Source organism: Kitasatospora sp. NPDC033851, assembly GCF_055576085.1.
The window spans coordinates 1-54,034 of the sequence record NZ_JBVIRL010000034.1 but is presented as its reverse complement, the minus strand read 5'-3'; the positions used below and the strand labels follow the sequence as shown (position 1 = coordinate 54,034).

The 54,034-nt window shown below is 72.6% G+C and carries 65 protein-coding genes (1 of these 65 cut by a window edge); 41 read left to right on the top strand and 24 right to left on the bottom strand.

What is annotated here, in order from left to right:
- The 3 genes in view from ACZ51D_RS38125 to ACZ51D_RS38115 are tightly spaced (each overlapping or abutting the next) and all read right to left on the bottom strand, a layout consistent with a single transcriptional unit that may run on beyond the window.
- On the bottom strand, positions 1-492 hold the beginning of the coding sequence (locus ACZ51D_RS38125; protein WP_465664836.1) for a hypothetical protein. Its footprint begins 693 nt before the window's first position; the window shows 492 of its 1,185 coding nt (coding positions 1-492); it begins with the start codon at positions 490-492; its stop codon lies off the left edge, out of view.
- Positions 489-1,475 (bottom strand): AAA family ATPase, encoded by a 987-nt coding sequence (locus tag ACZ51D_RS38120; protein ID WP_465664835.1) that lies wholly within the window; start codon positions 1,473-1,475, stop codon positions 489-491. The genes ACZ51D_RS38125 and ACZ51D_RS38120 overlap by 4 nt, the downstream gene beginning before the upstream one ends.
- Positions 1,472-2,176 (bottom strand): hypothetical protein, encoded by a 705-nt coding sequence (locus ACZ51D_RS38115; protein ID WP_465664834.1) that lies wholly within the window; start codon positions 2,174-2,176, stop codon positions 1,472-1,474. Before ACZ51D_RS38115 ends, ACZ51D_RS38120 begins: the two co-directional genes overlap by 4 nt.
- 202 nt (positions 2,177-2,378) lie before the next feature.
- On the opposite strand from ACZ51D_RS38115, the gene ACZ51D_RS38110 reads away from it, so the two are divergent.
- From ACZ51D_RS38110 to ACZ51D_RS38095, 4 genes are all read left to right on the top strand, one after another.
- Positions 2,379-3,119: a hypothetical protein gene (locus ACZ51D_RS38110; RefSeq protein ID WP_465664833.1), complete on the top strand. Its 741-nt coding sequence runs from the start codon at positions 2,379-2,381 to the stop codon at positions 3,117-3,119.
- Positions 3,116-3,523, top strand: a complete 408-nt coding sequence (locus ACZ51D_RS38105) for a hypothetical protein (RefSeq protein ID WP_465664832.1) — start codon at positions 3,116-3,118, stop codon at positions 3,521-3,523. The genes ACZ51D_RS38110 and ACZ51D_RS38105 overlap by 4 nt, the downstream gene beginning before the upstream one ends.
- Positions 3,523-3,954 (top strand): hypothetical protein, encoded by a 432-nt coding sequence (locus ACZ51D_RS38100; RefSeq protein ID WP_465664831.1) that lies wholly within the window; start codon positions 3,523-3,525, stop codon positions 3,952-3,954. Before ACZ51D_RS38105 ends, ACZ51D_RS38100 begins: the two co-directional genes overlap by 1 nt.
- A 90-nt stretch (positions 3,955-4,044) precedes the next feature.
- Positions 4,045-4,509: a hypothetical protein gene (locus ACZ51D_RS38095; RefSeq protein WP_465664830.1), complete on the top strand. Its 465-nt coding sequence runs from the start codon at positions 4,045-4,047 to the stop codon at positions 4,507-4,509.
- Between the two features lie 114 nt (positions 4,510-4,623).
- Here ACZ51D_RS38095 and ACZ51D_RS38090 read toward each other — a convergent pair whose 3' ends face one another.
- Positions 4,624-4,800, bottom strand: a complete 177-nt coding sequence (locus tag ACZ51D_RS38090; protein WP_465664829.1) for a DUF397 domain-containing protein — start codon at positions 4,798-4,800, stop codon at positions 4,624-4,626.
- 103 nt (positions 4,801-4,903) lie between these two features.
- Here ACZ51D_RS38090 and ACZ51D_RS38085 point away from each other — a divergent pair, with 103 nt between their 5' ends.
- On the top strand, positions 4,904-5,143 hold the full coding sequence (locus ACZ51D_RS38085) for a hypothetical protein (RefSeq protein WP_465664828.1): 240 nt from the start codon (positions 4,904-4,906) through the stop codon (positions 5,141-5,143).
- On the top strand, positions 5,140-6,753 hold the full coding sequence (locus tag ACZ51D_RS38080; RefSeq protein ID WP_465664827.1) for a zeta toxin family protein: 1,614 nt from the start codon (positions 5,140-5,142) through the stop codon (positions 6,751-6,753). The genes ACZ51D_RS38085 and ACZ51D_RS38080 overlap by 4 nt, the downstream gene beginning before the upstream one ends.
- A gap of 71 nt (positions 6,754-6,824) precedes the next feature.
- On the opposite strand, the gene ACZ51D_RS38075 is transcribed toward ACZ51D_RS38080, so the two are convergent.
- Genes ACZ51D_RS38075 through ACZ51D_RS38040 form a run of 8 tightly spaced genes read right to left on the bottom strand, consistent with a single transcriptional unit; the run spans position 6,825 to position 16,223 of the window.
- Positions 6,825-7,364, bottom strand: a complete 540-nt coding sequence (locus ACZ51D_RS38075) for a hypothetical protein (RefSeq protein ID WP_465664826.1) — start codon at positions 7,362-7,364, stop codon at positions 6,825-6,827.
- Positions 7,357-9,087, bottom strand: coding sequence for a type IV secretory system conjugative DNA transfer family protein (locus ACZ51D_RS38070; RefSeq protein ID WP_465664825.1), 1,731 nt, complete (start codon positions 9,085-9,087; stop codon positions 7,357-7,359). The genes ACZ51D_RS38075 and ACZ51D_RS38070 overlap by 8 nt, the downstream gene beginning before the upstream one ends.
- Position 9,088: 1 nt before the next feature.
- Positions 9,089-10,639 carry a type VI secretion protein gene (locus ACZ51D_RS38065; protein WP_465664824.1) on the bottom strand — a complete coding sequence of 517 codons (1,551 nt, stop codon included), beginning with the start codon at positions 10,637-10,639 and terminating at the stop codon, positions 9,089-9,091.
- On the bottom strand, positions 10,639-12,171 hold the full coding sequence (locus ACZ51D_RS38060) for an SCO6880 family protein (RefSeq protein WP_465664823.1): 1,533 nt from the start codon (positions 12,169-12,171) through the stop codon (positions 10,639-10,641). The genes ACZ51D_RS38065 and ACZ51D_RS38060 overlap by 1 nt, the downstream gene beginning before the upstream one ends.
- 3 nt (positions 12,172-12,174) lie before the next feature.
- Positions 12,175-14,286 (bottom strand): hypothetical protein, encoded by a 2,112-nt coding sequence (locus tag ACZ51D_RS38055; protein WP_465664822.1) that lies wholly within the window; start codon positions 14,284-14,286, stop codon positions 12,175-12,177.
- Entirely contained in the window at positions 14,279-15,058 is a 780-nt protein-coding gene (locus ACZ51D_RS38050) for a hypothetical protein (RefSeq protein ID WP_465664821.1), read from the bottom strand. The genes ACZ51D_RS38055 and ACZ51D_RS38050 overlap by 8 nt, the downstream gene beginning before the upstream one ends.
- A gap of 2 nt (positions 15,059-15,060) precedes the next feature.
- The gene (locus tag ACZ51D_RS38045) at positions 15,061-15,411 is read right to left on the bottom strand and encodes a hypothetical protein (protein WP_280686192.1); all 351 of its coding nucleotides are present in this window, start codon (positions 15,409-15,411) and stop codon (positions 15,061-15,063) included.
- The gene (locus tag ACZ51D_RS38040; RefSeq protein ID WP_465664820.1) at positions 15,408-16,223 is read right to left on the bottom strand and encodes a hypothetical protein; all 816 of its coding nucleotides are present in this window, start codon (positions 16,221-16,223) and stop codon (positions 15,408-15,410) included. The genes ACZ51D_RS38045 and ACZ51D_RS38040 overlap by 4 nt, the downstream gene beginning before the upstream one ends.
- A 551-nt stretch (positions 16,224-16,774) precedes the next feature.
- Between ACZ51D_RS38040 and ACZ51D_RS38035 the strand changes: the two genes are divergently transcribed.
- Positions 16,775-17,839, top strand: coding sequence for a C40 family peptidase (locus ACZ51D_RS38035; RefSeq protein WP_465664819.1), 1,065 nt, complete (start codon positions 16,775-16,777; stop codon positions 17,837-17,839).
- Between the two features lie 252 nt (positions 17,840-18,091).
- Positions 18,092-18,727 (top strand): hypothetical protein, encoded by a 636-nt coding sequence (locus tag ACZ51D_RS38030; RefSeq protein ID WP_465664818.1) that lies wholly within the window; start codon positions 18,092-18,094, stop codon positions 18,725-18,727.
- Positions 18,728-18,765: 38 nt separating this feature from the next.
- On the opposite strand, the gene ACZ51D_RS38025 is transcribed toward ACZ51D_RS38030, so the two are convergent.
- Positions 18,766-19,467 (bottom strand): winged helix-turn-helix domain-containing protein, encoded by a 702-nt coding sequence (locus ACZ51D_RS38025; protein WP_465664817.1) that lies wholly within the window; start codon positions 19,465-19,467, stop codon positions 18,766-18,768.
- Positions 19,468-19,695: 228 nt separating this feature from the next.
- Here ACZ51D_RS38025 and ACZ51D_RS38020 point away from each other — a divergent pair, with 228 nt between their 5' ends.
- The 18 genes from ACZ51D_RS38020 to ACZ51D_RS37935 all read left to right on the top strand — a co-directional run bounded on the left by ACZ51D_RS38020 (position 19,696) and on the right by ACZ51D_RS37935 (position 30,554).
- Positions 19,696-20,286: a hypothetical protein gene (locus tag ACZ51D_RS38020; protein WP_465664816.1), complete on the top strand. Its 591-nt coding sequence runs from the start codon at positions 19,696-19,698 to the stop codon at positions 20,284-20,286.
- A gap of 20 nt (positions 20,287-20,306) precedes the next feature.
- A complete protein-coding gene (locus ACZ51D_RS38015; RefSeq protein WP_465664815.1) occupies positions 20,307-20,990 on the top strand; it encodes a hypothetical protein in 684 nt (227 codons plus the stop codon).
- Positions 20,991-21,231: 241 nt separating this feature from the next.
- Positions 21,232-21,483, top strand: coding sequence for a hypothetical protein (locus tag ACZ51D_RS38010; RefSeq protein ID WP_465664814.1), 252 nt, complete (start codon positions 21,232-21,234; stop codon positions 21,481-21,483).
- 129 nt (positions 21,484-21,612) lie between these two features.
- Positions 21,613-21,939: a hypothetical protein gene (locus tag ACZ51D_RS38005; protein ID WP_465664813.1), complete on the top strand. Its 327-nt coding sequence runs from the start codon at positions 21,613-21,615 to the stop codon at positions 21,937-21,939.
- A 74-nt stretch (positions 21,940-22,013) separates the two neighbouring features.
- The gene (locus ACZ51D_RS38000) at positions 22,014-22,397 is read left to right on the top strand and encodes an HIT family protein (RefSeq protein ID WP_465664812.1); all 384 of its coding nucleotides are present in this window, start codon (positions 22,014-22,016) and stop codon (positions 22,395-22,397) included.
- Positions 22,394-23,254, top strand: a complete 861-nt coding sequence (locus tag ACZ51D_RS37995; protein ID WP_465664811.1) for a nucleoside 2-deoxyribosyltransferase domain-containing protein — start codon at positions 22,394-22,396, stop codon at positions 23,252-23,254. The genes ACZ51D_RS38000 and ACZ51D_RS37995 overlap by 4 nt, the downstream gene beginning before the upstream one ends.
- A 348-nt stretch (positions 23,255-23,602) precedes the next feature.
- A complete protein-coding gene (locus ACZ51D_RS37990; protein WP_465664855.1) occupies positions 23,603-24,076 on the top strand; it encodes an NUDIX domain-containing protein in 474 nt (157 codons plus the stop codon).
- 91 nt (positions 24,077-24,167) lie between these two features.
- Positions 24,168-24,668, top strand: coding sequence for a hypothetical protein (locus ACZ51D_RS37985; RefSeq protein ID WP_465664810.1), 501 nt, complete (start codon positions 24,168-24,170; stop codon positions 24,666-24,668).
- A gap of 95 nt (positions 24,669-24,763) precedes the next feature.
- Positions 24,764-25,162, top strand: coding sequence for a hypothetical protein (locus ACZ51D_RS37980; RefSeq protein WP_465664809.1), 399 nt, complete (start codon positions 24,764-24,766; stop codon positions 25,160-25,162).
- Between the two features lie 83 nt (positions 25,163-25,245).
- Entirely contained in the window at positions 25,246-25,740 is a 495-nt protein-coding gene (locus tag ACZ51D_RS37975; RefSeq protein ID WP_465664808.1) for a hypothetical protein, read from the top strand.
- Positions 25,741-25,853: 113 nt separating this feature from the next.
- Positions 25,854-26,285 (top strand): hypothetical protein, encoded by a 432-nt coding sequence (locus tag ACZ51D_RS37970; RefSeq protein WP_465664807.1) that lies wholly within the window; start codon positions 25,854-25,856, stop codon positions 26,283-26,285.
- The gene (locus ACZ51D_RS37965; RefSeq protein ID WP_465664806.1) at positions 26,282-26,632 is read left to right on the top strand and encodes a hypothetical protein; all 351 of its coding nucleotides are present in this window, start codon (positions 26,282-26,284) and stop codon (positions 26,630-26,632) included. Before ACZ51D_RS37970 ends, ACZ51D_RS37965 begins: the two co-directional genes overlap by 4 nt.
- Positions 26,629-27,336 (top strand): Crp/Fnr family transcriptional regulator, encoded by a 708-nt coding sequence (locus ACZ51D_RS37960; protein WP_465664805.1) that lies wholly within the window; start codon positions 26,629-26,631, stop codon positions 27,334-27,336. The genes ACZ51D_RS37965 and ACZ51D_RS37960 overlap by 4 nt, the downstream gene beginning before the upstream one ends.
- Positions 27,317-27,751: a type II toxin-antitoxin system RelE/ParE family toxin gene (locus tag ACZ51D_RS37955; RefSeq protein WP_465664804.1), complete on the top strand. Its 435-nt coding sequence runs from the start codon at positions 27,317-27,319 to the stop codon at positions 27,749-27,751. The genes ACZ51D_RS37960 and ACZ51D_RS37955 overlap by 20 nt, the downstream gene beginning before the upstream one ends.
- The gene (locus tag ACZ51D_RS37950) at positions 27,748-28,068 is read left to right on the top strand and encodes a helix-turn-helix domain-containing protein (RefSeq protein ID WP_465664803.1); all 321 of its coding nucleotides are present in this window, start codon (positions 27,748-27,750) and stop codon (positions 28,066-28,068) included. The genes ACZ51D_RS37955 and ACZ51D_RS37950 overlap by 4 nt, the downstream gene beginning before the upstream one ends.
- A 273-nt stretch (positions 28,069-28,341) precedes the next feature.
- Positions 28,342-29,205 carry a ParA family protein gene (locus ACZ51D_RS37945; RefSeq protein ID WP_465664802.1) on the top strand — a complete coding sequence of 288 codons (864 nt, stop codon included), beginning with the start codon at positions 28,342-28,344 and terminating at the stop codon, positions 29,203-29,205.
- Positions 29,202-29,549 (top strand): hypothetical protein, encoded by a 348-nt coding sequence (locus ACZ51D_RS37940; RefSeq protein WP_465664801.1) that lies wholly within the window; start codon positions 29,202-29,204, stop codon positions 29,547-29,549. Before ACZ51D_RS37945 ends, ACZ51D_RS37940 begins: the two co-directional genes overlap by 4 nt.
- A gap of 201 nt (positions 29,550-29,750) precedes the next feature.
- Positions 29,751-30,554, top strand: a complete 804-nt coding sequence (locus ACZ51D_RS37935) for a hypothetical protein (protein ID WP_465664800.1) — start codon at positions 29,751-29,753, stop codon at positions 30,552-30,554.
- 132 nt (positions 30,555-30,686) lie between these two features.
- On the opposite strand, the gene ACZ51D_RS37930 is transcribed toward ACZ51D_RS37935, so the two are convergent.
- Positions 30,687-31,199 (bottom strand): hypothetical protein, encoded by a 513-nt coding sequence (locus ACZ51D_RS37930; RefSeq protein WP_465664799.1) that lies wholly within the window; start codon positions 31,197-31,199, stop codon positions 30,687-30,689.
- 131 nt (positions 31,200-31,330) lie between these two features.
- Between ACZ51D_RS37930 and ACZ51D_RS37925 the strand changes: the two genes are divergently transcribed.
- On the top strand, positions 31,331-31,687 hold the full coding sequence (locus ACZ51D_RS37925) for a hypothetical protein (protein ID WP_465396240.1): 357 nt from the start codon (positions 31,331-31,333) through the stop codon (positions 31,685-31,687).
- A gap of 4 nt (positions 31,688-31,691) precedes the next feature.
- On the opposite strand, the gene ACZ51D_RS37920 is transcribed toward ACZ51D_RS37925, so the two are convergent.
- Positions 31,692-32,096, bottom strand: coding sequence for a hypothetical protein (locus tag ACZ51D_RS37920; RefSeq protein WP_465664798.1), 405 nt, complete (start codon positions 32,094-32,096; stop codon positions 31,692-31,694).
- Positions 32,097-32,964: 868 nt separating this feature from the next.
- Here ACZ51D_RS37920 and ACZ51D_RS37915 point away from each other — a divergent pair.
- Positions 32,965-33,693: a hypothetical protein gene (locus tag ACZ51D_RS37915; RefSeq protein WP_465664797.1), complete on the top strand. Its 729-nt coding sequence runs from the start codon at positions 32,965-32,967 to the stop codon at positions 33,691-33,693.
- 100 nt (positions 33,694-33,793) lie between these two features.
- On the opposite strand, the gene dnaB is transcribed toward ACZ51D_RS37915, so the two are convergent.
- The 4 genes from dnaB to ACZ51D_RS37895 all read right to left on the bottom strand — a co-directional run bounded on the left by dnaB (position 33,794) and on the right by ACZ51D_RS37895 (position 38,323).
- On the bottom strand, positions 33,794-35,239 hold the full coding sequence (gene dnaB, locus ACZ51D_RS37910; RefSeq protein ID WP_465664796.1) for a replicative DNA helicase: 1,446 nt from the start codon (positions 35,237-35,239) through the stop codon (positions 33,794-33,796).
- 88 nt (positions 35,240-35,327) lie between these two features.
- Positions 35,328-36,740: a hypothetical protein gene (locus ACZ51D_RS37905; RefSeq protein ID WP_465664795.1), complete on the bottom strand. Its 1,413-nt coding sequence runs from the start codon at positions 36,738-36,740 to the stop codon at positions 35,328-35,330.
- Between the two features lie 494 nt (positions 36,741-37,234).
- Positions 37,235-37,480 (bottom strand): hypothetical protein, encoded by a 246-nt coding sequence (locus tag ACZ51D_RS37900; protein ID WP_465664794.1) that lies wholly within the window; start codon positions 37,478-37,480, stop codon positions 37,235-37,237.
- Between the two features lie 39 nt (positions 37,481-37,519).
- Positions 37,520-38,323, bottom strand: coding sequence for a GntR family transcriptional regulator (locus tag ACZ51D_RS37895; RefSeq protein ID WP_465664793.1), 804 nt, complete (start codon positions 38,321-38,323; stop codon positions 37,520-37,522).
- A 300-nt stretch (positions 38,324-38,623) separates the two neighbouring features.
- On the opposite strand from ACZ51D_RS37895, the gene ACZ51D_RS37890 reads away from it, so the two are divergent.
- The 10 genes from ACZ51D_RS37890 to ACZ51D_RS37845 all read left to right on the top strand — a co-directional run bounded on the left by ACZ51D_RS37890 (position 38,624) and on the right by ACZ51D_RS37845 (position 47,154).
- Complete coding sequence (locus tag ACZ51D_RS37890) at positions 38,624-39,019, top strand: hypothetical protein (protein WP_465664792.1); 396 nt, start codon at positions 38,624-38,626, stop codon at positions 39,017-39,019.
- Positions 39,016-39,177, top strand: coding sequence for a hypothetical protein (locus tag ACZ51D_RS37885; RefSeq protein WP_465664791.1), 162 nt, complete (start codon positions 39,016-39,018; stop codon positions 39,175-39,177). The genes ACZ51D_RS37890 and ACZ51D_RS37885 overlap by 4 nt, the downstream gene beginning before the upstream one ends.
- Positions 39,174-39,545 (top strand): hypothetical protein, encoded by a 372-nt coding sequence (locus tag ACZ51D_RS37880; RefSeq protein WP_465664790.1) that lies wholly within the window; start codon positions 39,174-39,176, stop codon positions 39,543-39,545. The genes ACZ51D_RS37885 and ACZ51D_RS37880 overlap by 4 nt, the downstream gene beginning before the upstream one ends.
- A 181-nt stretch (positions 39,546-39,726) precedes the next feature.
- The gene (locus ACZ51D_RS37875; RefSeq protein ID WP_465664789.1) at positions 39,727-41,190 is read left to right on the top strand and encodes a hypothetical protein; all 1,464 of its coding nucleotides are present in this window, start codon (positions 39,727-39,729) and stop codon (positions 41,188-41,190) included.
- An 87-nt stretch (positions 41,191-41,277) separates the two neighbouring features.
- Positions 41,278-41,535 (top strand): hypothetical protein, encoded by a 258-nt coding sequence (locus tag ACZ51D_RS37870; RefSeq protein WP_465664788.1) that lies wholly within the window; start codon positions 41,278-41,280, stop codon positions 41,533-41,535.
- A 353-nt stretch (positions 41,536-41,888) separates the two neighbouring features.
- Positions 41,889-42,782 (top strand): hypothetical protein, encoded by an 894-nt coding sequence (locus ACZ51D_RS37865; RefSeq protein ID WP_465664787.1) that lies wholly within the window; start codon positions 41,889-41,891, stop codon positions 42,780-42,782.
- A 1-nt stretch (position 42,783) separates the two neighbouring features.
- Positions 42,784-43,293, top strand: coding sequence for a hypothetical protein (locus ACZ51D_RS37860; RefSeq protein WP_465396310.1), 510 nt, complete (start codon positions 42,784-42,786; stop codon positions 43,291-43,293).
- 26 nt (positions 43,294-43,319) lie between these two features.
- Positions 43,320-45,554, top strand: a complete 2,235-nt coding sequence (locus tag ACZ51D_RS37855) for a P-loop NTPase family protein (RefSeq protein ID WP_465664786.1) — start codon at positions 43,320-43,322, stop codon at positions 45,552-45,554.
- 187 nt (positions 45,555-45,741) lie between these two features.
- Entirely contained in the window at positions 45,742-46,062 is a 321-nt protein-coding gene (locus tag ACZ51D_RS37850; protein ID WP_465664785.1) for a hypothetical protein, read from the top strand.
- A gap of 162 nt (positions 46,063-46,224) precedes the next feature.
- Positions 46,225-47,154, top strand: a complete 930-nt coding sequence (locus ACZ51D_RS37845) for a hypothetical protein (protein WP_465664784.1) — start codon at positions 46,225-46,227, stop codon at positions 47,152-47,154.
- 567 nt (positions 47,155-47,721) lie between these two features.
- Here ACZ51D_RS37845 and ACZ51D_RS37840 read toward each other — a convergent pair.
- From ACZ51D_RS37840 to ACZ51D_RS37825, 4 genes are all read right to left on the bottom strand, one after another.
- Entirely contained in the window at positions 47,722-48,414 is a 693-nt protein-coding gene (locus ACZ51D_RS37840) for a PP2C family protein-serine/threonine phosphatase (RefSeq protein WP_465664783.1), read from the bottom strand.
- A gap of 165 nt (positions 48,415-48,579) precedes the next feature.
- On the bottom strand, positions 48,580-49,359 hold the full coding sequence (locus tag ACZ51D_RS37835; protein WP_465664782.1) for a hypothetical protein: 780 nt from the start codon (positions 49,357-49,359) through the stop codon (positions 48,580-48,582).
- Between the two features lie 87 nt (positions 49,360-49,446).
- On the bottom strand, positions 49,447-49,974 hold the full coding sequence (locus ACZ51D_RS37830) for a GNAT family N-acetyltransferase (RefSeq protein ID WP_465664781.1): 528 nt from the start codon (positions 49,972-49,974) through the stop codon (positions 49,447-49,449).
- On the bottom strand, positions 49,971-50,966 hold the full coding sequence (locus ACZ51D_RS37825; protein WP_465664780.1) for a hypothetical protein: 996 nt from the start codon (positions 50,964-50,966) through the stop codon (positions 49,971-49,973). The genes ACZ51D_RS37830 and ACZ51D_RS37825 overlap by 4 nt, the downstream gene beginning before the upstream one ends.
- A gap of 525 nt (positions 50,967-51,491) precedes the next feature.
- On the opposite strand from ACZ51D_RS37825, the gene ACZ51D_RS37820 reads away from it, so the two are divergent.
- The 3 genes from ACZ51D_RS37820 (at position 51,492) to ACZ51D_RS37810 (ending at position 52,783) form a co-directional block, all read left to right on the top strand.
- Complete coding sequence (locus tag ACZ51D_RS37820; RefSeq protein WP_465664779.1) at positions 51,492-51,836, top strand: hypothetical protein; 345 nt, start codon at positions 51,492-51,494, stop codon at positions 51,834-51,836.
- Positions 51,837-51,842: 6 nt separating this feature from the next.
- Entirely contained in the window at positions 51,843-52,256 is a 414-nt protein-coding gene (locus tag ACZ51D_RS37815) for a hypothetical protein (protein WP_465664778.1), read from the top strand.
- Between the two features lie 101 nt (positions 52,257-52,357).
- Positions 52,358-52,783, top strand: a complete 426-nt coding sequence (locus ACZ51D_RS37810) for a hypothetical protein (RefSeq protein ID WP_465664777.1) — start codon at positions 52,358-52,360, stop codon at positions 52,781-52,783.
- A 94-nt stretch (positions 52,784-52,877) separates the two neighbouring features.
- On the opposite strand, the gene ACZ51D_RS37805 is transcribed toward ACZ51D_RS37810, so the two are convergent.
- Positions 52,878-53,588, bottom strand: a complete 711-nt coding sequence (locus tag ACZ51D_RS37805) for a PP2C family protein-serine/threonine phosphatase (protein WP_465664776.1) — start codon at positions 53,586-53,588, stop codon at positions 52,878-52,880.
- Between the last annotated feature and the right edge of the window lie 446 nt (positions 53,589-54,034).

Below are 54,034 nucleotides of genomic sequence, written 5' to 3'. Positions count from 1 at the left end.
CACCATCAGGGCCTGGTCCGCCGTGATGATGGCGGACTTCTTCTCCTTCCGTCCGGCGTTGGAGAGCTGACGCCCGTGCGCTCGGATCAGCTGGCGGGCCTGCCGGGTGCCGGGCATCCCGTCGAATACCCCGGTCTCCGAGTGCACCCAGCGGACGGCGGCCACCGCCTGGTCGAGCGAGGCCACACCCAGCAGCCTGCCGGTACGGCTGGACACAGTGTCGGTCAGCACCCGCACCCACTCGGTCAGCGTCTCCGGCGTCATCGGCAGCGGCACCCGGCCCGAGGCCACGCACCAGGCCGCTGCCCGGTTCCACCACCGCTCATAGGCCCGGGCCGTCTCCTCCGGGACCGCCTCCCGCAGCTTCGCCAGGGTGCGCGGGGAGAGCGTGAAGTCGACCTCCGTCCAGGCGGAGACGTCCGCGACGATCTGCACCCCCGCGCCCGGGCGCCCGCGCTCCGGATCGGCGGCCGGCGCCAGGTCGGCGCTCACCGGGCCTCCCCGGAGGGGCAGTCGGCCAGGGTCCGGCCGTCCCAGAGCAGCACCTGGTCGAACCCCTCGGCGCGCAGGTCCGCCTCGGCCGCGAGGGCGTGCTGCCAGCGGACGACGTCCTCGGGCACCCGGCTGCTGCCGGTGCGGCCCGCGTTGCGCGCCAGGCAGTCGGCCAGGCTCGCCGTCAGCCGGATCGCCACAGCGGGACGGCCGTGGCGGCGGACCCGCTGCAGGAACTCGGCCCTCACCCGCTGTTCCACGTTGGTGGAGTCCAGCAGGACGCCCGATCCCGCCTGCAGCAGCGCGTCCAGGCGCGCGTTCTGCAGCTCGACCGCGGCGGCAGTCGCCGCCTGGTCCCCGCCGTCGCCGCCCGCCTCGCGGCGCAGGGCGTCGAGTTCGAGGACCGTGAAGTGCTCCCCGAGGGCGGCGGCCAGCGTCGACTTGCCCGCCCCGGCCGCGCCGACCAGCGCCACCGCCGCCCCGTCCGGGATTTCGTGCGGCGGCCCGGGCTGCGGCTGGCCGCAGTCGACCAGCAGGTCCTTGGGCACGCCGTGCTGCAGCCACTCCAGGGCGACCGGCCCGGGGGAGAGGAGTGGTCGGTCGTGGTGGGCCATCAGGTTCGCGGCCGCGCGCGGGTCGAGCGGAACGCCGAGGTAGGCGTCCGCCGGCGGGGTCCAGGTCGGATCGAGCGCGTCGGCCCGCCCGGGTGCGGCACACCAGGCGTGCTCGGTCTCGAACCACCGCCGGTCCCAGGCGAAGCCTTCCACGTACGCCCACCCCTCGGCCTCGGCCAGGACCGCCGACTCGGAGAAGCAGGCCCCCGGGGTACCCGGGGCGGAGCCGCCAGGCCACGGCGCCGGGGTGAACAGTCGGCCGACGTCGAGCAGGAGCCGGGCCATCGAGTCGTACCGCCAGCCCGGCGCGGGCGGCCGGTGCGGCAGGCGGCGGAGGAAGTTCACCAGCTCCGCCTCGGCGGTGGTCACCGGGCTACCTCCTCGGTCGAGGAGGAAGGCGCGTCGTGCCGCAGAGAGCCCTGCCTCGGCGGCGCCCAGTGACCGGCCGTCTCCTCACGCCATGCCCGGTAAGAGCCGATCGCCTTGAGGGCGTGGTACGGGTCGCAGTCGAGGTGCGGTTCGAGGGCGGCGCGGTCCATCGAGCCGCGGTCCGCGAGGGCGTAGGCCAGTCTCAGGGTGGCGCGCCACCGGTGCTTGAGGATCCGGCCGGCCCCCTCGATGGCGTCCTGGGCGTGGGCGTGGGGGAGCAGGCGTCGGCACGCGTCGGCACACCAGTTGAGGTCATCGCCGGCGAAGCAGTTCAGCGCTTCGTGGTACGGCTCTGCGTTGCCGTCGATGCCCCGGCCGTCCAGCCACAGGTAGGTGGCCTGGAAGCCGGCCACCTTCACGGCCAGCATGTCGGGCAGCGGGATGATCCCGTCGCTGTTGGCGACCCAGTCGAATCGGACGTGGTCGCCGCCGAGGCCGATCACCTCGTAGCTGGTCACCGACGCTTCGATGACCGGGCTGCCCAGGGTGGAGGCCACGACGGCGTGGCCAGCCTCGTGTACGGCGCTGAGCAGTCTCCGCAGCCGGGGCTCCAGGCCCATGGCGGTGGTGGAGTCCTGTGCCAGCCGGAGCTTCTCGGCGGCGTGCCGGACCGTCCCGGACGGGTCGTCAATTTGGGTCACTTTGTCTCCCATGGTAAGGAGCATTATCACGAGTGAGCCGAACCTTACCAGGTCGATCCGACTTAGTGTCAGCATTTCGCTGACGTTGGGTCGGCGTCAGTGAAATGCTGACACTGGAGTCCGTTTGTCAGGCTCACCCTGACGGGTTGAGCTTGTCAGGTTTCACCTGACAGATTGGAGTTGTCAGGTGTAGCCTGACACCATGGCAGACATCGAGTACGACCCCGACACCGACCGGCACGGCTACAGCCGGACCGCCCTCGCCCGGCTCGCCCTCTCCGACGAACTCGCCGAACTCGCCGACCAGGCCGCCGCCCACATCCCCACCGTCAGCGACTTGTTCAGCAACCGCGGCGAGATGGTGGGCGAGGCGGCCGCCCTGGTCGCGCTGGCCGAGGCGGTGCTGGCCCGGGCGGTGGTCTACGAGCGGCAACGCGGCGCCAGCTGGCAGCAGATCGGCGACCAGCTCGACATCACCCGCCAGACCGCGCACGAGCGCTTCCGCGAGGCCGAGGAAGACTGGGAGCTCGGCCTGGTGGAGCCGCTCTACCCGGCCCGCCCCGCCAACATCAACGGCCAGGTGCCGCCCCGCAGCGTGCGTTTGCATGACGCGGCCTACTCGCCCACACCGGCCGCCGAGCGACTCGACCGGTGGGTGCGCCAGCACGTCGAGCGGTACCGCGACACCGAGCGCCCCGTCTCCGGCCACCTGTCGAAGCTGACCACCGCCGAAGAGCTCTCCCAGGTCCTGGACGCCATCAACCACGTGCACCGCAACGGCGCCGACCCGGCTGAGCGCGCTGCGGTCATCGAGCGCAAGGCCTCGCTGCTGGAGCGGATCGCCGCCGAGGAGGGCAAGCCCGAGGCCGCCCAGCAGGCCGTCGAGGCCCGCGCCTACGCCGCCCAGCTGCGGGCCGAGGCCGCCGCCGAGGCCACGTCGTGACCCGGGTCGGCCCGGCCCTGGCCTACCAAGACGCCCCGCCGCAGCCCGCCGAGCTCGGCGAGGTCATGCGCGGCCTGGCGCTGTGGATCGAGGGGAAGCTGACCCCGGCCGGCGTGCGCGAGCACAAGCTGCGGGCCGCCGCGGCCGCCGACCGCAGCGCGCTGCTGGCCGCCGAGAACGTCACCTTCTATCGGGGACAGCGCAGCGCGGCCGCCCGCGAGGCCCGCGCCCTGGTCGGCGAGTGCGCCGACGACGCCGAGAAGGCCGCAGTCGAGCTGATCGAGCACGACCGCCAGCACCGCACCGCCCTCGCCCCGCCGGCCGGGCTGACCGGCCGGGACTACGTCCGCGCCGAGTACCTGGCGTGGCAGGAAGCGGCGAAGGCCGCCGAGAAGGAGATTTGATGACCCCCGGACAGATCCTCGCCGACGTCGCCCACCAGGCCGTCGAGTGGCAGCACCGCCTCGGCATCACGTTCCGCCCCGACCGTGACGACCTCGGCGTCTACCTCGGCGACGACCACCTCGGCACCGTCGCCATCCTGGACGGCCGCCGGGTGTACGTGGTCGCCCTCGGCCAGGGACGAGTCACGGCGATGCCCGAGGGCGACCTGCCCGAGGACCCCATCGCCCTGGCCGATGTGGAGCGCTGGCGCGCCCAACAGGTCGAGGAGACCGGCCAGATCGCCGGCCAGCCCGGCGAGTTCCAGCTGCAGCGCATCCGGTCCGAGGCGGACCAGCGTCGCCGGCTGGAGCGCGCGGCCCGCACGAACCAGCCGAAGGAGCCCGTGCTGCTGGTCGATGAGGCGTGGCTGCTGATGAAGGGAGGCAGGTGATGTCGGAGCCGACTCCCGCGGACGAACCGACCCCCGCCGAACTGCTCCCCGGCGGCCGGCTGATTCCGCTCGGTGAAGGGGAGTAGCGGCATGGCGATGGTCAGGCTCAAGTGGGTATCACCCCTGGTCTGGTGGCGCGCGCGGGCCATGGCCCGCGCGGCGGGGCTGCCCTTGCGGCGCCACCGGGCGACGGCCGTCACCCTCGGCGGCGTGCAGTACCGGATCAAGCGTGCCGAAGACTTCACCGACTGCCCGATGGTCTGGTGGGTGCATGATCACCATGCGCTCAGGCTGACGATCCAGCGAAGCCCCGGTGCCCCGTCGAGCCTGTGGCCCGCCCTGGTGTGGGGGGCCGATCTCAACGTGTCGCCGCGTAGGGAGGTGGTGGTCCACCCGACCGCCGAGGCAGCGGCGGCCGACCTGGTGACCCGCTACAAGAGCCCCGACGGCTCGGCCGCGGAGGCCGGCTTCCTCGTAGCAGCGTTCGGTGGGGCGTCGCCGGAGCATCTTGAAGCGCGCGCCCGAGCAGTGCTGGAGGAGGCCGAGGAGGACTAGAAGGCACCCCGCCAGCAACGCGAAGCGCCCCCGCCGTTGGTGGGGGCGCTTCGCGTTGCTGGCGCCGGGGCGGGTCGCGCCGCTTCGCTCGGCCTTCGCTTGTGGTCCGGGCTCCTACGCCTCGCCTTGCAGCATGCCGAGGAAGCCGGCCCAGCTCTCGCCGGGAAACGTGAGCACCGGCCCGTCCGGATCCTTCGAGTCGCGCACGGCCACCGCGCCGGGCTCCGTGCAGACCTCCACGCACGCGAACTCCTTGTCGTCGCAGTACGAGCTCTTGAACCACTGAGGCATCGGGGATCCTTTCCAAGGTGGCACCGGCGGCGACCGCTGCCGTCGAGTATGGAACTCAACTGTAGGTCGGCCCAGTTGGCGGGAAGGGGGATAGGTTGAGTTCATGTCTGGAGCCATCGACCCCGACGCCGCCGATATCGCCTACGACCTGATCAGCGCCATCATCGCGGAGTACAGCACGCTCATCGCGGGTGCCGAGCCCGCCGACGCCGACCGGCTGAGGTCCGAGAGGGCCCGCTACATTGAGGAGCGCCAGAACCTGGGGAAGGCCGACCCGGACCGGCTGCGGGCAATCCTCGCGGAGTACCCGACCGTCCTCGCCTCGGTGAGGGCCGGCGGATGACGCCACCGCCCCTGCCCAACGCCGAGCAGATCGAGGCGATCTGGGAGAACGACCTACGGCCCACGCTCACCGCCCCCTCCCAGGACAACCCCCGGATGGTGATCCTCGGCGGCCCGCAGGGCTCGCGGAAGACCACCCTGCGGACCGCGGTCCCGGAGCAGCTTGGGATGGCCGACCCGGTGGTGCTGGACGGCGACGACGTGTTCGCGTACCTGCCCGGGTACGCCCGCATGGCCCGGGAGGAGGGCATGCTCACGGCGATGCGTCATTTCAGCCCGGTGGCCGGGGAGCTCACCGAGCACATCCGCCAGCACGCCATCGAGCATCGGCAGAACATCGTCCTGGTGGGGCCGCACACCGGCGTCGAGTACACGGCCGGCGTCGTGCAGAAGTTCACCGAAGCCGGCTACCGCTGCGAACTCGCCTACACCGCCATGCATCCCGCGATGAGCGAGCTGGGTGTGATGCACCGCTACCAGGCGGCGATCGGCCCGAGCGGGATCGGTTACGCGATCCTGCCGCCCCTGGAGATGCAGGAGACGGTCTACGCCAACGTCGGTAGGGTGCTCGCCGCCGGGAAGGAGTGGCCGGGGGTCGACGCGGTCCACGTTGCCGACCCGATCGCCGGCCAGATCGCGGGCACCGTGCGCCGCTTGGAGAGCGGGGAGTGGCCTACGGAGCCGGACATCCAGCGTGTCCTGGAGCAGACGCGCCACCAGCTCTGGAGCGAGTCGACGCGCGAGCTGTTCGACCGGTGGCGGGCCGCCGCGGCGGACGGCGACGGCTACCAGTGGGCCGAACGCCTGGCCTCCGTGGACCGCAAGGCGGCCGCCCAGCTGGCCAGCTACCGGGACGTGCCGGACGCCGACCTCGCTGCAGAACTCGCCTACGCCGTCGAGCAGGCAGGCGCCGCCCGACAGCAGGCGACGAAGGCCGACGCCAAGGCGGACGAGATCACCGCCTCGCTCGCCCCGGGCGGCGCCGTCGAGCAACACGTCGCCGCCCGCGCCGAGCAGGTCGACGCCATCCTGCAGAGCCGCCAGGACGCCGTCCTGGTCGAGCACCTGGCCGCCGACGTCGACCGCACCCGGCACCAGGCCGACGCGGTCGAGCAGCAGCTCGAAGAGCGGGGATTCCTTGGCCGGCCCGCGGTGCGCGGCGACGAACGGGAGGCCCTGCAACAACAGCTTGGTGACCTGCGCGCCGCGACCCAGGACGCCGAACTCCACCTTGCCGCGGCGCGTGAGCGGCTGGACGCGAGCATGCGGATTGCCGGACCCGCTTCCGAGCACGATGCCGTCCTGGCGGCCTGGCACGAGGCCGGCGGCAGCCCGGAGGAGGTCCTGGCCCGTACGACCGCCGCCCGTGAGCGAGGCCTGGGAGCGGCCCGGTCGGACGCCTCGCAAGCGCACCAACGCGCGTCCGACCTGGACACCGCGACGGCGCTGATCCAGCGGGAAACGGCCCGCCGCGAAGCCCAGCCGCCGGCCCAGCGTCTCGCCGAGGATGCCCAGCGCGTGCAGGCGGCCCAGCGCACGGCCCAGCAGCAGAGCCAGCAGTACGGGCCGGGGCCCGGACGCGCCCAGCGCCGCGGTGGGCCATCCCGGTAGGGGATGGCAGCGAGCAGGAACACCGAGGCGCCCGCCGGTACATCCGGCGGGCGCCTCGGTCGCTGTGGCGGTCAGGGTTTTGCGCGGCTCGCGGCCTTGCGCTGCTCTGCGGCGAGCAGTTCGTGGGCCAGCCGCGTGGCTTCGGCCTCGGCCGGGTGGTAGGGGCCTTCGGTGATCCGGTCCGGATTGGTGTCCAGCCAGTCGGACAGGGCCTCGCCGGTCGGTCCGGGCCGGGGCGGCGGCGCCTGGTGCCCGGCCTCGCACGCCGGGGCCGCGAGGGCCGGGGCCAGCAGGTGCAGTTCCTTGATCCAGGCGATCTCGCCGAGCGTGGTCGCCTTGCTGGGGTCGCCCGCGTAGGTGCGGACCCAGCCGAGGTAGAGGGCGGTGAGGATCTCCACGACGGGTTCGTGGCCGTCCCGGTACCAGCAGCGCGGGATCTTGCGGTGCAGGTGGTGGTGGTCGATCAGCCAGTCCACCCACTGCCCCAGTTCGCCGAGCCGCTGCTGGCGGTCCTCCGGCGTCATCGCGGTCCACACCCACCGCCGCGGCGGCGGGGCGGTGGGAGCGGCTGCCTGCGCGGGGACGGCGGGCGCGGGGGTGGGGTCAGACATCGGTGGCCTCCTTGGCCCGGTCGAGCGACGGAGAAGGTCCCGGGACCGCCGCCGTGGCCGGTGGCCGGGCCAGCCAGGCCTTGACATCGGGGTCTCGCCAGGTCAGGCGCATGTTCACTCGGATCGGCGGCTGGTTGAAGTAGAGCGCGATGGCGGTGTGCTTGGGGATCTCGCGCAGTTGGTGGACCGGTAGCAGGTCGGTCTCCACCACGTTGGTGGAGGTGGATTCCCGGCCGTCGCCGCTGGTGTGGTTGGTGCGCTCCACCAGTTCCTTGCCGAACAAGAAGCTCATGTAGCGGAGCGTCTCGTCGTCGGCGAGGCCCGGCAGCAGCAGCCGCAGGGTGGACGCGGAGATGATGGTCCTGGCGCCCTCGCGGCCCATGCGGGAGACGAGCTGTGAGTAGTCGTGCCAGATGCTGAGCACCGCGATCCCCATACCGCGGCCGGTGGTCAGCACGTTCGGCAGTTTCGGGTACCGCAGGAAGTTGCCGGCTTCATCCACGAACAGGCCGAGCGTGCGGTCCGGGTGGCGGCCGACCCGCTCGTACCGGACCTCGGCCGCGTGGAGGATCGAGGCGATCAGCGAGGTGAAGTACGGCGCGAAGCGCTCGGCCTGGCTGGGCGCGGCGATCAGCACCAGCGTGCCGTTGCGCTCCAGCAGTTCCTCGGCCCGGAAGTCGGTACGGGCGGCGGCCTGCCGGATGCCCTCGCTGCGGTAGGTGGCCGCGAGGACGTTCAGGGTGAACTGCACGCTGCCCTTGCCGTCGTCGTGGAGGTTCGCCCAGGGCTGGGCGTAGTCCAGGGCCGCCTCGGGGTACCGGGCGTCGAGGATGGCGCGGACGTGGTCGACGGCCGCCTCGCCTTGGGTGAGCCAGCGCCGGAAGGCCTTGATCCCGCCGTCGGGGGCGATTCTCGCGCCGAGCAGCAGGCCGGCGACGATGGCGCGGGCCTGGATCATCCAGGGTTCGGCGCGCGGGTCGTAGGTCTTCTGGCTCGCGTCGGCCATCCACTCGGCCATCCGCTCGGCCGCTTCCTCATCGGTGGCGTAGTCGACGGGCGACCAGTGCGCGGTCTTCCAGGGGCCGGAGGGGATACCGGCCGGGGCGATCACCCACACGGGGCCGACGTGGCTGCGGGCGGCGTAGATCTCCTGCAGGTCGGCGGCCTTGGTCGTGGTGACGACCGCCGGGCCCTGCCATTCGGCCGCGTTCGGGGCGAGGAGACCGCTGGTCTTCGCGGAGCCGGGCGGGCCGAACGCGATGGCGGAGGCGGAGCGTTCGATGACACCGACGACCTTGCGCGTCTGCTGGCCCCGCCCCGCGGTGATGCGGTCCGGACGCTCCTTCGGGTCGTCGGGCAGGGCCATCTCCTTCTCGGTCCTTGCCCCGCCCCACGTCGCCCCGCCCGCCAGTGAACGCCGCCGCCGCTTGCCCAGGTGTCGCACGACGACCCCCGCGAGGACGGCCAGGAGCACGACCAGCAGGCCGAACACCGTGTAGAACAGCCAGGTGGGCGGCGCCGGCTGGTAGACCGACGCCGGGCCCTGTGCCACCGACAGCAGCAGGGTGACCGGCAGGGGTTCGGTCATCTTGGGCGGGGCGCCCTCGGCCAGCATCCCGGCCAGCGCCCCGGCCGCCAGCGAGGCGGCGCCCAGCGAGATGACCGCCCCGGCCGCGAGCCCGGCCAGGAACGTGCCGTCGTCCACCCGGTTGTCGGATGCCACCTCAGATCACCATCTTCTCGTCGGTCTCGAACAGCTGCTTCTCGGTGCGGGAGAGCAGCAGCTGCACGGCGTGCGACCCGCCGCCGCGGCCGACCTTCCACAACGCTCGGCCGCGCTGCCCGGCGCCCCAGCTTCCGATCAGGTCGCATTCGGCGTCGGTGAGGCCGATCGCCTCGCGGGTGAGGTTCAGCGGCTTGGTGTCCTGCGCGAGCTGGATGCGCGTCTCGCAGCTGGCGATCAGGTCCTTGGCGATGGCCACCGCCTCGGAGCCGGCCGCGCCGACCGCTTCGAAGTCGCTCAGCCGGTGGGTGGCGAGGACCTGGATCGTGCCGGTCGCGCGGCTCAGCCGCAGGTCCGCGTCGATCTTGCGGACCATGGAGGAGCCGCCGGACTGCATCTGACGCCACAGCTCGTCGCGGATTACGATCCACGGGCGGCCCGGCCGGTCGATCGCTGACTGGGCCCAGGACGAGACGCAGGTGAGCACCATCGCCACCACTTCGTCGCCGTACTGCTGCAGGGCGGAGATGTCGACGCTCTGGATCGGGGCGTCCCAGTCCAGCGACACCGACGTCTTCTCGTCGAACAGGCCGCCGAGGTGGCCGCTGATCATCGATCCGAGGGCGGAGCGGATGCTGGCCATCTGCTCGCGGGCGGTCTGCACGTCGTCGCCGCGCACGCGCAGTTCCCGCGCCATCGCCTGCGTGGGGTCCTTGAGGACCTGGTAGACGGACGGCAGGGTCGGGGTGTCGAGGCGGGTGTGCCCGGCCCCGCCCAGCGCGCCGGTCACCTCCCGTACGGCGACGTCCAGGCACTCCTCCTCCTGCGGCTGCAGCGTCCGCTTGAGCTGCAGCTCAAGCAGGGCCTTGCACAGCGTCAGGCGGCGGCGGTGGATCTCGGTCAGCCGTGCCTGCAGCTCGGCGCCGTCCTTGATCAGGTTCAGGTCCGCGCCGAGCGGCCCGGCGTCCAGCGGGTTGAGCCGGCCCCGCAGGCCGGGGCCGAGCCGCACCGGCTCGACCCCCAGGTGACGGCACAGGGCGGCGTACTCGCCCTTGACGTCGCCCGCGATCAGCGCCCTGTGCCCGAACGCCATCAGCCGGAACGCCAGCGCCTTGATGTGCGCGGACTTCCCCGAGCCGGGGATACCGGTGATGATCACGTTCGGGTTGGTCGCCAGCCCCTCCTTCACCCACACACTCGGGTGCGCGGAGAACGCCTGCATCGTCAGCGTGTTGAACCCGATGTAGGCGCCGACGGGCGGCAGCGACGCCGCGTGCAGGAACGGGTAGATGCCGCTCGCCCGGCCGGTGTCCGCCCTGAACACCTCGGCCTTGGCGTGCGAGGCGGCCCGGCCCGCGTACGGCTGGTGCCACCCCTTCCTCGGGGCGATCCGCATCGCCGCCGCCGGGTCCTCCAGCAGGCGGGCCCGCCGTAGCTCCCGCGCGGTGGGCTGACGCTGCGCGGGCAGTGGCTCGGCCGGGTCGAAGAGGTCGGCGACCTTGGTCGCTTCGAGGGCGGTGTCGCCGCGTTCACGGCGGAAGGGGAATGCCATCAGATCGCCATCCTTCGCGGCGGCAGGCCCATGCCGAGCGGCAGCGCGGCCGCGGCGAACGCGTCGTCCTGCGCGCCCCAGCAGCGCCGCAGCTCCAGGCCGGCGTCGCTCGCGTCGGCCTGGAGCTCGGCGCACGCCGTCTCCAGTTCCTCCAGGTCGGTGACGGTCACGGCGATCAGCGCGACCATGCGCACCACGCCCTGCCCGGCGGCGCGGGCGATGTCCTGGGATTGCGCGACCTGCGCCTCGCGCCGCTCGTCCTCCGACTCGGTCCGGCCGGTCTTCGCCCTCAGTGCCCGCGCCGCCTGGCGCTTGGTCTTCTCCTTGCTCAGCTCCTTGCGGGCCCTCGCCGGGCCGACCGGCTCGTACACCAGCGACATCGAGCGGCGGGCGTTGGTCCGCGGCCGCAGCAGCGGCTGCAGGAACGTCGCGTAGACCTGGGACTGGGGGAAGTTGCGCACCTGGTAGGTGACCGTCCACGCCCCGTCGTGCCGGTACAGGCCCCAGGTGTACTCGGCGGCGGCCGGCCCGGCCAGCGCCGGGTCGACGCCGGGCAGCACGCCCTGGTACGAGGCCTCGCCGGCGGCCGCGCCGCGGGCGGCCAGCATCTGCTGGGCCTCGGGTTCGTACGCGGTGCGGATCGTGGCGGCCACCCGGCGCGGGTCGAGCAGCTCCACCACCTGCAGGCCCGCGGAGGACAGCGAGCCGTGCATGGCGGTGAACTCCCGCACCAGCACGGCGGCCGCGCCGACCTGCCCGCCGCCGGCCCCGCGCACTGCCAGGCGCGCGCGCGTCGCCGACAGCGTCACCGACAGGTACGTCTCGCGGATGGTCGCCGCCGGACCGGCGGAGACCATCAGCTCCTCCAGCGCCTGCACGGCGGCCGCCGGGGCGTCGGAGGCGGCGTGCCGTACGGTCCACGACCGCAGAGCCTCGCCGTCGTCGGGGAGGGAGCGCTGGTGCACCTGGATGCGGACGATCGCCCCGTCTTCCTTGCACTGGCCGCGCAGGAACGCCGCCCACTGGCGCACCCGGGCGTTCTGTCGGTCGGTGTCCACGAGCGCCAGGCCCGGGAACGAGACCTTCGCGATCAGGGTGTACGTGTTGTCGATCGGGTTGTGGACGACGCCGAGCGTGCCGCCCTGGCCGTCGGGCGCGTTGAGGATGCGCAGGCGCGCCAGCACGCCGGGCAGGTCCATCGGCTGGTTCCCTTCATCGTCGGCGGGGGCGAAGACCCCGCTGTAGAAAACGTTTCTCTTGGTGGCGACCGCGATCTGGTGACGGACGGCCAGCAGCACCCACTCCTCGGCGGCCAGGCCCATCACCCGGCCGTAGGCGAGCAGCAGCAGGACGCCGGCCAGCGGTAGCGCCACCACGGCGGTGCCCCAGCTGTGCGCGTAGACCGGCACGAGGGCGACGACCGAGGCCGCGGCCAACAATGCGAAGCCGGTACCGGACAACTCGCCGATGAACCCGCTCTTCTCGCGCTGCCACCCGCTGTAGGTGTCCGGCTCGCTGTGGGTCAGGGACATGGGTCAGCTCCCCTCGGACGTCGGCGGCTGCGGGTCGGGCCGCTGCCCTCGTGCGCCGTAGTTCAGGGTGTTGTGATCGGGCATCCACGTGGGCGTGCCGTACGGCGGGGTGTCGGAGCCGGAGGTGCTCGCGGGCGCCGGGGGCGCCTGTGCGGGAATGCCGGGGGCACTGGCCTCCGGCACGGCTGTCCCGGCCGGGGGAGCGGCGGCCTCGGCGACCGGACCGCCCGCCGCCGCCTGGACTGGGACCTCCGCCTCGGGCGAGCCCGCGGCCGGGCTCTGCGACTTGGCGGCCGCGTCGGCGCCCTCGCCTCCCTGCCCGCCGGCGGCCTGCCCGGCACCCCCACCGGTGCGGGGCGGCACCACGGTGGAGTGGCCGCTGCCGGGAGCGCCGAGGCCGGCGTTCGCGGCCGCGTTGGCGCCCGCGCCTTCCAGCGTGCCGGCGCCGGCGGCGGCGAGCTGGGCACCGAGCCCGACGGCCGCGCCCAGCTTCGACTTGAAGCTCCGGTTCGGGTCGCCCTTCCAGAACCTGGCGCCCCCGGCCTGTTCGGGCAGGGAGGAGCCGCCGGACGCGCCGTCGGACGCGGCCGGGCTGGTCTCCTGCTCCAGGGCCTTGGTGTAGCCGGACCCGCCGCCGACCGATCCGGCCCCGGCCGCGGCCAGGCCGCCGCCGGCGAACCCGCCGAACATCGCGCCGACACTGGAGCCGACCGTGGAGACCATCCCCGCGGCAACCGAGTTGCCGCCGCCTGCCTGCACCATCGTCAAGAAACGGGCGAGCACCGGCCAGGCGAACACCGCGAGCAGGAACACGATCAGGCCGATGATGACGTTCTTGACACCCTGGGAGTCGCCCATGGCGCTGAAGCCGATCGCGAAGCAGGTCACGATCGCCAACTTCGAGAGCGCGATGGCGGTGAACGCCCGCCGGGCCGTTGGCCACCACTCCTGTGTCTCGTCGCTGAGCTGGCCGGCCAGGGCGATCGGCATCGATGACATCAGGACCATGATCCCCGCCTGGCGGACGAACATCTCGATCCACAGCGCGCCGATCACCAGGATCGACAGGATCCCGAGCACGATGACCACCCCGACGGCCTGGCTCAGCACGCCGCCGCCGGTGATCAGCGCCCCGCCGGCGGCCCCGGCGCCGCCGGTGCCGACCAGTCCGGAGAAAAGGGTGCCGAGCTGCGTCTTCATCGCGGTCGCGGCATCCGCGCCGGTCGAGCCGCCATCCTTGAACGAGAGGTTGATGATCCAGGCCGACACCTGGTCGATCCAGTTCAGGATCACCTGTGCGGCGCCCGCGTAGACGCCCAGCACGACGGCGTACTTGCCCAGGCCCTTGAGGACCGTCGCCAGGGGGGCGCCCTGCTGGCTCACCGCGACTTTTGCGAACTGGATGAGGGCCAAGAACGTGGCGATCAGCACTGACAGCAGGCTCATGATGCCGGTGACGGTGCCGATTCCGACCTTGCTCAGGTCGATGGTGCTCGCGTCGTTGAAGCTGTCGGCGAACTGCTGCAGCAGCCACACCACGCCCTCACCGATGGCGCCAGCAGCTTCCTTCAACGCGTCGGAGGCCAGTTTGCTGATCTTGCCTTCGACCCAGGCCACCGGCCCACCGTCCGGCACCATCAGCTGGGCGTTCAGCTGCCGGCAGTCGTTGAAGAGCTGGCCCCCCTCGATGCACTTCCTGACGGCGTCGTCCATCTTCTGGTAGCCGAACGCGCCGTGGTCGGTGGCCTTCTCCCACTCCGCGAGCTTCGCGAGCTCCCGCGTCTTACGCTCCTCGGTGATCTTCGGGTCGTCACACCCGACCTGGTGCTCCTCGCAGGAGTCGTAGGTGTCGGGCTGCTTGTAAAAAGTGCAGTTGTTGGCCTCGGGCATCATGCACCAGTGGCCGTTTGTGTCGACGCCCCAGTTGCCCTCGGACCGGTCGTTCCACTGCTTGAGCCACTCCGGATCCGGTGGGGCCGGGGGGCTGTTGGGGGCGTGTGCCTTTGATTCGTTGCTCGGGTCGTCGGCCACCGCGCTCGGGGCGGCCGCCACCCCGAACGACATCAGCGCGACGAGCAGGACTGTGAGCAGGCGGAGGAGTCTGCGGTTAGTCACGGATCACCACCAACCACCCGTCCTTCGCGGACGCCGGCGAATCGGGGTTGTAGGGCATCGGGTTGCCCTTCTTGGCCGTCCACTTGGGGTCCGTGGTGATCTTCCAGTCGCCGTCTTCCCACTGCAGGATCATGTTGGCCAGCTGGTCCTTGAGCGGGCTGTCGTCGGGGCCGCCCTTGGGCAGTGTGGCGGTGCGGCTGTAGTGCATCCACACGGTGATCACGGTGCCCTCGGGGTTGAGCGCCCAGGCCTGCGCGGCGTCCACGTTCGTGGTGATCGTCAGCCCGGCCGGAGTGCCGCCGGAGGGCGGCAGGCCGACCTGCTCGCGGAGCTTGCGGACCTCGCTGACCGCCTTGTCGATCGAGTCCTCACTGCCCTTGGCCGTGATGACGGTGAGCTGACGCCGGACCATGTCGTCGTCCAGCATCGACAGCTCGTCCAGGTGGTAGACCGCGGCTGCCATCGGCCCGTAGCCGTAGCGGGGGAAGCCGATCGAGGCGCCGTCCTTCTGCCCGGTCGGCTTGGGCAGATGTGCGGGCTTGGCGGTGTTCGGCGTGAGCGTTCTGGTCGCGGTGGGGCTCGGCGGCGAGACCGGCCCGGGGCTCGGCGGCGCGGTTGTGGCCGGAGCCGCGTTCGGCTTCGGGTTGTCGCCGTCGGAAAGGCCGTTGACGAGCGCGACGCCGCCAGCGGCGAGGGCGGCGGCGGTCACCACCCCGATGGCGATCAGGCGAAGGCGCGCCCTGCGGGCCGCGCGGTCGTGTCGGTCCGCCATCATCAGGACGCCATCGAGTACGCGGCGAACACGAGCCCGCTGGTGCAGGCGATGCCGATGCCCGCGATCAGGCTCATGATGATGGCCTTCTTGCCGCGTGCCGCCATGCCGCCGCGCTCGCTGTTCTCTCCGATCGCGATCGCCCCCCAGCCCAGCAGCCCGCCGAGGACGGCGAGCGCCAGGCCGCCGCCGGCGACCCAGCCGAGGATCGTGCCGGTCGGCCCGGAGACCTGTGCGGGCAACTCCGGCTTGAACGACGGGATCGGGTTCGGGACCCCTGTCGGGTTGTCCGCGAGGATGTGGACGTGCGGGTCGCTCAGCAGGGCGTCGGCGACGTGCAGGAACTGGCTCACGGCAGGAGCACCTTCTCTTCGGGGTGTACGTGGGACGGGATTGGGACGACTGGGGCGGGCTGCGCGGCCACCGGCAGTGGGTCGCCCCAGCTTTCGCGGGCGGAGGCGACGACGGCCTGGACGAGCAGCTCGGCGGCCTGCACCGAGCGGGAACCGAGGCGCGCGGCGTCGCGCAGGCCGCGCGCCCGCAGGTCCGGGTCGTAGGGCACCCGGACGACGGCCGCCACCCGCGGGGCGAGCATCGTCTCGCCGGCCCGCACCGGGGCCGGTGCGCGGCCGTCGCCGGTCGCCACCAGGGCGACGACCATCCGCTGCAGCGGCAGCCCCTCGGCGGCCGCCGCCGACATGGCGGTCTGCAGCGCTGCCATCCCGGAACCGGTCGCGGCCGCGCACACGACCGGCACACTCACCGGCAGCGCGCACCATCCGGCGGTCAGGCCCTGGCCGCCGCTGGTGCGTGCGGCGACGAGGTCGTGCGCCATCGGGTGGCACGTGTCGGCGACCACGGCCGGCCAGCCGCCGACGGCGGCCAGCTGGTACCAGGCGGCGGGGGACTCGACCGCGGGCAGCGGCGGTGCGCTCCACTCCCGGTGGTCCGTCAGGACCTGCCAGGAGGAGCCGCCTGGGCCGGCAAGCCGGGCCGCCGCGGCCTGCGCCTGCGAGCGGCTGACCGGCTGGTCGGGCGGGATCGACACCAGCCCGGTGCCGGGCTCCGCCGCCCAGGCCGGCCACGGCGAGGCCAGCCGGGGCGCCAGGTCGAGCACCACACTGGGCGCCGCCTTGGCCAGGGCGGCGCCCAACAGGCCAGCCACCGTGGACCGTCCGCTGCCGCCCGCGGCGGCCAGAACGGGCACAACAAGCCGGCCGTGGAGAGGCAGCTCCACGGCCGGGACTACAGGTCTGCGCGCCACTGTTCCCCCGACGTTCTCGTGTCCGGCATGGTCAGGCTCCCGAGCAGCGCCCGGCTTGTCATGAGTACGTGTACTCATGACAAGCCAGGCACCAGCCCCGTTGGATGGGCCGCGTTGGCCCTGGTCACCCCCCAGTCACCGTGCGTGTCGGCCGCAGTCTAATCTCGGCACCTGACAGATGTCTCAGGGCTTTTGTTCCTGACCATTCGTCACATCTGTGGCAGCCTGTGAGGTCACGGGGAGGGCTTATCCGGTTTAACGGCAGAATGCGCTGGTTGGCACGCGCCTTGAAGGCGATGGTGTCCCCACCAGCGGCGATGCATGCCGTGGCCATGTCTTAACCGAATGTCAAAATGGCGCTCCCGGAGCCCAGAGCCCGGGAACGCTGTGAACTCGCGCCTTGCCGCAGAGGGTTCTTGACCGAGGGGGGTCTGGTGGGGATCAAGCCGGGGATGGTGGCCGCCGTCGGGGCGGTCGCCGTGAGCCCGCTCGCGCTGGGCGCCGGGCTGGTGATGTTCATCGCGGTCGCGGCGCAGGACCAGGACAGCACCATCGGCGGCGGGGTGGCACCGGTGGTCTCGTCCGGCACCCTGCGCGTGGGGCCCGGAGGGGTGCCCGAGCAGTACGCGCAGTTCATCAAGGACGCCGCCGCAGCCTGCGACCAGGGACTGAGCGCCGGAGTGCTGGCCGCACAGATCAACGCGGAGTCCGCCTTCGATCCCCGCGCGAACAGCGGCCAGGCACAAGGAATCGCACAGTTCACCCCGGAGACCTGGGCGAGCTGGGGCAACGGCGGCAGCGTTTGGGAGCCGAAGGACGCCATCGCGGCCCAGGGCCGCTTCATGTGCAGCCTGCTCAAGATCGCCAAGCAGCACCCGGACTACAACGGTTCCGTGGTCGAGCTAGCCCTGGCCGGATACAACGCCGGTTGGGGGCGCGTTGATCAGTTCAAGGGCGTGCCGCCAGCGTCGTTCGCGCAAGGGCAGACGTACAACTACGTCAAGAAGATCATGGCGGACGTTCGGAAGTACACGACCACCGACGACACCGTGACCGTGGACCTGCCCCCGGACTACCAGCTGCCCGCCGACACCCCCCCGCAGATCAAGACTGCTGTCGCGTGGGCCCTCGCCCAGCGCGGCGGCTGGTACCAGTGGGGCGGCGACTGCACCGACCCGCTCGGCACCAACCCGCAAGGGCACTGTGACTGCAGCTCGCTGATGCAGCAGGCCTACGCGAAGGCCGGAGTGGTCCTGCCCCGGACGACGTTCGAGCAGGTCAAAACCGGTACCAGGGTGGGGGTGGACGACGTCAAACCGGGTGATCTGGTCTTCAATGCTGGGAGCGACGGCAGCGATGACTCTCCCGGCCATGTCGGCATGTACGTGGGCAACGGATGGATCGTGGAGGCGCCGAGGACCGGCGTCCAGACCCGGACCGTCGCCTACAGCGGCTGGCGCAACAGCACATCGGCAATGACCCGGATCACCCACGTCGTGCGTGTAGTTTCTCAGTAGATCTGTCGGAATCTCACCGGTTTGTCGAAGACTTGTCGCTGGCGACAAACCAGTGAGAAACCCCAGCTCAGCGCCGCTGTCTCGTCCCAGGTGTCCGCGTCTCAGCCCAGTTGGGCGACAGAACGCCGACACTGCGCGAGCGGCCGACCAGGACAAACCGGTGAGACAGCCAGGTCAGAACCGGCCCGCACGACAAGAACGATGAGAACCTACAGTGCGCGTGGTCCAGTGGTGACCGGCAGGGAGGCAGCAGTGTTGCAGGACGACGAACAGGCCCGCCCGTGGGGCACTGTGACACCCAGCTACTGGGCCGCACCGGCCACGGAAGCGGCCCCGGCGGCAGCCGGGGACTTCGAGCAGGACGACGACCTGCGGTACGAAGAGCCAGCCGTCGTCGTCGTCGCGCGCACCGGCACACCGCAGTATCCGCCACCGCCCGAGGCCCAACCCGCCCCTGCGGGAGCCGACTACGCCGGGCGCTTCGCCGTGCTGGCGGAGAAGCTCGCCAGGCCCCAGACCAACCTCACCCTGCTGCTGGCCGCCTCGGAGGCCCTGCACCTGGACCAGGAGCTCACCGCCGCGGCCGCCCCCGGCGACCCGAACGTGGTCAGCGTGCGGGAACTGCGCGCGCTGATCGCCCACCTGCAGGGCCAGCGCGCCCAGGCCGCCCGCCTGTACCTGCACGTCACCGGACTGCAGGCCACGACCGTTGGTGTTCGCCACGACTCCACCACAGCCAACGCCCGCAGGGCGTATGCCGAGTGGCGGGCGATCACCGATCCGGTGGAGCGCGCCGAGGTCGGGCGGGAAATCCTGCCCATGCTCACGGCGGTGGCCGGCCCCAAGGCGAAGTCCACCGGGGAGGTGCAGGCCTTCCTCGCGCCGTGACCGGCGTACCGCCCCGGCCGCGGTGCGAGGCGGACGAGTCAGAACGGCGAGTCCGGGCCGCCGTCCGGCAGCTCCCAAGCCCTGCTGCTCTTGCGGTCGGGCCAGATCCGGGAGGCCACGTCTTCGTCCTCGGGGACCGGCCCGCCGGTGTAGGCGATCGGATACTGGCCCTCGGGGCGGAGCCCGCCGTCCCGCAGGATCGAGCGGGCCGCGTCGATTAGGTGGGCGTCGGCCTCGCTCTGCCCGCGGCCCACCATCCGGCGCGCGGCGGCCAGGAACGCCGAGCTCATCCAGCGCAGGATGTGCCGGTCCAGGGACACCAGGGCGGAGACGTCCACCTGGCGGGGTGGCAACGTCTTCTCCGGGTCGGTGTGCGGATCGCCCCAGTCCGGGGAGCCGCCCACGTTCACCACCGGGGCGCCGCCAAAGTCGCTGTTGAAGGTCGTTGAGGCCAGGCTGCGGCACATCTCCGACACGGCCAGCACGTCGAGAACCGGGCTGTTGTGGAAGAGCCGGCCCGGGTCCAGCGCGTAGGTGCCGCGCCCCGGCTCCCCCCGGATCAGCCCGGCCGCCTGCAGCTTGGCCAGCGCCGACGCGGCGGTGCCCATCGCCACCCCGTACGCGGCCATGAGCGCGGTCTGGGAGGGGAGTTTGCCTCCCGGGGCGATGAGTCCGCGGTGGATGGCCAGGGCGAGATCACCCGCGATCCGCTCAGCGGGCGTATCGGTCGAAGTCGTCATGGCGACAAACCTATCAGGCAATCTAGATCGGTCGATAGGATGGCCGCGCCAAGGAGGTCGACATCGCCGCCGCGGAGTGCCCCGAGCGGGTGAATTTCCCCTCGCGTACGCGGGCGCAGTAGGAGGTAGGTGCCCAACTTGCCCTTATTTCAGGCCTCTTGACGAGATATCTGACGATGTGTCAGTTTCTGTCGCACCCAGTCCCGGGCACCGAGAGAGGACCACCTGATGACCCAGCACCACCCCCAGCCGGTCGACGTGCGGCTGATCGGCGGCGACGTCGCCGTCCGCGCCCTGGCCGAGTCGATCGCCGCCACGCCCGGCAGCACGCCCGCGTCCTACGCCCCCAGCCACCGGGGAGCCGGTCTGCGCGCCTACCTGTCCGTGGTGGTCGACCCGGCCGCCCTGGCCCAGCCCGGCGGCCCCGAGGCGAAGGCCTCGCCCGCCGCGCGGGCCGACCAGGCCAAGCGCCGCCGCGACCTCGGCGCCGAGGTCGGCGCCCTGATCGACGGCGAGCGGGCCCTGCGCACCGCACCGTGGGCCCCGGCGCGGGCCGGCGACCTGCTGCACATCCACTTCGAGGGCGCCCCCGGCGTGCCGGAGTTCGGCGAGACCTACCTGGTCGAGCGCGACGGCTCGGGCGACCTGGTGCTGCGGCTGCTCACCGCCACCCCCGAAATGGCCGGCGCGGCTGGCGCCTTCGCGCCCGGCGACCTGCCGGGCGACCCGCTGTTCGGCCCGTGGATGGAGGCCGGCCCCCGCCAGCTCACCCTGGTGCGCGCCGGCCGAGTCGTCCACGACGGCCCCAACACCATCTGACCAGCGAAGGAGTACAGGCCATGACCCGACTGACCGAGTACCGCGAGGACCAGGCCGCCAGCCGCCTGCGGGTGCCGATCGCCGCCTTCCGGTGGGCCGTGCGCGCCGGACTCGCGCCCAAGCCCGACGTCGGCCCGGGCCGGTGGTCCCGCGCCGCGGTCGAGGCGATGGACCGCGCCGCCATCGCCTCGACCACGCCCTACACCCTCAGCGGCAGCCAGGCCGCCGACCGGATCGCCCAGGCGATCGGCCGTCCCAACGAGCCCAGGCAGCGCGCCAGCGTGACCGCGTTCGTGGTGCGCCGGCTGATCGACCGAGGGCTGCTGGTCGACCTGTCCGGCAATCCGGACGGCTCGCTGCTGCACCCCGAGCAGCTCGCCGAGGTGTGCCGGCGTGAGGACCTGGTCCAGCTGGTCGCCGACGAAACGCCGCTCGGCCCCGAGCAGTCCGCCGAGCACCTCGGCATCCGCCGCGCCGATTTCGACCACGTGGTCCGCCTCGGCTGGCTCAGGCCGGCCGAGCACTTCGAGGTGCGGTTCGGCACGTCGAAGGCCGGCGCCGTCTACGTCCCCGCGTTCCGGGCCGTCGATGTCGAGCGGCTGTTCGCGGCGCATCCGGAGGTGGATTGGCAGGCCGTGCGCTCCCTCGGTAAGGGCGCGCGCTCCCCGTTGGCCAAGCTCAAGACGGCCATGGCCGCGAGCTGAAACCGTAGGTCGGAGCCGCTGTCACCGAGTTGAGAACGAGCGGTTGGCGTGCTGGCGCGTCAGCGCGCAGACATGCTGACGCGCTGTCACTCTTGCGCTACTGCCCTAACTATGCGCATAGTTGGGGCGTTGGAAGGCGCCGGGAAACCGGACCAAGACCGGGGCCCGGCGTCCTTCCGGCGCGACTCGCACACCCAGTTGCGGGCCACGCCGGCCCGCCGACCGACGGAGCACCCGCACCATGGCGACCCGAAGAAAGCCGGCCGACGAGCGACGACAGCGACCCGCCGGCAGCACCGTACGACGCAACCTCACGCTGACCGAGTCCACCGTCGAGACCGCGGAGAAGCTCGCCGGGGCTCGCTCGCTGTCGCTGATCGTGGACCAGCTTCTCGCCGATTGGGTCGAGAGACAGCGGGCGCCGAAGCAGCCCGCCGGGATGGGAGAACCGCCCGTGCGAGTCGAGCACGCCGTCCCGTCGATCGACCGCTGAGACCAGCGTCACGCGGTGGCTGCCCACTGCTGGGCAGCCACCGCGGCCGGCACAAGGAAGTCTGATCAGCACGCACACGCCACGCCAGCGCGCTGGAACGCCAGCGCGCCAGATTGGAGAACGGCACCGATGACCACCCTGCCGAGCCAGATGACGGCCGACCAGCTCACCACCGCCGCCGCCGAACTGCTGGACAAGGCCCACCAGCACCACGAGCCGGCGGAATCCGCCGCCCTCGCCACCGGGCTGCTCGCGCTCGCCGCCAGCCTGCGCAGCCTGCCGGGCGCCGACCACACCGCCACGACCGCCGACTCGGCCACGGGGCAGAAGTGCAAGCACTGCGGCGCGACCGTCCGGTGGCTTGCCGGCAGCGGCCGCCCGACCTGGCGGGGCGAGCACGGCACCGACTACTGCAGCCTCGCCCCCCAGATGGCCGGGTCCTGCCACGACGTCTGACCCGACCCCCGCCCACCTTCGGCGGCCCAGACCTCTCACAGCCGGGCCGCCCCCGACCCCCGAAAGGACCCGAGATGCGGACCCTGAACTGCGTCTTCTGCGACATCGTCGCCGGCATCGCACCGGCCGACGTCGTGCGCGAGTGGCCCGACGCGGTGGCGATCCGCCCCCGATCCGGTGGCGTCCACCCCGGGCATCTGCTGGTGCTCCCTCGTGCCCACGTCGCCGACGTGGGCACCGACCCGGCCGTGTCCGCGGCCACGATGGCGCGCGCCGCCGAACTCGCCGCCTCCCTGCCGGCCGCGAACGTCATCACCAGCAAGGGCACGGAGGCGACGCAGACCGTGTACCACCTGCACATCCACGTCGTGCCCCGCGCCGGCGGCGACGGCCTGCCGCTGCCCTGGACGCCCCAGCACATCGCCCGCACCCGCACCGAGAACGGAGACCAGCAGTGATCAATCTGGTGATGGCCCGCGAGCCGTTCCCCGTCGCCGGCCCGAGCGTCTTTTTGGCCGGCCCCACCCCCCGACTCGGCGGCCCGGTCGAGTCCTGGCGCCCCGCCGCCCTCGCCGAACTCGCCGCCCAGTGGGACAGCGACCTGCCGCTGACCGTCTACTCGCCGGAGTCCCGCGGCGGGAAGCGGGCCGAGCACTACGACGACCAGGTCGGATGGGAGACCGCCGCCCGCGAGGCCAGCGACGTGGTGCTCTTCTGGATCCCCCGCGACTTGGACCACATGCCGGGCTTCACCACGAACGTGGAGTTCGGACTGGATGTGACGGCGCGCCAGGTGGTGCTGGGCTGCCCGCCCGACTGCGCCGCCCCGGACCGGAACCGGTACCTGGTGTGGGTCGCCCGCCAACACGGCGCGCCCGTACGGGAGACCCTCGCCGACACCGTCGCCGCCGCCCTCGCCATCACCGCGGCCCGGTACGAGGCGGTGGTCGAGCGCCGCCCGGCCGACGCGCTGCCGGTGCCGATCAGCAGCACCGTGGTGAGCACCGGCGCCGAGGCCGACGACGGCCAGCTGCACGAGGACCTGCGGGTGCTCGCTCCGGCCGCCACCGCCGCGCTGCGGCTGCTGGCCGACGCGATCAGCAAGCGCCGCGCCGACCACTACGACGTTGTCGACGCCATCAAGGCCGCGGGCCTCCCCGACGCGTTCGCCAGCGTCTTCGACGCCGCCGCCGATGCCGCGTGGGCCCGGCACGACGCCGAAGGCGGCGACCCGTACGACGTCGACGTGCGCCTCGCCACCGAGAACCTGTCCGGCGCGGCCAGCGACATCCGCGGTGCCTTCACCTGGATCTGAGAGCACAGGCCCGAGGTCAAAGAGGAGACGACGATGGCGAACGGCACGGCCAACAACCCGCCCGAGGGCGAGTGCCGGCAGTACTGGCGCCACGCCTACGCCACCCGAGGTGCACGCGCACCTCGGGTGGCGCGAGGACCGCCCCGAGTGCGTGGACCACATGGTCAACGGCCACCCCGAGGCCATGATCGTGCAGTGAACCGAGCCGGCCCCGCCGGGGCCTGACTGCTCCCAGCAAGCGCGCCAGCGCGCCAGCGCGCCGTCACGGGCGACCGCACCACCAACCAGCAACCGCAAGGAGACGCAGTGTTCGACACCACCCCCGACCCCTCCCAGTCGGCCGACGACCTGGCGACCGGTCCCACCGAGCAGGACCAGGCCGAGGAGTACACCGAGGACCTGGAGGTCATCCGCTACACCGCCGACGTGGTGTGCATCCGCACGGGCCAGATCCCCTCGGTGCTGGTGATCGAGCGCCGCTGGCCCCCGTACGAGGGTCAGGACGCTTTGCCCGGCGGCCACGTCGACCGGCGCGAGACCGCCCGGAAGGCCGGGGCCAGGGAGTTGCTGGAGGAGACCGGCGTCAAGGTCGACCCCGCCGAGCTGATCGAGATCGGCATCTTCGACGCCCCCGACCGCGACCCGCGCGCCCGGTACGTCAGCGCCGCCTACGCCGTCGTCGTCCCGGCCGGCACGCAGGCCACGCCCGGGGATGACGCCGCGACGGCCCGGTGGATCCCCCTGGAGGAGACCCGGGACAGCTACGGGCTCGCGTTCGACCACGACCAGATCCTCGCCGCCGCGCTCCGCCAGCTCCGCTAACCGCGTTCACCCGCACAACCCCAGCGCGGGGCGGCCCCGACCTCTCAACAGCCAGGCCGCCTCGCCCCAACTCCCGGAAGGACCACCACCGATGAACAACTCCACCTCCCGCGCCGCCCGCTTCGCCGCCGTCCTCGGCCTGCTGCGCGCGGCCGGCGACATCGCGGACCACTGGGTGCAGTCCGACTACTGCGCCCAGGTCAAGGGAGCGACCGACGCCGCCCCGGTCGTCTACCGGGACGAGCGTACCCAGGCGGAGACCACCCACGGCACCGCCGACGGCATCAAGGGATGTGTCTGGCACTGCTGCACCTACACCGCCACGCAGGGCCTGGTCCTGCTGGCCGGAGCGAAGGTGCTCGGCCTCAAGCTCCACCCGGCCGCCGTCGTCGGCGCCCTCGCGATCTCGGGTCTGACCCACTACGCCGCGGACCGCCGGGTGCCGGGCGGTCTGCTGCAGCGGCTCGCCGAGGGGACCGGCAAGAGCCGGTTCTACAAGCTCGCCGACTTTGGCATGAATGGGTCATATGCCCTTGATCAGGCCTGGCACCACGGAGCCGAGACCGTCGCCGCGGCCGTCGCCGCGATCTGACACCTGACCAACCCACCACACCCACCGCAGCAGTGGGGCGGCCCAGACCTCTCACAGCCGGCCGCCCCACCTGTCCCCGAAAGGACGTTCCAATCATGACCGAGACCGACATCACCACCGACACCCGCCCCGCCCGCGCCATCGCCACCGACGCGCTCGCCGAGAACGCCAGCCCCCTGCAGGTCCAGCGCGGCATTCTGGCCGCCCTGATCCACCTCGGGGACCTGCTGGTCGAGGAGGGCGACAAGACCACGGCGAACGCCGAGGAGGAGCTGGAGGACCAGGCCCTCGCGGTGCTGGAGTCCGCCGGCCCCGAGGGCGCCACCGACCCCGCGTTCGCCGAGCTGCTCGCCGAGCACGGCCTGACCGTCACCCGCCGCCAGCGCCAGAAGTGGCTGGAGCGCTGGAGCTGGGGCATCAGCGCCGTCAAGCACATCACCGAAAGCGGCCTGTACGTCTTCGTCCACGCCACCCACGCCGGCGCCCAGGCGTAGAACCGACCTGACACCCCGAAGCGGGGCGGCCCCGACCTCTCACAGCCGGCCGCCCCGCCCAACTCCCGGAAGGACCACCACCGATGGACTCCAACACCCCGCCCGAGTGGCTCGCGGCCGCCGAAGCCGAGTACGACGCCCTGCCCAGCACCGACGAGATCCAGCGCCAGGCCAGCGAGGTGAACGCCACCCTCACCCGCCTCGGCATCACCCCCATCAGCCCCGCCACCGCCGGCACCGGCGGCGTGATCGCCGCCGAGCTGCTGGCCGTCGACCCGCAGCGCGAACTCTGGGGCGTGGCCGCCGCCTACGAGGACGGCGCGGTCGTCCTGCAGGCCGAGGGCTGGGAGTACGACGACGACTTCAACCTCGGCGAGGCCCTGACCAGCCGGGCCCAGGTGATCCACGTCCACCGCAACGGCATCCCGGTCCCCCCGCCGGTGCGCAACCTGCGCAACGAGGCGCTGCGGTGCGCCGGGGCGGTCAGCGAGACGATCGACCCTGGCCTGTACGAGGTGGCCGTCCAGATCCGCGGCCTGACCCTGGCCGTGCTCGCCCTGGCCAGCACCCGGGCCTGACCGTCCCGGTGACCGAACTCCCCGCCGTCCCGGCCGCTCTGGCGGTACGGCGGGGTCCTCGGCCACCAGGCCGGCCGCCCGGCCCGGGCGGCAAGCGCGCGAGAAGAGGCACGATGCAGAACCCCGAACCGGATCCCTTCGGCTTCGGCGCCCCCGACCCGGCCAGCGCCTACGACGACGCCCCCGACCTGCTGGACGAGGCCCCGCTGGTCCTGGCCATGGCCGGGGACCTCCTGGCCGACCGGCTGGACCCGGACGACGAGCGCGAGTTCAGGCTGCGCCAGGCCGCGCTGTCCGACCGGACACACCTGGCCGCCGTCAAGGAGGGCCAGGCTGCCGAGCTGGTCGAGCGCCTGGCCCGGGTGGCCGCCCGGGACGCCTACGACTTCATGCGTGACGACGCCCTGGCCAGCGGCGAGGAGCTGGCCGAGGCCGGCCCCTGGCTCGGCGAGCACGGCCCCACCTCCCCGCACTGGGAGGCGCCCGGAGGCATGGCCGCCTACGTCCGCACCGAGTACCTGCTGGCGCGGCGGAGCCGGCCGTGAGCCTGGGCCCCCACGTGCACACCGTCCACTGCGACACCGACGGGTGCCTGGCCGCGTTCTCCGTCACCATCCTTCCGATGGCCCCGGACGGCACCGCACACGACCAGGCCGAGCGGGTCGGGTGGAAGGTCCACAAGTTCCGGCCCTTCGACCCGCTGGACGACCCGTTCGCCCCGCCGGAGAACGATGACCGGTGCCCGGCCTGTCAGGCCGGCCGCGGCCCGGTCACCGCCACCGGCACGTGCGCCTACTGCGGTGGCCGCACCACCGTGCGCACCGGCACCTGCCGCTGGTGCGACCGCCCGCAGCCCGACCCCACCCGAGACGACCAGGAGGTGCCCGAGTGACCGCCGCACCCACGCCGGCCGACCAGACGCACGCCCACGCCGCGACCCTGGCGGCGCTCGCCGCCCACCAGGGCGCGGGGGCCGAAGTCCGCTTCCGCGCAGGCCAGATGATCCTCCGGCAGGGCGACCTCTCCGACCACGTGCTGCTGCTGCACGCCGGACTCGCCAAGGTCACGCTGCGGAACAGCACGGACGAGGCCGGGATCGTCCTCGCCCTGATCAGCGCGCCGGACGTCCTCGGCGAGCAGGCCGCCCTGCACGGCACGCCGCGGTCGGCGTCGGTGACCGCCGTGACCGACGTGGTGGCGCTCGCCGTCACCGGTGCCGGCTTCCGGGCCCTGCTGGAGGAGCACCCCGCAGCCGCGGCCGCGCTGGTCGGGATCGTCGGCCAGCGGCTGCGCGCATCCGACCAGGCCCGGCTGGAGGCGGCCACGCACACCGTCGCCCAGCGGGTCGCGTCGCGCCTGGTGGCCCTGGCCCCGCAGATCGGAGACGTCGACCCGGAGAGCGGAGCGGTGCGGTTCCCACTGACCCAGCAGGACCTGGCCGACTGGGCGGGCGCCTCCCGCGAGGCGATCGTGCGAACCCTGCGGCTGCTGCGGGACCAGGGCGTCGTGCTCACCGAGCGCCGGCAGATCGTCGTCCAGGACCTGGCCGTGCTGCGCGCGCTGGAAGGGGTGCCCGGTGGCGACTCCCGCGCGTAGACACCGCTGGCTGCTGGGCATCCGCGAGCAGCTGACCACCGGCGTCGACCTGCTCGACATCGAGGTGGAGGAGGAGGTGCGGCTGTGGCTGGAGACCCTCGCGGACCCGGAGTTTGCCGCCGTGCTCCGCTTCGCCGAGCTGCTGGCCGTCCAGGGGCGCGAGCTCACCGAGCCGTACGCCAAGCGGCTGGAGGGTGGCGTGCTGGAGTTGAGGCCCGGCCCGTATCGGATCACCTATTGGTTCCCGCCGGACCGGGGCGCGGCGGTGCTGCTGACCGCGTTCAGGAAGCGGCGGGACAACGACCGGCCGGCGAAGGCGCGGGCCTACGCGGCGAAGGCGTCGTGCGAGCAGCACCACCAGGCACCCAGGGGGCATGATGTATGGAGCCGCAGCGTGAAGGAGGGCCGGCGATGAGCAGGGCCAGCGACGTGCACACCCGGTGGTCGATGGCGACCGACGGATGGGAAGAGCACCCGGCCTACGTCGCCGCCAGCTGGCGGATGGCCCTGGCCGGCGCCGTCTACGAGCAGCGCACCGCCCGCGGCTGGTCGCACGGCCAGCTCGCCGAGGCGGCCGGCCTGGCCGCCGATGTCGTCGAGGACATCGAGGACTCGGCCGTCGACCCGACCGTGCCGATCCTGCAGGCCCTCGGCCGCGCCTTCGAGGCCGACGCCCAGCTCGCCCTCGCCCAGCCCGACCCCGACCTGCGGTTCGTGCCCCGCGCCGCCTGAGCACCCCGACGGAAGCCCGCCTCCCTGAGCAGCAGGGAGGCGGGCTTCGCCGCGTCTAGGGCCCGCCCGCCGGCGCGCTGACGTGCGGACACGCCAAAGCGCCCGCACGCCCGAGCGGATCATCCGCCCAGGTCACAGCCGTCTCCGAGTGACGGCGCCGGTGTGGGCGCAGGCCCGCGTGTGGCATGGTGTCCACGGCGTACGGCCACGAGAGGAAGGTGCGGGATGGTCCGCAGGACAGTGCGAGGGACCGGCCGCCGGCGGCGCAGGGGCTTGCGCATCGCGGTGTGCAACAACAAGGGCGGCAGCGCCAAGACCGCGCTGGTGGTGAACACCGCGGCCGCCCTCGCCGAGGCTGGCGAGGACGTCGACGTCTACGAGCTGGACCCGCAGGGCAACGCCAGCCGGCGCCTGGCCGCCCGTCCCACCATCACGGACGTGTCGATCAGCGAGGCGATCAAGGCCGAGGATCCCGGTTGCGTGATCGACGCCCTGCGCCCGTGCGGCTGGGGTGTGGAGGAGGAAGAGCAGCCGGACGGCACGGTGCGCCGGGTGGAGAGCATCTACAGCCGGCGGATCCGCGTGGCAGGCGCACGATTCGACTTGGAAAACAGGATCACGGAGCTGGAGGCCGGTGCGCACCTGCGGTTGAAGACCGCCATCGGCGACGTAGACGAGGGCCGCATCTCCCTGCTCGACACCCCGCCGAACCTGGGCCACCTCACCCAGCTGGCCCTCGCCGCCGCCGACATGGTGATCCTCGCCGTCGAGACCGAATACGACGGGGTGGAGGGCGCCATCCGCGTGTCCGACTTCATCAAGCGCAAGGCCGAGGCACTGGGCAATCCCGACCTGGCCGTGGGCCTGGTCGTCCCCACTCACTACCGGCCCGGGCTCAAGTCCCACGACTTCCACCTCGGCACCATGCCCGACCAGTTCCCCGGCCTTGTCTGGTCCGCCTCGGGCCCCGACGGAGAACCGATCAGGGCCATCCACGAGCGCGCTGTCATCAAGGACGCCTGCGACGTCGCCCTGCCGCTGCGCCTGTACGGCACCGGCCCCGGCAAGGAGATGGCTGCGGTCTTCGACCTGCTGGCCGCCCGCGTCATCAAGTTCAGGAAGGAATTCGCTGCGTGAGCCAGCGTCACCAGAAGACCCCCGCCGGACGGACACCCCTCACGGCGAACCCCGAGGAGCTTGACGTCGGCGGAGCCTCGGGCGCCAAGCCGCCTCGCAAGACTGCGGCCAAGCGGGCGCCGGCGGCCAAGCCCGCGCCGACGGCCGAGTCGGAGCCGGAGGCCGATGGGCTGGACTGGGACACGTTCTCGACCTACGCGCCACGGACCCTGCAGAAGCAGTTTGGTGCGGTGTGCGAGTTGCGGGGCATTGAGAAACGCGAAGGGGTCCGCCAGGCGCTGTTGCTCTTCCTGGCGAAACACCCGCTGGAGAAGTTGCTGCGAGAGCAGCTCGGCGGCCGCTGAGAGCGGCACGGCGAAGGCCGTCACCACCGAGGTGGTGACGGCCTTCGCCGTTAGCCCGCCAGCCCGTGGGCGCGCTGGAGGCCTGGCCCGCTGGTGTGCTCGCCTGCTGGTCCGTGGCCCCGCGGGCAAGCAGGCGCGCCACGCCCTGGGAATGTCAGCGAAATGCTGACACCTGGGGCTTGTCAGTGGAATGCTGACATCATGACGACGAATCCGGTCAACTCCTACGAGTTGCGGCGCGCGGCACGCGACCTCCTGGCCGCCCGCGGCAACCACGACTCCTACGTCCCCGTACACCGGCTGCTCCGGGACGCGGTGAACGAGGGCTATGCCGCCCACACCAGTTCCAGTTCCGGCGCCGAGCCGCTCCCGGACGAGGTGCTGCTCGCGGGCCTCACCCTCGTCGGCGAGGCCCGCGAGGATCTGGACAACACCGAGCGGGCGCTGCTCGACTACGCCCGAAAGCAAGGGATCAGCTGGGAGCGCATCGCCCGGGCCCTCGCATTGAAGAGCCGGCAGAGCGCCGAGGTGCGCTACCAGCGGCTACAGGGAGGGGGCAGCGGTCGCGACGTCGCAGACCGCCGCCGGCAGGTGCTGCGCGAGCGCGCAGAGAACGAGTGGATCCGCGAGAGTGAGGAGCAGATGCGCGAAGTGGCCGACCGACTGGTCGACTCCTCCGGCGCCTGGCCGCAGGAGGACGGCCAGTACGGCACCCTGCACATCCACCTGCAGACCCTGGCCGGCCAGCTCGCCACCGGATCCGGACCCGAACAGCTGCACACCACGCTGTCGCTGGTTCGCTGGGAGCTGGCCCCGCCGGGTCGCCCGGCTGATGGACCGACGCCGACCGGTCGGGCGGCCGTCGACGCGGAGGAGGCCCGCGCCGCGCTGCTGGAGCTGATGAGCGAGCGTTTTGCCGCCGGCCAGCAGGCTGTCAATCAGCGCCAGCGGGTCAACGCGGCCAAGCGGGCCGCCGCGAAGGCTGGGCAGGCGGCGAAAGGCTGACGACCCTGGTTCCCGTTCGTCCCCCAACGCGGCGTCAGCGTTTCGCTGACGCCGCGTTTGGCGTGCCAGCGCGCCAGTTTGCTGGCGCGCTGCCGTGCCCTTGCCGGAGCCGGTCACTCGGTCAAGCCCGGGTTAGAGCTTGAAGCCCTGCCGCCGCAGCGTCTCCCGCATCGTGCCGAGGTTCTTCCGCGTGGACTTGAGGTTGCGGTCGGCGAACTCGATCGTCCTGACCAGGGTGTCCTGGTCGATCTCGGAGCGGTTCACCAGGTTGAGCAGGTTCCCGGCGACCAGCATCGCCGGGCCAGCCACGTCGGTGAACATGCGGCCCTCGCCGTCCACCGCCTCATGCAGCTCGACGGCCGTGCGGTTGATCCTGTCGTTCAGTACCACCGCCCAGCCGCGCGCGGCGCCGCGCACGTCGCCATCGGCGTAGGTCATCATCACCGACAGGAAGCCCTCGGTCGCCTTCGGCAGCTCGGTGCGTTCCAGCTCGCGCGAGTGCGTCTCGACCACTGCGAGCAGCGCGCCGAGCAGGAACACCGGATCGTTGCCGCCGGGGTGGTCGTCCATGCCGGTGAAGCCCAGAGCGGAGAGCGCGCCGCGCAGTTGCTCCGGCGTGGCCAGCGGACGGTCGTCGTGTGTCATGGCCGCCCATCCTGGCAGAGGGCGGCTTCCCGACGCTGGCCGTTCGCCCGGTCTGCTGACGAAGCGGGCGCCGTGTTGACGTTGCCCTGATGTGGGTGGCGGTGGCCGGTCGGGCGTGGCACGGTCGAGGTATGGACCGCGAGCGGCTGGAGGAGCTGACGCCGGCGGCGCGGGCGGCCGGTGCCCGGTACGCCCACCTGCTCGACCTGGTGCAGCGCTGCGCGGGCGCGATCAACGGTGGAAGCTGGGCGTACCTCGCGGAAGTCGCCGGCGAGCTGTCGACCACGGCCGACGAGCTGTCCGCCGCGGCGAGCGCGCTGACCCGCGAGGCCCGGGCGTCCGGGCCTCGGGACGTGCTGGGCGCCGCCGTCGACCACGTGACCGGCGTGCGGCACGAGGAGCTGGTCGCCCTGCTGCACCGGCCTGCTGGTGGTCACCAGGGCGTTGACGATGAGGACGGCCGCGGTGTCGACGCCGCCCGCGGGTGACCGGTCACCACACCCGGGTGACCTCGGAGGTGGGCCCGCCGCCGTGGTGGTAGCGCAGCACCGCCTCGGCCAGGTGGGCCCGGGCCTGGCGCAGCCGGATCTCCTCCGCCCGCCCGGCCTCGCGGGCCTGGTCGCACGGCCCGGCTTCGCCGGCCACCGCGGTCACCCCAGTGTGGAGCTCGCCGAGCGCCTGCTCCCAGCGGGCCAGGGCCCGCAGTGCGGCCCGCACCCGGGAGGTGACGCCGATCGCCGGCTCGGTGCCGGCAGCCTGCGCATCGGCGGCGGCCTGCTGCAGGGCGTCGGCATCGAGGCCGTCGAGGAGCTCTCGCCACGGCTCGGTGCGCGCGGTGTGCCGGGCGACGAGGACGAGCTGTTGCGTGCGGGTGTCGGGCCGATCCTCGGTCGGCACCCACGGCGGCGTGCGGGGCGCCTGGACGGGGGAGCGGGGCGTCAGCGCGCCCCGGGGGCCCAGGCCCCGGGGGGTATTCACGGGCACGGGGCGCCGACGGGCGCCGGGTCGAGCTCGGCGACGGCCCGGTTGGGGAAGGACACCGGTTCTCCTCTGCTGGGCTCACCAGGATTCCACCCCAGGTCAGGCCCGGGAAATCGGGCCTCGCGGAAGTCGGCGCGCTGGCGCGTGAACGTGTCGGCGGGCCAGCGCGCCGACCGTTCGCCCGGACAACTTCACCACCCCAGCCAGACCGGGCCCGCTGTTCCAGGTAGCGGCGCGAAGCGCCTTGTTGCCTTGAGGCCAGCCGTCGAGCGGGCCGCGCCCGGCACCGCTCGCGAGGCCGCCCCGCGGCCGAGGGGGCGGTGCCGGAGCAGCGCGGACCGCACAGGCCGCACCCGGACGCGAGGCCGGCCCCGTGCCTGCGTTCGGTGTTCCTCTTTATCTTTGATCCCAGCCAACATCGGCGCGGCGTCCCGGCATGGACGGCTGGGGACGGCAGACGTGGATGCCGCGCGGGGTTGTGCACGGGGCCTCACCGGCCCGGCACGGGCCCGCAGGCCAAGGTAAAGAGGCTCGCCACCGGCCCCGTGTGCGGCCCCGCTCCGCTTCGGCCGCCCTCGGGCGGCCTTCTAAGCCACGTTTATCTCCGGAGATAAACGTGGGGCAGGGTCGGCTCTCCGGGCCCCGGTTTATCTCCGTTGTTTCTTCTTATCCCGTCCGATCATCACCTCAGTACCTGTTCACATGTGGTTGCGGTCCAGAGCCCACCGGGGCGGGGGTGCCCGCTGATTTCCGTTTCTTGTCTATCTCCGTAGAAACTTCTTCCATGGGAATGACGCAGCTCGCCCTTGAGGCCGAGGACCTGGCGGCCTACAAGGCCGCCGTCAAGCGCCACCGCACCGAAGAGGAGCGCTGGCTCACCGAGGCGCGCAAGGAGGCCGACGCCGAGCCAACCAGGACCGCCCGGGCCGAGGCCCGCAGGGCCGTCCGCGCCGAACTCGCCCGCCGGCGGGAGGCCGGCGAGCTGCTCGGCACCAGCGACATGGTGCTCGCCGCCGCTCTGCACCGGGTCCTCGCCGAGCGCGGGATGGGCGGCGAGTACGAGCCGCTCCCGCCGGGCACCACGTCGCGCGGCCGGCCAGTGGGGGACAGCGACAGGCGGCACGGCCACGTCCGCGGGTCGGGTGGCTACCCCAAGAAGAAGCTGCGGGTGGAGCTGCCCGAGGAGCTCGATCAGCAGTTGCGCCGGGCCGTGTACTGGGAGACGTGCGAGGTGATCAAGCAGCTCTTCTCCTGGCAAGACCGGTGGGGCGACGCCCCGGAGGTCCGCTACGAGCGGGCCATGGCCAAGGGGGTGCCGGCCGCCTTGGCGGTGTTGTCCGCCGCCCTCGCCCCGCGCGCCACCCGGGAGGCCCTGAGCGAGCGCGAGCGGCTGCGCGCCCGGATCGTCACAACCGGCGACCTGCTGCGGGCCGCCGTCAAACGCGCGGCCGCCGAGGCCCAGGAGCTCCCGCTCGACCTGAAAGCCCCGGAATCGGCGTCAGCGAAACGCTGATGCCCGACAAGTGAAGGTCCGCCACCCCGACCGGGGATGGCGGACCTTCGCTATTCGATGGAATTATCCCAACCCATAGCGCATATGTACGATTTTGGGATCAGGATTCGGGCGCCATGTCGACAAAGCGGGAGTAATGGCCCTGGAACGCCACGGTGATCGTCGTCGTCGGGCCGTTGCGGTGCTTGGCCAGGAGCAGGTCGGCCTCGCCGGCGCGGGCGCTCTCCTTCTCGTAGGCGTCCTCCCGGTGCAGCAGGATGACCATATCCGCGTCCTGCTCCAACGATCCCGACTCCCGCAGGTCACTGACCATGGGCCGCTTGTCGGTCCGCTGCTCGGGGCCGCGGTTGAGCTGGCTCAGCGCGATCACCGGCACCCCGAGTTCCTTCGCCAGGAGCTTGGTTCCCCGGGAAATCTCGCTGACTTCCTGCTGGCGGTTCTCGGCGCGGCGGCCGCCGTACTGCATGAGCTGCAGGTAGTCGATGATCACGAGGCCGATGCCCTCGCGCTGGTGAAGACGTCGCGCCTTCGCCCGGATCTCCATCATCGACTGGTTGGGGCTGTCGTCCACCCAGAGCGGGGCTGCCGTCACCTCGGGCATCCGGCGCGCGACCCGGGCCCAGTCGTCATCGGTCATGTTGCCGGAACGCATGTGGTGCAGGGCGACCCGGGCCTCGGCCGACAGCAGCCTCATGTTGATCTCGTCCCGGCTCATCTCCAGCGAGAACAGGGCGACGCCGATCCCATTCCGGATCGCTGCCTCGCGGGCGACATCCAGGCCTAGCGTGGATTTGCCCATGGCCGGACGGGCAGCAATGAGGATCATCTGGCCGGGCTGCAGGCCGTTGGTGACCCTGTCCAGGTCCACGAACCCGGTCGGCACGCCGGACAGCTTGCCCTTCTCTCTCTCCCCCCACGCCTGCAGCAGGTCCATGGTGCCCTCCATGCTGTCGGAGGTCCGGACCACCTGTTCCTCGGTGCGGACGTTGGCGACGGCCGTCACCTCGGCCTGCGCCGAGTTGACGATCTCTTCGACGTCGCCCTCGCCCGCATACCCCATGCCCGCGATGCGGGTACCGGCCTGCACCAGGCGCCGCAGCACAGCCTTCTCCGAGACAATCTGCGCGTAGTAACCAGCGTTCGCAGCGGTGGGCACCGAGTTGACGAGGTCGTGCAGGTAGTGCGCGCCGCCGACCTTGGCCAGCTCACCGCGCTTGGTGAGCTCGGCCGCCACTGTGACGGGGTCGGCGGGCTCACCGGCCGCGTACAGGTCGAGGATCGCCGAGTGGATCATCTCGTGCGCGGGTCGGTAGAAGTCGGCGGGCTTGAGGATCTCCACCACGTCGGCGATGGCGTCCTTGGACAGCAGCTCGCCGCCCAGGGTCGACCGCTCGGCGTCCAGGTCCTGCGGGGGCACTCGCTCGAAGCTGTCGGTCTGTCGGCCACGACGACGAGCCGAGGCCTCGCTGGTGTCGCTCCAGTCGAGCGGCTCGGGCTCGGGCCCCTCGGTCGGCTCCGGCGAGTACTGCACGGGTACGCTGGTCATTGATCGTTCCTGTTCGAGAGATGGGTGTGATCGCTGGCCGCCGGGGCCTGGCAGGGCTTGCCGGCGGCCTCATGCTGTCCGGAGGGGTTCAGTTCCCGGCACGCATGAGTTCTTCGAGGGCCGCGAGAGTGTCGGCGCGGTCAGCCGCGTCGAGTTCGGCGTCCTTCGCGAGCTTCTTCTGGTAGCCGGCGGCCCGGCCGCCGCGCTGACGGCGGCGGGCGTCACGGCTGGCCGGGATCGCGTTCCGTGCCGTCTTGGTGAACAGCTCCCTCACGGCCTGCGGCACCTCGGCCCCGGTCGGGCCGTCGGCGGACTCCACATCGTCCAGCCCGGTCGGGTCCTGCTCTGCTGCGTAGTCCGGCCCGGCCAGGCAGATTGCGCAGGTGCTGGCCTCGCGCCGGGGGTGGTACTCGCACGGCTCGGAGGGACCGGTCGATCCGGGGTCGGCGTCCGGGCTGCTAGCAGCAGGCCGGTACCGGGGAAGGTGACCAAGCCGATACTGCAGGGTCTTCGGGTAGCTGTCGATCGGCCGAGCACCGGGCTTCTCCTGAGTCAGCTCCGCCACCAGCTCCGGACCAAACGGCCAACCCTGCTCCAGGTGGACCTTGACCAGCAGGCCGGCGGACCGGTTCGCGGCCGTGATCCCGCACTCCCAACGCCCCGGCAGGCTACGGAGGAACTCGCGTGCTGCCTGCTTCAACTCCGCCATCTCAGCGCGCGAGGGGCTCTTCGTCTTCGCGAAGCGAATCCCTCCCCCCGGTCCGGCCTCAGCCCCCACAGGCGGAACCGTTGTGGTGTGAGAGGTAGCAGGGGGGGTTTTAACCTCCGGGGGGGTGTGGGGGGGTGCAGACTCACCGCTTCCCGGCACCCGGTAAGCGGTCTGACCTGCGGGAATGGACCGCTCACCGCTTACCGGGTAGCCGGATGCGGCTACACCGCTTCCCGGCACCCGGTAAGCGGTCTGAACTGCGGAAACGTCATTTGTCACACTGTCAGCCTGCACCGCTTCCCGAGACCCGGTAAGCGGTACGACCTGGGCCTTCGCGCGGGCCACCGCATCGGCCTGAGCCTGTGCGCGGGCCAGCGTCTCGGCCGACGTAGTGGCCTGGCCGTGGTCCGGGTTGTCCGCGGGGTCCTCGTACGCGAGGTAGACCACGCGGCCCTTGCGGCCGCCGCCGTCCTTGTGCGGGAGCTGGACACGGTGGATGTAGCCGGCTGCGATGATCCGGGCGAACGCCTCGTAGACGGACCCCCGGCCAACCAGCACCGACTCGTTCTTCGCCGAGCGGATGCCGAGGGACTGGAGCCGTTTCCAGACGATCTGAGGCGTGATCTCCTCACCGCTGGCGATGGCGAACAGGAGGTGCGTGAGCACCAGGTGGTCGAGGGCGTGCACCAGGACCCCGCCGAAGGTCATCCCCCGGTAGATCGTGACAGCCTTGGCCGGGGCGCCACGTAGGATGGCGCCGGACTCTTCGATGCCGAACGCGGCCCCGGTCATCGCGCTACCCCGGCCGCGGTCTGGTTGGCCGTCCGCGATTCGGGGCGCGACACGCCACCCAAACGGCTGATCACGGTCCTGCCGCGTCTGGTGGTCCCGGTGCCAGTGCTGACCGGGGTCGGGCAAGTAAACGAGTGCATGCGCCAGTGCCTCCGATGTCGCAAAACTGGCGCGTCCTATTTCAAGTGCGGTTTTCCCAGGGCTGTGCTGCCGGTAGCATGGAGGCAGCGCTGGGAAGCGGGTGAGGTCCCAAGGGGACTGCACACCGCAGCTCGCAGCCGAAAAGGTCGTCAGCGCCCAGTGCGACGACTTATAAGGGAACTCGGCCAGTCCGCCAAGATCGAACGAGTCCCGGGTTGTACCCCCCGCAGCGGGATGCAGCGGGGGGTTCGGCCTTTTTCAGGCCCTTCCCGGCCGCCTGGCCGGGCACAGCAATGGGTAGTGAGCTCCGGTTACGCAAAGATCACCGGCAGCCACCATACCGGGTCGCTCGGCTATTCACCGAGACGATCGGTTACCAGAGCATAGACCCGGCGCGTCGTCAGCAGACCCGCCTCGGTGAGGTCCTGCAGCGCGTCGGTGACCATCCGACGGCTCAACCCCACCGCAACAGCCAAGTCGCCGACCAGCGGCATCGGATCCAGGCCATCCCCGCGAGTAGCTCGCTTCGCCAGTTCCGCATACACCCGTTCGGCGTTGACGGAGCACTCTTCCAGGCGATCGGAAATCGTCATGCTCACGGGCGATGGTCTCCTGGATCTCGGTGGGGTTGTTGCCGATCAGGATGCTGTCGGCGAAGGGCGGACCGGCGCAACCGGCCACCGGGCCGTACGGTCCCGCCGCAGAGTGGAAACGAGCTCCACCCTGTCCCCAGGGATGATTCGAGCCGAGGCCTCGGCCACGACGCCCGTCTCCGCCGAAACTCCTACGGTGATCACTTGGAAGACCGGCATCACGACTGGGATCTCCAGCAGCTTGGCCTCTTCCTTCGAGGGCAGCCGGACAATGGTGTACTCGGTCCACTTCAAAGGGCCATAGCCGGCCTCTTCGATTCGGTCGAGGTACCCGCCCGGGCCGGTCACCGGCTCCGCCGCCTGCGGGGCCTCGGCCACCACGGCCGGGGGAATCCAGGCGTCGGCGATCTGGAAGGGCCCCTCCCCGGCCGGCGAGGTGACCCGTCGTCGGCGAGTCGCCAGCGTTCCCGGGGGGAGACCGAGGTGCCCGGCCACGTCGTCGGGGAGCGACTCGGTTGACGTCTTCGGCCGACCGTGGACGACCCAGGGCTCGCCCGGGCTGGAGGCCGCCGGGAAGACGTACCCCCTCCGGGGGTCCCGCATGACCACACTGCCGCGCCGGACCCGCCGGCGCTCGCCCGGGATCCGCACCACCAGGCCCACCCGCTTCACCGGGCGGACAAGGCCCTTGGCCTGCAGAACGTCGATGGCGTTGGTGATCGTGACCCGCCCGACCCCGTATTCGCTGGTCAGCGCGTCGTAGTCAGGCAGGGTGGACCCTGCCTCGAACTCCCCCTCGCTGATTCGCCTCTCAAGATCGACGGCGATTTCCTCGTAGCGGCTAGCCATGTCGACTCCTTTCGTTGGGCAATTTATACCTCAGCAGTACAGGACTAAGCCAGCCTACGCGCCTCATCAGTACTGGACTGTTGTCGATGCGACACGCGAACAGTACTGGACTGTTGACACGGGATTGCCTGGAGTGCCAGAGTCATCACATCGCCGGACGACGGGATCGCACCCCGGACGGAAGGCGTAAAACCGCGCCACCGTCATGCCCAGACATGGCGCTGCGGACCTCGGGATCGCACCCCGGGCCCGCAGCATCGGCGGGGCAGCCTCACAGCAACTGAGGATGTGATCCACACCGTGCCCACCATCATGCCCGGTTCCGCCCAGCGGACCGAATCCGTCCCCACCTCGTTGGCCAGCAGCAACGCCGTTCAGGCCCTCTCCATCGTCCTCGGTGTCGACCTCTTCGTGTTCGCCGACGACCTGCTCGGTGAGACCGACAAGGGGCGGGCCGCCCGCTTGGACGCGGCCCGCGACATGCTCGCCTCCGACCCGGCCGGCCTCTACCTCGGCGTCCAGGTCGCGGCCGTCCGCGACGAGGACGCCGTCGTCCCGCTGCTCAAGTACCTGATGGCCCGCCGGAACGTTGGGCGCGCCAGCGTTCGAACGGGCCAGCACGCCAGCGTGCTGGAGACCGCCGGTAACGCGCTGGACCGAGCCGGCCTGTGCCGGCTCTCGCGGGGCGACCGGTGAGCGCGGACCCTGCGGCCGCCGCCGACCTCGCCCGGCAGATCGCCGCGCACCAGGCCCACCTGGACCGCATCGCCGAGCAGACCCGCGCCCTCGCCGCCCAGTCCGCCCAGCAGCCCATCCTGCAGCCCGTCCTGACGCAGCCCGGGAGCCCCGAGTGATCGCCATCGGCCGCCGCATCCGCGTCCTCCTCGCCGCCAACCTCATCACCAGCACCAACAAGGCCCTCGGGATCGCCGCCGGGTTCGGCATCCTGTGGTCCGCCGACAGCCTGGTGGGCGGCCTGCTCAAGATCGAGCCGGGCCCCGCGGTCATCGTCCTGCTGGTCGCCGGCGCCGCCGACCTGTGCGCGCTGACCTGGTGGCGGTACTACGCCCCCGAGGTCCCCGCCTACGCCACCCGCGAGGAGGCGATCGAGCACCTGGTCGCCTGCGGGATCGACCCGGTGGAGCTGGAGCTGGCGCTGCTCGACCACACCACCCCGGTGGTTGGACCGCCGCCCGAGGACGTCACCGGGCCGGCCTGGTGAGTGTCTCCGGCACCGCCGGCGACACGCCGGGCGGCCCGCCTGACCCGGTGACCGCCCGCGTGATCGAACGCGCGAGGATCATGCACGAGGCAAAACGGACCGGAGCCATCGACGTGATGCGTCGGACCGCGCTCTGTCTGCGAGCCAGCTTCCCTGAAATCCCCCCGAGGAGCACCCCCCAATGAGTGGGACCCGCGAGTACCGCAGCTACACCCAGATGGCGGCTGACGCCGAGAAGACCAAGGCCGAGGCGGCCGCCCTGGCCGCCGACTCCGAGGTCAAGAAGGCCGAGGCCGCCGCCCTGACCGTCGAGGCCGAGGTCAAGGCGAAGCAGGGCGAGACGGCCCGGCTCGCCGAGCAGATCAAGCAGACCAAGATGCTCGGCCACCTCGCCGAGGTCAAGGCCAAGCAGGCCGACGCCGCCGCCGAGCGCGAGCAGCTGCGGAAGGCGGCCGCGGCGGACCGCGGCGACACCGTCCGCCGCCTGATCATCGCGCTGGTGACGCTGACGACCCTCGGCGCCCTCCCCGCCCAGGTCGGGTACTTCCTCACCCTGCACGAGCCCGGCAAGCCGGGGCCCGCCAACTGGACCGAGTTCTCGTGGGCCACCAGCTTCGTCCCGTTCGGGCTGGAGCTGATGGCGTGGGGCATGGTCCTGCTGGGCAATTGGGCCCATCGCAAGGGCCTTCCCAAGTGGCCGTTCTGGATGGGCACCGCCGCGCTGGCCGGGTACGCCGGCTGGATCAACCTCCAGCACGGCGCCGACTCCTACGGCCCGACGGCCGGGTGGGCCCTGTTCGCCTGTAGCTTGGTCGGCCCCCTGGTCTGGGAGGCGTACGAGTACGTCGGAGACCGGCCCAAGGTCACGCCCCCGACGGACAAGGAGCGGGTCGAGCAGCGCAAGGAGGCCGCCGCGGCCAAGGCCCTGGCCGCCCTGGAGAAGCGCCGGCGCCAGCAGTTCCCGACCGAGTGGCAGCTGTTCACCCAGATGCTCGCCTCCCACCCCGAGGACCGCCACCCCCGCGAGCAGCTCTGGCAGGAGGCCCGGCGGGCGGTGCACTTCCCCGACGTGCACGCGCGCTTCGAGGAGCGCCTGCTGGCCCTCGGCGACGTCACCGGCCAGGCCCGGATGAAGGTCTGGCACGCCGCCTGGTACGACGTCCACCGCGCCGCTGTCGGTGACACTGCGTCGACATGGCGTCGCCGGGTCGAGGCCGACAATGAGCTCGAATCCGTCCTCGCGGAGGCCAGGGACCACAGCGTCTACCGCGAGCTCGACATGCTGACGATGGACGTCCTGCGGGAGGAGGACGAGGTCCTCGGCGGCGACGAGGAGGACGGCGGAAGTGCCGCCTCGGCGGTCGGCGCGGGTCCCTCCGGCGGGCCCTCCAGCACCGCTGCAGCCCTTGGGGGTATTGGGCGACGCGCATCCGGCAGGGCTCCCCGCAAGGACCTTGTCGAGCCCCTCAAGCCCGCCGACATCGAGAAGGCGAAGACCTTCGCCCGCGCCATTGAGGGGACCATGCGCGAGTTCAGCACCCCCGAGGTGGCCAAGCTGCTCGGCCGCTCGCGGATCTACTCCAAGCGCGTCCGCGACGAGGTGGAGAAGCAGCTCCGCAAGAACAACAACGACAACGCGCAGTAACTGGGGCAACGCCACCCGACGACGCCGGCAGCGGCACGGGAAGGCACCCCGGAACCGACGACCAGCACGACCGAGGAAGGCAGCGAGATGACCGAGAACGACACCACCTCGGGGGCCGAGACCCCCGACGGCGCGGCCGCGACGGCCGGCGCCTGGCTGGCGAAGGCAGACGCGCACTACCGCACCGCCGCCACGCTCAACCGGGAGAACGGCGCCGTCAGCACCCGCAAGGCGGAGCTGGAGCTGGGACTGGCGCACTACGCCATGGACCGCGCCGACCAGCTGGGCGGCCTCGCCCAGCGCGCCGGGGCGTCCAGCGGCCGGCCCTCCGACACCCCCGGCTGATCCCCCTCCAGCCGGTCCCCGCCCAGCCAGCGGGCTAGCGCGCAGACATCCTGCCGCGCAAGCCCGCAAGCAACCCAGCACGCCAGCATGCCAGCGCGCCAGCGCGCTGAGATCGACCTCCCGGGCCGGTGATCCGACACCGGCCCGGACGGAACTCCGGACCGCCCGGCCTCAGCTTCCAGGCACGGCCGGGCGGCCCACCCCCCCGATCCGCCACACGACGAAACGAAGGGAGACACCAGGATGCCCGACTTCGCCCGATGGGTGCTGCAGAGCATCGCGGCGCTGCTTCTCCTGCTCAACACCGCGCTGCTCGTCTACGGCTTCTACCTGCTGATCCGGCGGTGGTCGCAGTGACCGACCAGACCACCAGCCCGGCCGACCTGTTCGCCGACGTCTACGCCGCGCACAACGGCGAGATCGTGGACGCCGTCGTGGTCGAGGAGATCGTCGACGCCGAGATCATCGACCCGCTGCTCGGGGCCGACCCGGCCGCGGAGCCCAAGGTCATCGTGATCGAGAACGCGTCTTTCACCACCGTGAACGAGACCACGTCCTTCACCACTGTGAAGGACACCGCCGACGCTGGGACGCACGTCCCGCCGCCGCGGGCCGTCCCCTACGTCCCCGCGCCGCCCCGCACGTTCACCGCGCCGCCCCCGCCGCCGGTGCCCCCGTGCAACCCGTGCACCCCCGGCAGCGGCCCCAACTGCGGAGGCTGCAACCTCCGCCCAGGCGAACCCCTCCCCGTCGAGGTCATCGCCCCGGTCCCGGTCCCGGTCTACGTGGTGGAGCCGCCCGCCCCGCCCGTGCCGATGTGGGACTGGTCCTGGCTCCAGCTCGGCAAGAACGCCGTCGCCGCCGGCCTGGCCGCCGTCCCCGCCTGGTACCTGCAGGGGCCGTTCCACACGGTCGGCGCGCACTACGGCGTCCCCGTCGCCGCCACGGTGCTCGTGCTCTACCCGCTGCGGCCGGTCGCCTTCGCCTCCGCCAGCGCGTGCGCGGCCTGGTACGCCTCCGCCGCCGTCGGCCTGGACGAGGTCACCCGCAACACCGTCGAGGCCCTGGCCCTGGCCGCGCCGCTGGTCAGCTGGCGCATCTGGGCCACCAGGAACGGCACCCTCGCCCCCGTCTCGCCCCTGCGCCGCCTGGCCGCCTGGGTCGCCGTCCTGACCGGCGTCATCTCCATCCCCGCCATCACCGAACTCACCACCTGGGCCACCCAGGTCTTCACCGGAGGAATCTGACATGGACATCACCCTCGGCACCTACGCCACCGTGCTCGGCCTCACCACGTGGCGCGTCCTCAAGGTCACCGGCCTCGGCAAGTTCATCCCCGGCTCGAAGAACGTGGCGGACCTGGTCCCGTTCGGCGTCGGCAACGTCGTCGGAGTCACCGGCGGCCTGTGCACCGGCGGCATCCTCGGCGGCCTCGGCTGGCTGACCTACGAGGCCGGCGTCTACGGCGGCCAGATCACCCTCTGGGGCACCACCGGCGCCCACTCCACCACCCAGTACCACGGCGCCGAGCCGATCCCGCTGTCCGACGGCGGATCCCTGCTGCTGTTCCTCACCGCGCTCGGAGGCGCCGCGCTGTGGAAGGGGCTCAACAAGGACTCGAAGGGCCAGATCCTCGCCGGCGCGGTCAACGGCGCCGCCCTCACCGCCGTCCCGCTCATCGCCTACTACGCCCACCTCGGCCTGTCCAAGGGCGGCGACAGCCTGCTCAACGCCCTGAACCACGCCGTCAGCTCCTGACCCGAGACCAGAAAGGAGAAGCCGCCGTGTCGGTCACGCTGAGCAAGCCCGCCCCGGACGACATCCCCCACGAGGACGAGGTGGTCGACGCCGAGCTCCTGGACGACGACCACCCCGGTCCCCGGCCGGCCGAGCCCCGTCCCTGGTGGGAACGGCAGGCCAACCTCACCCGCGTGGGCCTGCGCGTCCTCGCCGCCGAGCGCGGAGCCTGGCTGACCGGCCACAACGCCAGCGACGAGTACGTGGCCGTGCACCTCCTCAACGACCGCTACCGCAGCTGGAAGGCCACTCAGAACGCCGAGCACACCGGCCTGAGCGCCCGCGCGAAGGAACAGCACGCCGAGGCGAAGAAGGCCAACACCGCCGCTCAGGTCAAGGGCGTCACCGCGACCACGTACGGCGCCGCCCGCAAGACCGCCCTCGCCGCCACTGCGGCGGCCGCCCAGTGGGAGCAGCAGGCCGCGGCCGTCCTCGCCCGCGCCTACCAGGGCCACCTCCCCGCCACCCCGGCGGAGATCAGCCAGCACCGGCGCCGCATTGCCTCGCGGCGGCTGTGGCGCCGGTGCGTCCCGACCGTGCTCGCCGCCGTCGGTACGGTCCTGCTGATCGGTGGCGCCCCCGGCCTGCTCGCCGTGGGCGCCACCACGGCTGCCGCGGTGGCCCTGTCCGGGTGGGCGAAGGGCGCGCTGCCCGGGTGGCGCTCCGCCGCCCCGCAGCCGCCCGACCTGGCCTATCCGCTGCCCGAGGGCGCCCCCCTGCTCGCCCTCGAAGCCGCCCCGGACGGGCAGAGCGAACCGACTGCGCAGACGGCGCCGCCCACCGCGCCGGCGGGCCCGGCGGCCGGCCCGGCGCGCGGGGACGCCCCGGAACCGGTCGGCAAGCCTTACCCGATCCGGCTCGCCACCAGCTTGGAGCAGGCCGGGCAGTGCATCCACCTCGCCCTGCGTGCCGAGGGGCTGGCCGTCGGCTCCGTCACCGACGTCTCCCAGGAACGATGGGGCTGGCGGGCAACCGCCCACCTCACCAAGGGCCGGCCGAGCAACCTGGTCGCCAAACTGCCGGACCTGGAGGTGCTCCTGGGCGTCCAGCAGAACGGCCTCATGGCACAGCCGCAGCGCGCCGCCGCCGGATCGGTGGTCCTGCGGGTGATCACCAGCGACCCGTTCGGCGCGATGCCGGAGCACCCGGTGTACCCGCCGAAGTCGAACTCCATCCTGGACCCCATGGTCCTGGGCCCGTCGATGGACGGCACTGCGACGAAGTTCGTACTGGCCGGGCAGAACATGTTGGTGGTCGCCGCCTCGGGCGGCGGGAAGTCCGCACTCGTACGGACGATGGCCGACTACGTGACCAGTTGCCGCGACGCCGTGGCGTGGGACATCGACCCCACCGGGCGCGGCCTGGGCCCCCTGCGCGGCGCGGCCGGACGCACCGCCTACACCAAGGCGGACATCGACAAGGCGATCGGCGACATCCTCAGGTACGCCCGGGCCCGCACCCGGCTGCTCGGCGACGACGTCGACAACTGGCAGGTCACCGAGGAAGACCCCGCGATCGTCGTGTTCTGCGACGAGTTCCTGCAGCTGACCCCGAAGCAGCGGGCCGCCCTGATCAAGGCCACCAGGATCACCCGCAAGGTCAGGATCTCGCTGGTGATCCTCGTCCAGGACGGGACGGCCGACGCGGTCGGCGACGCGATCGCCGACGCGCTCGGGATCCGCGTCATGCTGCCCTGCCGGGCCGCCGACGTGCCGCTGGTGGTCGGGTCGAGCACCGCCATCTCCGAGGGGTGGGCGCCGCACCGGCTCACCCCCTCCCCGGGCGACTGGGACCCGGCCGACGCCGGCAAGTTCTACATCCTGGCACCAGGTCTGACGGACCCGATCCTGCGCAAGTGCACCCACATGAGCCCGGCCGCGGCGAAGCAGCGCGTCGAGGAGCGCCAGGCGGCCGGACTCGCGCAGATCGACGCGGCGACCCTCGCGGAGGCCGGCCACGACACGGGCGGCGACGACGGCGACCAGGACGCCCGGACCGGGTTGGTCGCGGACGCCTTCGGCGCCGACGGCGCGCTCAGCGCGGAGGCGCTCCTGGAACGCCTCGCCGAGCGCTGGCCCGACGAGTTCGGCGACTGGAACCGCACCCGGCTCCGCGACCTCCTCAAGCCCCTCATCGGCGCGCCGAAGCCGGTCAACATCAACGGCAAGACAGCCCGGGGCTACCGCCTCCAGGACCTGACCGACGCTCTCGACGGGGCGTAACCGAAGCCGTCACCGGGGTGTAACCGAAGGCGCCGACCGCGCGGCCCGGTTACACCCCAGTTTCACCCAGCTAGGCCTCTGACCTGCAGAGTTACGTCATTACGCCGGTTACACCCACCCCCCGATCCCGGGCTCCGCAGGGCGAATCCGCCCCGCGGGGCCCGACCCGTCCGTCAGACTGAGCGACATGGGGTACTACGAGACCATCCGTCACGCGGCCGCCGCCGCCGACTCGATCCACACCATCCGCAAGGGGGCCGCCGGCCGCGACGCCTACGGCGACCTGGACGAGATCGCCCGCACCGCCGAGCACCTGCGCGCCCTGGTCCAAGACCTGCCGACCGTCCTTACCCAGCAGGGCCTCGCACTGCTCCTGCGCGCCCGTGACCCCGACCAGCGCGAGGCGGCCGACGGGCAGAAGGCCCTCGCCCAGGCCGCCACCCACGCGATCAAGTTGGAGGAGTCCCTGCGCACGGCCCTTGACCAGATTCGACGGGTGCGCGACTGACCACCCAGCCCCCACCGACAACAGCACGCCAGCCTGCTGAACCGCCAGCAGGCTGGCGTGCTGGCATGTCCGGACCCTCCCCGCCCGGCCCCCCGCCCGTTTCACCCGGCACCCCGCCGTCGTTGGGCCGGGCGGACGAAGCGAGCGCAGGAGGCCCAGCCGATGACCCGTCGAAGGACCCCCCGGCCCGCTCCGGCGGCACCCGACCCTGAGTCCGAGGTCCCCTCGGTCGAGCTGCCTCCCGCGATCCGCACCGCGCTCCGGCGCGGCCGGGCCGCCCATGCCGAGCGGCTCGCCCAGGAGCTCCAGCACGCCCTGGTCGCCGCGCACGGTCCAGAGCACCCCGAGGTGCTGGCGTCGGTCGAAGTCCTCGCCCACCTGGCGCACCTGGCGGGCCGCCACCCGGAGGCCGCCCAGCTCTACCAGCGCGCGGCCGCCGGCTGGGCCCGCGCAGGCTCGCCCCGGTGCTGGACGGCCACCCTTCGCGCGCAGGCCTGCGAGCAGCCGGCCGCCCGACCGGCACCCCCGGCCGCCCCGCACCGCCCCGCCCCGGTGCTGCAGGGCGCCCTCGCCACCGCCCGGACCGCCGTCCCCCCGGCCGGTGTCGCCGCCGTGCGGCGCGGCACCCTGGTGCTGCTGCTGGCCGCAACCTCCATGGTCGCCGCCGCGGCCAGCCTCTCCGCCGAACCCCGCAGCAGTCGACCCGCCGGCCCGGCCGTGGAGCTGACTGCCTCGGCGGTCGGCCAGGCCCTGCAGCGCGCCCGTCCCGTTGCTCCGCCTCCGTTTCCCACTCCCGTCCCCAGCCCGGTCCCGGCCGCCCCGCCCACCGCCGAGCCGCCGAGCGAACAGCCCGCCGGCCAGGACCACGACGACGACTCCGGTACCTCGGCCGTGCCGCCGGCCGCCCGGCCCGCGCCGCCCTCGCACCGTCCCCGGCCGGTACGGCCCGACTCGCTGCCCTCCCCGTCGCCGGCCCCGCCGCGACCGCCGGCCCCACCGCCGAGGCCGACCGATCCGTGCGCGGCCGCCCGCGAGTACGGGCACCTGCCGGAAGGCCTCATCGCCCTGTGCCGCCAGGCGAACCACCGCTGAGCCCGGCCGCCGCCCGACCCGCCAGGCCGGTACGCGCGACCGGGACCGATCGTTGGATACGGCATGACTGCTCAGAGCAAGAACCGCCGCCGCCTGGCCGACGTTCCGTCCGACCCCGAAGCGGGCAGTGGTCGGCACCGCCGCCCGCCCGGGCCATCGGAGTGGCGGTGTGTATGCGGAGGCCACGGCGAGACGGTCTGGCCGCCGTGCCGCGAGACGGCCAGGCCTAAGCCCCTGCGGCAGCACCGCAAGCCCCGTCCGGAGGAGCTGCCGCCCGAGCCCGTCGTCGCGCGACCCTCCGCGGGCGACCCCGTGGTCCTGCCCGACGGAGTGGCCTCGCTGGCCGAGTACCGCGCCCGCCGGGCGGCCGCGAAATGCGAATGACCGGTCGGGTGACCCCACTCGAACGCCCCTGTGTCAGTAAAACGCTGACGCTCGCGAGGGGTGGCGCGCCTGCGCTTCCGCACGTCCGCCTGCCAGCACGCCAGCGTTCCAGCACGTTGGAAGGCCAGCGCGCTAGCCCACCCGCAGGCACGGGCTGTCAGTGAAGCGCTGACAGCCCGGTGTTCAGTCGGCCAGCCCCACCAGCACCACCGCGGTGGCGTCGTCGCGTCCCCCGTCCGCGCCGGGGCGGGCGGCGGCCACCAGGGCGTCGGCGAGCTGCTGCGGCTCGCCCTGGTGCTCGCGCACCAGCTCCACCAGCTCGGCGTGCGGCACGCTGTCGTGCACGCCGTCGCTGGTCAACACCACCACGCCCCCAGCCGGTGCCGGCACGTACGGGACGGTCGCGGGCACCGCCTGGCCCAGCGTGACGCCGACGAAGTCGGCCAGGGCCGCCGCGGGCACCTCGCCCGCCCCCCGTGCCGCCCGGGTCAGGTACGCCGCGAGGGTGTGGTCGGCGGTCAGCAGTGTCAGTTCGGAACCGTCCCAGTGGTAGGCCCTGCAGTCGCCCGCCCAGCACACCCCGATGCCGCCGTCCGGTCGCTGGACCGCCACGACCCCGACCGCGTCGGGGTGGCCGGGGTCCGCGAGCAGGAGCCCCGCCGCCAGCAGCCCGGCCATGCCGCCGCGGAACGCGCCGACGCGCGCCACCGTCTCGGCGAGCATCGGAGCCAGCCGCACGACCTCCTCCCCGTGCTGCATCCCGTCCACCACCGCCGCGGCCGTCTGCCCGGTGAGCGCCGAGCGGTACGTCGCGGTGGCGTCCGCGACCGGCCCTCCCGTGCCCTCGCGCGAGGCTGTTCCGATCTGCATGGCCATGTTGGTTCCCTTCCTTTGGGTGTGCCGGGGCGGTCCCGGGGCGCTCGCTTCCCGCCAGCGCGCCGATGTCGGCGTGCTGGCGTGTTGGCATGCTCGGCCGCCAGCGGGCCGAGGCGGTCGGTCAGCGTTTCGCTGACGACCCGTCCGGGGTGCGGCCGCGGGCGGTCAGGTGCGGGTGCCGGTGCTCTGCAGTAGCTCCAGGACGGCGCCGCCGTAAGCCCTGGCTCGCTCCCACACCTGGTGTGCGTCCCTGCTGGCCTGGCGGAACTCGTCCTCGCGGTCGGGCCTGACACGGAACCCGGAGCCGCGTCCCAGGAGCAGGCTCAGCCGCCAGCCCGTGGCGGGGGAGACCCCGCGGACCGGCGGCACCGCCGGCCCCTCGCCGAAGTCGTCCGTCGGCCGGAACGCTTCGTAGAGCGAGTCCCGGGAGTCGTGTCCGACCCGGCTCGCCTGCAGCAGCCGCGCGCCCTTGGCCACGGCCTGCACGAGCGGGTCGTCAAGGCCACCCAGTCGCAACTCGGGCCCGGGCGCGGGGATGTCGCGCCAGATCCCGGCATCCGTGCGGGAGACGTGGTTGACCCACCACTGGGGTGCCGCCCCGCCGTACAGCAGCTGCGGGGCCGGGAGCCGGCGCGGCGCCGACCGTCCCTCGGCTCGGCGCCTCAGCAGCAGCCAGGCGCCGCGCAGCAAAGCCCGGTCCGTGACCCGGCTCACCGCGACCGCGGTCACCAAGTCCTGCGTCTGCCGCTGATGCTCGGTCGTGGTGACGAACTGGCCGACCTCCCGCTGGAACCGCTCCCACGTTCCGCTGTCGCCGTCCTGCGGCGGGAGTTGCGGTGCGTGCGCGCGCGTTGCCTCGGTGGCCAGCGTCACCGCATCGGCGGCCGCCGAGGACCGCTCGGCGAGGCGGGAGAGGCTGTCGATGGCGTCGGACCAGGTCGTCATGCGGCCATCCTTCCCCACAGCGAAGGGCCCGCGCGCCGGCGAACCGGCGCGCGGGCCCGGGGCGGGCGCCCCCTTGTGCGCGGGAGGTCAGGCGGACCCGGCGTCGAGGCCGCGCAGCATGATGGCGTACAGCGGGCTGTCCTCGAAGGGTTGTTCCTCGCCCACCTTGCGATAGCCCCACGACTCGTAGAGGGCCTGGACTTTGGGGCGCGCAGTGTCCACGGACAGCACCGCCAGCGCCTCGGGGCGGTCGTCCAGCAGGGCCTCGTGCAGTTGCCGGGAGACGCCCTGTCCGCGCCAGCGCGGGCGGAGCATCAGCTCGCTGAGACCGAATGTCGAGGTCTTCGCGGGCGCCGGCTTGAGGAACGGGCGCCACCACTCCGTGCCGTCGGTCAGCGGGGCGCCGTAGGTGAAGCCGACCGGCTCGGTGCCGTCGTAGCCGACCACGCAGACGAATCCGGGCTTGCCGGACCAGCGGTCCAGGAACCACCGCCACCGCTGTACGAAGGGTTCGTGGCGGCGGTCGGCGTAGGCGTCGGCGTGCACGTCGAGCAGCAGCTGGCGGAAGCCCTCGGGCAGGCTGCCGTGCTGGTAGCGGCGAAGCTCTATCGTCACGGGGTCGAGGTCCTCTCGGCACGGATGCGGTCGCTCCACTGCCGGAGGGCGGCGGAGCCGGGGGCGAAAGTGAGCAGGCCCCGGTGGAAATCAGCCTGCATGGAGCGTAGGCGGCCGGGCAACGGGGCGCCGGCCATCAGCTCCCGGGCCTGGACGGCGGTCGCGCACGCCTGCTCGACCTCGTCCTGGCGGAGCTGGGCGAGCGCCAGTCGGGTGGTGACCATCGCCCGGTTGCGCCGGTACTGCTCGGGCAGCCGGGCGAGGGAACGGTGGCAGGCCCCCTCCGCGTCCTCCGGTTCGTCCAGGTGGTCGTGGACGATGGAGGCCAAGCCGTCCAGCTCCGCCGAACCGTAGAAGGCTACCCAGGCCGGCCGGGGCAGCGTCAGGTCGGCGCGGCCCAGCGCGTCACCGGCGTGCCCGAGCGAGCGCAGGGCCGCCTGCCGCTCGCCCGCGCCTGCGTGGCCGACGGCGGCCCGGGCGTGGGCGAGCGAGGCGTACAGTGGGTCGCGGCGGGTGATCCCGCAGGCCTGCGCGGCCTGCGCGGCGGCCAGTGCCAGCGGGTAGTGCTGCTGCTGGTAGGCCATCAACGCCGTCGAGTTCCACACCCGCAGCTGCAGGCTCGCGTCTCTCGCCAGGCCGGCCAGCGTCAGCGCGCGGTCCAGGTGGCGCTGAGCGCGCTCGAACTCGCGCGCGTCCACGCACGACCAAGCCGCCGTCGTCAGGAAACTGCCCTCCACCGTGGCCAGGGCCCGGCGCACCCGCTCGCTGGCCGGCCGCTTCTGCAGTGCTTCGGCTTCCTTGGCACCGGCGAGCGCGGCCTGCTCCAGCGCCGCGTGCCCGCCCACCTTGTCGTCCAGGGCGGTCAGGCCGTCGAGCCGGGCCCGCAGAGCGTTCACGTCCGACATGCCGACCTGCTGGCGTCCGGCCAGGCCCGGCGCGGTGACCACCGCCGCGGCGGCGGCGGTGGTGGCGATGAACGTTCGGCGTCTCACGGGCTGCTCCGGGTGGTGCTGGGGGCGTTTGCTGCCCCGCGGGGTGAAACCGAGTTGCTCGGACGGACAGTCGAATACTGTCTCGATACAGACCCGCTGCAGTGTGTTCGGCCACCCGGTCCGGCCGCTGGTCCAGCCGGTGACGGTCCGCTCGCTGACGCGCCCGAACCGGCCGGTTAGCTTCTCTGTCTCGCGGTTGATCGCGTCGGCCAACCCTGCGTTGGTCAGGCCGAGTTCGTGCATCGCCGCCCGGAGCTCCTCATTCACTGCCACTAGCTCAACGTAGCTCCGCGCCTACGGAGAGCGCAGGTCGATGGGTAACGCGATGGTCAAAACTTCCTGGTGCGTGCGCGCGGGAACCAGCCTTTCCGTCCTTACCGCCGTGCCGGATCCGCCGTTGACTGGGAGTCGGCTGCACAGTGCAGCCGACTCCCCCCGGCGGGCCTGCCGCCTGCGCGCACCTTCACCCCCCTTCTGGCGCTGCAGCGGCAGGCCCGCACCGTCTCCCCCTCCGGAGGTAGACCGATGCCCCCCGCGCGCCGCCGTACGACGCCGCCCGCCGCCCGCCGCCCCCGGAGCACGCCGCCGTCGTGCAGCACCGGGACGAGCCGGCGGGAGGCCTGGCTGACCCAGCCCGCGCACCAGTGGATGATCGTCGGCACGCTCGCCGTCGCCCCCTACGAGCAGGTGCCCGGATACCCGCCCATCGAGGTGCTCGGCGAGATTCAGCAGGTCGGCACCCATCCCTGGCGCGAGGACGAGGTCCCGCGCGTGGTGTACCTGCGGCCGCCGGGCGGCGGCATCGAGTGGACGGCGCGGACCGACGAGATCAGGAAGCCGCCCGCCTCCCTCTCGGCCGGCGGGAGCTGAGCCGCCGTGGACAGCGCCCTCGTCATGGCCGCCCGGCACCTGCTTGCCCAGCCCTGGCCGGAGTGGCTGTGCGGGCGGCCCGCGGTGGTCTTCCCGCAGTCGCCGGAGAGGCCGGCCCCGCCGGTGCTCGCCGCCGACGGCTGGTCCACCGACCGGCCCGACCCCTCCTCCCCGCCCTGGCCCGGCTGGGACGCCGCCCTGAACGACCAGGTGCTGACCCTCACCCGCCCCGGCGGCGTGACCTGGTTCGACGGCTCCCTGCCCCTGCCCCGGGAGTGGCGCCGCAGCGTACGGTCCTGCGGTGAAATCGTGCTGATCACCGGCCCGTTCAGCGCGCTCGGCGGATTCACCGCCGCCGCCACCGGTGGCCACCTGCGGCTGGTGACCGTCGCCGCGCGCTTCACCGGCGACACCTGGTGACCGCCCGCCACCGACCCGTACCGGGCCCGCGTGCGACGTCGTTGACCCCCATGGCCGCCCTGCCTGCGGCCACCGCCCAAACCTGAACCCAGGGAGCACCGTTGAACGCCTTGACCGCCTCCGACGCCGCCCACGCCATCGCCGACGCCTGCCGCACGCTCGGCATCACCGAGGCCGCCGCGCCCAGCATCGCGGACCTGCGGACCCTGCTTTGCTCCGAGCATCCGGGCCTCGCCGACCGGCCGCGCCGCCTGGTCGGCCACGCCGGGCGGATCCTGGACACCGTGGTGTGGGTGGGAGTCGAGGGGGAGACCGGCCGCGAGGGGCTGGCCGACGTGCTGGACCTGGTCCGTCGTGCCGTCGCGCTGTTGTCCGGCGGCACGGTCTACTACTCCCGGGCCGCCGGCGGACACGGATGCGCGCTGTGCGGCCGCGCGGCGCCCGACTCGGTCACCGCCGCCGACATCGCCGACTGGACCGACGCGCACACCGACGTATGCAACCCCCGGCTGCCCTCCAGGGCGTAGAGCCCTCGCCCCTCCCATGCCGAGGCCCCGCCGCCGCAGCGGCGGGGCCTCGGCATGCCTACACGCCAGCACGCCAGCAGGCGGGCGCGCCAGCTCAGGAAGCGCAGGCGGCACTCAGCACCACCGCGGTGGCGTCGTCGCGTTCCCCGTCCGCGCCGGGGCGGGCGGCGGCCACCAGGGCGTCGGCGAGCTGCTGCGGCTCGCCCTGGTGCTCGCGCACCAGCTCCACCAGCTCGGCGTGCGGCACGCTGTCGTGCACGCCGTCGCTGGTCAGCACCACCATGTCGCCGGCCGGGATCTCCACCTCGTAGACCGTGCCCACCGTCGCCCGGGCGAGGGTGGTCCGCACCCAGTTGCTGTGGGCGACCGGGAGCTCCCACGGCGCCCCGTTGAGCGCGAGCTGGGCGCCGACCGTGTGGTCCGTGGTGTAGCGCACCAGGTCGGTGCCGTCCCAGCCATACGCCCGACAGTCCCCGCACCAGTTCACCACTGTCGGCCCGCCCGGGGAGGCCACCGCCACCAGCCCCACCGCGTCCGGGACCAGGTCCTCGTCGGCCCCTTCGTCGGCCACCAGCTCGCCGGCGGTCAGCAGTCCGGCCAGGCCACCCCGGCGGGCGGCGATCCGCGCCGCCACCTCGGCGAGCAGATGGGTGGTCGCTCCGACCGCGGGCTTGTTGCCGATGCCGTCGACCACGGCGGCGGCCGTCGTCAGGTCCCCCATGGTGAAGACCGCGAACGAGTCCCCGGAGGGGCCCTTCGTGCCCTCCCGGGTCGCCCATGCCGTGCGTGTGCTCTCAGTCGTCATGGCCGGCACTGTAGGGCGGCGCCGCCTCCAGTCGCCACTTCGGAGCGTTAACCGAACGTGAATCACCCTCGTGACCTGCGGAGTAACCGCCGAACCCGGTCGGGGAATTGAGGTCGGCGCCGAGCCCGACCGCCCGGGCCGAGCCAGTGTCGGCACTTCGTTGACGCGAGGGCGACAGTACGTCAGAAGGCCGGCACTTCTGCCCGCTGGCGTGCTGGCAGGTGGGCGTGCTGGCGTTTCTGCGTGCCGTGCCGATGTGGCGTCAGCGTTTTGCTGACATGGAGGTTGGTGGGCGGTGGGCTGCCGGCGGGTGGTGCTGGGGGTGGGTGGGCGTGGGTGCTGGTGGTGCCGTGGTTGTCCGTCGTCCGGGTCTGCCCTTCCGTCATCGGCCTTGCGGCCGATCCGGCAGTGGGCGCGCCTGGTCGTGTGACCGCGCTGTGCGGTTC

Excerpts from the sequence above, each read along its gene's own strand:
- ACZ51D_RS38110 (WP_465664833.1), top strand. The coding sequence starts at position 2,379 with ATGGCAGACATCGAGTACGACCCCGACACCGACCGGCACGGCTACAGC.
- ACZ51D_RS38100 (WP_465664831.1), top strand. The coding sequence starts at position 3,523 with ATGACCCCCGGACAGATCCTCGCCGACGTCGCCCACCAGGCCGTCGAG.
- ACZ51D_RS38095 (WP_465664830.1), top strand. The coding sequence starts at position 4,045 with ATGGCGATGGTCAGGCTCAAGTGGGTATCACCCCTGGTCTGGTGGCGC.
- ACZ51D_RS38090 (WP_465664829.1), bottom strand. The coding sequence starts at position 4,800 with ATGCCTCAGTGGTTCAAGAGCTCGTACTGCGACGACAAGGAGTTCGCG.
- ACZ51D_RS38085 (WP_465664828.1), top strand. The coding sequence starts at position 4,904 with ATGTCTGGAGCCATCGACCCCGACGCCGCCGATATCGCCTACGACCTG.
- ACZ51D_RS38080 (WP_465664827.1), top strand. The coding sequence starts at position 5,140 with ATGACGCCACCGCCCCTGCCCAACGCCGAGCAGATCGAGGCGATCTGG.
- ACZ51D_RS38075 (WP_465664826.1), bottom strand. The coding sequence starts at position 7,364 with ATGTCTGACCCCACCCCCGCGCCCGCCGTCCCCGCGCAGGCAGCCGCT.
- ACZ51D_RS38065 (WP_465664824.1), bottom strand. The coding sequence starts at position 10,639 with ATGGCATTCCCCTTCCGCCGTGAACGCGGCGACACCGCCCTCGAAGCG.
- ACZ51D_RS38060 (WP_465664823.1), bottom strand. The coding sequence starts at position 12,171 with ATGTCCCTGACCCACAGCGAGCCGGACACCTACAGCGGGTGGCAGCGC.
- ACZ51D_RS38050 (WP_465664821.1), bottom strand. The coding sequence starts at position 15,058 with ATGGCGGACCGACACGACCGCGCGGCCCGCAGGGCGCGCCTTCGCCTG.
- ACZ51D_RS38035 (WP_465664819.1), top strand. The coding sequence starts at position 16,775 with ATGGTGGCCGCCGTCGGGGCGGTCGCCGTGAGCCCGCTCGCGCTGGGC.
- ACZ51D_RS38025 (WP_465664817.1), bottom strand. The coding sequence starts at position 19,467 with ATGACGACTTCGACCGATACGCCCGCTGAGCGGATCGCGGGTGATCTC.
- ACZ51D_RS38020 (WP_465664816.1), top strand. The coding sequence starts at position 19,696 with ATGACCCAGCACCACCCCCAGCCGGTCGACGTGCGGCTGATCGGCGGC.
- ACZ51D_RS38015 (WP_465664815.1), top strand. The coding sequence starts at position 20,307 with ATGACCCGACTGACCGAGTACCGCGAGGACCAGGCCGCCAGCCGCCTG.
- ACZ51D_RS38010 (WP_465664814.1), top strand. The coding sequence starts at position 21,232 with ATGGCGACCCGAAGAAAGCCGGCCGACGAGCGACGACAGCGACCCGCC.
- ACZ51D_RS38005 (WP_465664813.1), top strand. The coding sequence starts at position 21,613 with ATGACCACCCTGCCGAGCCAGATGACGGCCGACCAGCTCACCACCGCC.
- ACZ51D_RS38000 (WP_465664812.1), top strand. The coding sequence starts at position 22,014 with ATGCGGACCCTGAACTGCGTCTTCTGCGACATCGTCGCCGGCATCGCA.
- ACZ51D_RS37985 (WP_465664810.1), top strand. The coding sequence starts at position 24,168 with ATGAACAACTCCACCTCCCGCGCCGCCCGCTTCGCCGCCGTCCTCGGC.
- ACZ51D_RS37980 (WP_465664809.1), top strand. The coding sequence starts at position 24,764 with ATGACCGAGACCGACATCACCACCGACACCCGCCCCGCCCGCGCCATC.
- ACZ51D_RS37975 (WP_465664808.1), top strand. The coding sequence starts at position 25,246 with ATGGACTCCAACACCCCGCCCGAGTGGCTCGCGGCCGCCGAAGCCGAG.
- ACZ51D_RS37970 (WP_465664807.1), top strand. The coding sequence starts at position 25,854 with ATGCAGAACCCCGAACCGGATCCCTTCGGCTTCGGCGCCCCCGACCCG.
- ACZ51D_RS37950 (WP_465664803.1), top strand. The coding sequence starts at position 27,748 with ATGAGCAGGGCCAGCGACGTGCACACCCGGTGGTCGATGGCGACCGAC.
- ACZ51D_RS37935 (WP_465664800.1), top strand. The coding sequence starts at position 29,751 with ATGACGACGAATCCGGTCAACTCCTACGAGTTGCGGCGCGCGGCACGC.
- ACZ51D_RS37930 (WP_465664799.1), bottom strand. The coding sequence starts at position 31,199 with ATGACACACGACGACCGTCCGCTGGCCACGCCGGAGCAACTGCGCGGC.
- ACZ51D_RS37925 (WP_465396240.1), top strand. The coding sequence starts at position 31,331 with ATGGACCGCGAGCGGCTGGAGGAGCTGACGCCGGCGGCGCGGGCGGCC.
- ACZ51D_RS37915 (WP_465664797.1), top strand. The coding sequence starts at position 32,965 with ATGGGAATGACGCAGCTCGCCCTTGAGGCCGAGGACCTGGCGGCCTAC.
- dnaB (WP_465664796.1), bottom strand. The coding sequence starts at position 35,239 with ATGACCAGCGTACCCGTGCAGTACTCGCCGGAGCCGACCGAGGGGCCC.
- ACZ51D_RS37905 (WP_465664795.1), bottom strand. The coding sequence starts at position 36,740 with ATGACCGGGGCCGCGTTCGGCATCGAAGAGTCCGGCGCCATCCTACGT.
- ACZ51D_RS37895 (WP_465664793.1), bottom strand. The coding sequence starts at position 38,323 with ATGGCTAGCCGCTACGAGGAAATCGCCGTCGATCTTGAGAGGCGAATC.
- ACZ51D_RS37875 (WP_465664789.1), top strand. The coding sequence starts at position 39,727 with ATGAGTGGGACCCGCGAGTACCGCAGCTACACCCAGATGGCGGCTGAC.
- ACZ51D_RS37870 (WP_465664788.1), top strand. The coding sequence starts at position 41,278 with ATGACCGAGAACGACACCACCTCGGGGGCCGAGACCCCCGACGGCGCG.
- ACZ51D_RS37860 (WP_465396310.1), top strand. The coding sequence starts at position 42,784 with ATGGACATCACCCTCGGCACCTACGCCACCGTGCTCGGCCTCACCACG.
- ACZ51D_RS37850 (WP_465664785.1), top strand. The coding sequence starts at position 45,742 with ATGGGGTACTACGAGACCATCCGTCACGCGGCCGCCGCCGCCGACTCG.
- ACZ51D_RS37845 (WP_465664784.1), top strand. The coding sequence starts at position 46,225 with ATGACCCGTCGAAGGACCCCCCGGCCCGCTCCGGCGGCACCCGACCCT.
- ACZ51D_RS37840 (WP_465664783.1), bottom strand. The coding sequence starts at position 48,414 with ATGGCCATGCAGATCGGAACAGCCTCGCGCGAGGGCACGGGAGGGCCG.
- ACZ51D_RS37835 (WP_465664782.1), bottom strand. The coding sequence starts at position 49,359 with ATGACGACCTGGTCCGACGCCATCGACAGCCTCTCCCGCCTCGCCGAG.
- ACZ51D_RS37820 (WP_465664779.1), top strand. The coding sequence starts at position 51,492 with ATGCCCCCCGCGCGCCGCCGTACGACGCCGCCCGCCGCCCGCCGCCCC.
- ACZ51D_RS37805 (WP_465664776.1), bottom strand. The coding sequence starts at position 53,588 with ATGACGACTGAGAGCACACGCACGGCATGGGCGACCCGGGAGGGCACG.